62 protein-coding genes and 1 other annotated feature (2 of these 63 only partly in view) are annotated in these 57,671 nt (G+C 39.5%); of the genes, 1 reads left to right on the top strand and 61 read right to left on the bottom strand.

Annotated features, from left to right (window positions below):
* The 39 genes from mutL to IV67_RS02090 all read right to left on the bottom strand — a co-directional run.
* Positions 1-559, bottom strand: the 5' end (the start) of a protein-coding gene (gene mutL, locus IV67_RS02275; protein ID WP_057786716.1) for a DNA mismatch repair endonuclease MutL. Its footprint begins 1,493 nt before the window's first position; 559 of the gene's 2,052 nt are visible here — the first part of the coding sequence; the start codon lies at positions 557-559; its stop codon lies off the left edge, out of view.
* Positions 560-579: 20 nt separating this feature from the next.
* Positions 580-3,207: a DNA mismatch repair protein MutS gene (gene mutS / locus IV67_RS02270; RefSeq protein WP_057786714.1), complete on the bottom strand. Its 2,628-nt coding sequence runs from the start codon at positions 3,205-3,207 to the stop codon at positions 580-582.
* Positions 3,208-3,284: 77 nt separating this feature from the next.
* On the bottom strand, positions 3,285-3,830 hold the full coding sequence (locus IV67_RS02265) for a YceD family protein (RefSeq protein ID WP_057786713.1): 546 nt from the start codon (positions 3,828-3,830) through the stop codon (positions 3,285-3,287).
* 7 nt (positions 3,831-3,837) lie between these two features.
* Entirely contained in the window at positions 3,838-5,019 is a 1,182-nt protein-coding gene (locus IV67_RS02260) for a nucleotidyltransferase (RefSeq protein ID WP_057786711.1), read from the bottom strand.
* A 3-nt stretch (positions 5,020-5,022) separates the two neighbouring features.
* Positions 5,023-5,772: a class I SAM-dependent DNA methyltransferase gene (locus IV67_RS02255; RefSeq protein WP_057786709.1), complete on the bottom strand. Its 750-nt coding sequence runs from the start codon at positions 5,770-5,772 to the stop codon at positions 5,023-5,025.
* Positions 5,772-6,137: a ribosome silencing factor gene (rsfS, locus tag IV67_RS02250; protein ID WP_057786706.1), complete on the bottom strand. Its 366-nt coding sequence runs from the start codon at positions 6,135-6,137 to the stop codon at positions 5,772-5,774. The genes IV67_RS02255 and rsfS overlap by 1 nt, the downstream gene beginning before the upstream one ends.
* 2 nt (positions 6,138-6,139) lie before the next feature.
* Complete coding sequence (gene yqeK / locus IV67_RS02245; protein ID WP_083486643.1) at positions 6,140-6,745, bottom strand: bis(5'-nucleosyl)-tetraphosphatase (symmetrical) YqeK; 606 nt, start codon at positions 6,743-6,745, stop codon at positions 6,140-6,142.
* Positions 6,738-7,358 carry a nicotinate-nucleotide adenylyltransferase gene (locus IV67_RS02240; protein WP_057786751.1) on the bottom strand — a complete coding sequence of 207 codons (621 nt, stop codon included), beginning with the start codon at positions 7,356-7,358 and terminating at the stop codon, positions 6,738-6,740. Before IV67_RS02240 ends, yqeK begins: the two co-directional genes overlap by 8 nt.
* A gap of 31 nt (positions 7,359-7,389) precedes the next feature.
* Positions 7,390-7,704, bottom strand: a complete 315-nt coding sequence (locus tag IV67_RS02235) for a YhbY family RNA-binding protein (RefSeq protein WP_057786704.1) — start codon at positions 7,702-7,704, stop codon at positions 7,390-7,392.
* Between the two features lie 2 nt (positions 7,705-7,706).
* Positions 7,707-8,849, bottom strand: coding sequence for a ribosome biogenesis GTPase YqeH (yqeH, locus tag IV67_RS02230; protein WP_057786703.1), 1,143 nt, complete (start codon positions 8,847-8,849; stop codon positions 7,707-7,709).
* On the bottom strand, positions 8,842-9,369 hold the full coding sequence (locus tag IV67_RS02225) for a YqeG family HAD IIIA-type phosphatase (protein WP_057786700.1): 528 nt from the start codon (positions 9,367-9,369) through the stop codon (positions 8,842-8,844). Before IV67_RS02225 ends, yqeH begins: the two co-directional genes overlap by 8 nt.
* Before the next feature lie 121 nt (positions 9,370-9,490).
* A complete protein-coding gene (locus IV67_RS02220) occupies positions 9,491-10,639 on the bottom strand; it encodes a D-alanine--D-alanine ligase family protein (protein WP_057786698.1) in 1,149 nt (382 codons plus the stop codon).
* Positions 10,640-10,734: 95 nt separating this feature from the next.
* Positions 10,735-11,595, bottom strand: a complete 861-nt coding sequence (locus IV67_RS02215) for a DUF2785 domain-containing protein (RefSeq protein ID WP_057786696.1) — start codon at positions 11,593-11,595, stop codon at positions 10,735-10,737.
* Entirely contained in the window at positions 11,582-11,707 is a 126-nt protein-coding gene (locus tag IV67_RS09550) for a hypothetical protein (protein ID WP_269082757.1), read from the bottom strand. Before IV67_RS09550 ends, IV67_RS02215 begins: the two co-directional genes overlap by 14 nt.
* A 78-nt stretch (positions 11,708-11,785) precedes the next feature.
* Entirely contained in the window at positions 11,786-13,618 is a 1,833-nt protein-coding gene (locus IV67_RS02210; RefSeq protein WP_057786694.1) for an APC family permease, read from the bottom strand.
* Between the two features lie 154 nt (positions 13,619-13,772).
* Complete coding sequence (groL, locus tag IV67_RS02205; RefSeq protein ID WP_057786693.1) at positions 13,773-15,395, bottom strand: chaperonin GroEL; 1,623 nt, start codon at positions 15,393-15,395, stop codon at positions 13,773-13,775.
* Between the two features lie 68 nt (positions 15,396-15,463).
* Complete coding sequence (locus tag IV67_RS02200; RefSeq protein WP_057786691.1) at positions 15,464-15,739, bottom strand: co-chaperone GroES; 276 nt, start codon at positions 15,737-15,739, stop codon at positions 15,464-15,466.
* A 182-nt stretch (positions 15,740-15,921) separates the two neighbouring features.
* A complete protein-coding gene (locus IV67_RS02195; protein ID WP_057786690.1) occupies positions 15,922-16,728 on the bottom strand; it encodes an ABC transporter permease in 807 nt (268 codons plus the stop codon).
* Positions 16,725-17,651, bottom strand: a complete 927-nt coding sequence (locus IV67_RS02190; RefSeq protein ID WP_057786688.1) for an ABC transporter ATP-binding protein — start codon at positions 17,649-17,651, stop codon at positions 16,725-16,727. Before IV67_RS02190 ends, IV67_RS02195 begins: the two co-directional genes overlap by 4 nt.
* 70 nt (positions 17,652-17,721) lie before the next feature.
* Positions 17,722-19,665: an ABC-F family ATP-binding cassette domain-containing protein gene (locus IV67_RS02185; RefSeq protein WP_057786686.1), complete on the bottom strand. Its 1,944-nt coding sequence runs from the start codon at positions 19,663-19,665 to the stop codon at positions 17,722-17,724.
* A gap of 8 nt (positions 19,666-19,673) precedes the next feature.
* Positions 19,674-20,993 carry a bifunctional folylpolyglutamate synthase/dihydrofolate synthase gene (locus tag IV67_RS02180; RefSeq protein WP_057786684.1) on the bottom strand — a complete coding sequence of 440 codons (1,320 nt, stop codon included), beginning with the start codon at positions 20,991-20,993 and terminating at the stop codon, positions 19,674-19,676.
* A gap of 117 nt (positions 20,994-21,110) precedes the next feature.
* Positions 21,111-23,786, bottom strand: a complete 2,676-nt coding sequence (locus IV67_RS02175) for a valine--tRNA ligase (protein WP_057786683.1) — start codon at positions 23,784-23,786, stop codon at positions 21,111-21,113.
* Between the two features lie 62 nt (positions 23,787-23,848).
* Positions 23,849-24,064 (bottom strand) — a binding site (T-box leader).
* Between the two features lie 40 nt (positions 24,065-24,104).
* Positions 24,105-24,722: a LysE/ArgO family amino acid transporter gene (locus tag IV67_RS02170; protein WP_057786682.1), complete on the bottom strand. Its 618-nt coding sequence runs from the start codon at positions 24,720-24,722 to the stop codon at positions 24,105-24,107.
* An 88-nt stretch (positions 24,723-24,810) separates the two neighbouring features.
* Positions 24,811-26,229, bottom strand: a complete 1,419-nt coding sequence (locus tag IV67_RS02165) for a hypothetical protein (protein ID WP_057786681.1) — start codon at positions 26,227-26,229, stop codon at positions 24,811-24,813.
* Positions 26,230-26,340: 111 nt separating this feature from the next.
* Positions 26,341-26,784: a universal stress protein gene (locus IV67_RS02160; protein ID WP_057786679.1), complete on the bottom strand. Its 444-nt coding sequence runs from the start codon at positions 26,782-26,784 to the stop codon at positions 26,341-26,343.
* Between the two features lie 65 nt (positions 26,785-26,849).
* Complete coding sequence (locus tag IV67_RS02155; RefSeq protein ID WP_057786676.1) at positions 26,850-27,125, bottom strand: hypothetical protein; 276 nt, start codon at positions 27,123-27,125, stop codon at positions 26,850-26,852.
* Between the two features lie 269 nt (positions 27,126-27,394).
* Entirely contained in the window at positions 27,395-28,681 is a 1,287-nt protein-coding gene (locus IV67_RS02150) for a replication-associated recombination protein A (RefSeq protein ID WP_057786674.1), read from the bottom strand.
* Positions 28,682-28,710: 29 nt separating this feature from the next.
* A complete protein-coding gene (locus tag IV67_RS02145; protein WP_057786672.1) occupies positions 28,711-29,148 on the bottom strand; it encodes a YueI family protein in 438 nt (145 codons plus the stop codon).
* Positions 29,149-29,240: 92 nt separating this feature from the next.
* Positions 29,241-29,432, bottom strand: a complete 192-nt coding sequence (locus IV67_RS02140) for a hypothetical protein (protein ID WP_057786669.1) — start codon at positions 29,430-29,432, stop codon at positions 29,241-29,243.
* Entirely contained in the window at positions 29,432-31,009 is a 1,578-nt protein-coding gene (locus IV67_RS02135; protein ID WP_420031178.1) for a peptide chain release factor 3, read from the bottom strand. The genes IV67_RS02140 and IV67_RS02135 overlap by 1 nt, the downstream gene beginning before the upstream one ends.
* A 123-nt stretch (positions 31,010-31,132) precedes the next feature.
* Entirely contained in the window at positions 31,133-31,744 is a 612-nt protein-coding gene (locus IV67_RS02130) for a hypothetical protein (protein ID WP_057786665.1), read from the bottom strand.
* 110 nt (positions 31,745-31,854) lie between these two features.
* Positions 31,855-32,400, bottom strand: a complete 546-nt coding sequence (gene ntdP, locus IV67_RS02125; RefSeq protein WP_057786663.1) for a nucleoside tri-diphosphate phosphatase — start codon at positions 32,398-32,400, stop codon at positions 31,855-31,857.
* A 77-nt stretch (positions 32,401-32,477) separates the two neighbouring features.
* Positions 32,478-33,287, bottom strand: coding sequence for a regulatory protein RecX (locus IV67_RS02120; RefSeq protein WP_057786661.1), 810 nt, complete (start codon positions 33,285-33,287; stop codon positions 32,478-32,480).
* A 61-nt stretch (positions 33,288-33,348) separates the two neighbouring features.
* Positions 33,349-34,023 carry a phosphate signaling complex protein PhoU gene (gene phoU / locus IV67_RS02115; protein WP_057786659.1) on the bottom strand — a complete coding sequence of 225 codons (675 nt, stop codon included), beginning with the start codon at positions 34,021-34,023 and terminating at the stop codon, positions 33,349-33,351.
* 51 nt (positions 34,024-34,074) lie between these two features.
* The gene (pstB, locus tag IV67_RS02110; RefSeq protein WP_057786656.1) at positions 34,075-34,833 is read right to left on the bottom strand and encodes a phosphate ABC transporter ATP-binding protein PstB; all 759 of its coding nucleotides are present in this window, start codon (positions 34,831-34,833) and stop codon (positions 34,075-34,077) included.
* Positions 34,834-34,846: 13 nt separating this feature from the next.
* A complete protein-coding gene (gene pstB / locus IV67_RS02105; RefSeq protein ID WP_157050272.1) occupies positions 34,847-35,659 on the bottom strand; it encodes a phosphate ABC transporter ATP-binding protein PstB in 813 nt (270 codons plus the stop codon).
* 33 nt (positions 35,660-35,692) lie between these two features.
* Complete coding sequence (gene pstA, locus IV67_RS02100; RefSeq protein ID WP_057786644.1) at positions 35,693-36,583, bottom strand: phosphate ABC transporter permease PstA; 891 nt, start codon at positions 36,581-36,583, stop codon at positions 35,693-35,695.
* Positions 36,584-36,585: 2 nt separating this feature from the next.
* A complete protein-coding gene (gene pstC / locus IV67_RS02095; RefSeq protein ID WP_057786642.1) occupies positions 36,586-37,503 on the bottom strand; it encodes a phosphate ABC transporter permease subunit PstC in 918 nt (305 codons plus the stop codon).
* A 15-nt stretch (positions 37,504-37,518) separates the two neighbouring features.
* On the bottom strand, positions 37,519-38,391 hold the full coding sequence (locus tag IV67_RS02090; RefSeq protein ID WP_057786639.1) for a phosphate ABC transporter substrate-binding protein PstS family protein: 873 nt from the start codon (positions 38,389-38,391) through the stop codon (positions 37,519-37,521).
* Between the two features lie 385 nt (positions 38,392-38,776).
* Between IV67_RS02090 and IV67_RS02085 the strand changes: the two genes are divergently transcribed.
* Positions 38,777-39,115 carry a hypothetical protein gene (locus IV67_RS02085; RefSeq protein ID WP_057786638.1) on the top strand — a complete coding sequence of 113 codons (339 nt, stop codon included), beginning with the start codon at positions 38,777-38,779 and terminating at the stop codon, positions 39,113-39,115.
* A 49-nt stretch (positions 39,116-39,164) separates the two neighbouring features.
* Here the strand turns inward: IV67_RS02085 and IV67_RS09455 are convergent, their stop codons facing one another.
* From IV67_RS09455 to IV67_RS01985, 22 genes are all read right to left on the bottom strand, one after another.
* Complete coding sequence (locus IV67_RS09455) at positions 39,165-39,293, bottom strand: GNAT family N-acetyltransferase (RefSeq protein WP_236698233.1); 129 nt, start codon at positions 39,291-39,293, stop codon at positions 39,165-39,167.
* Positions 39,294-39,348: 55 nt separating this feature from the next.
* On the bottom strand, positions 39,349-39,705 hold the full coding sequence (locus tag IV67_RS02080) for a GNAT family N-acetyltransferase (RefSeq protein ID WP_236698232.1): 357 nt from the start codon (positions 39,703-39,705) through the stop codon (positions 39,349-39,351).
* A 67-nt stretch (positions 39,706-39,772) separates the two neighbouring features.
* On the bottom strand, positions 39,773-40,546 hold the full coding sequence (locus IV67_RS02075) for a TIGR01457 family HAD-type hydrolase (protein WP_057786633.1): 774 nt from the start codon (positions 40,544-40,546) through the stop codon (positions 39,773-39,775).
* A 4-nt stretch (positions 40,547-40,550) separates the two neighbouring features.
* Positions 40,551-41,168 (bottom strand): YutD family protein, encoded by a 618-nt coding sequence (locus tag IV67_RS02070; protein ID WP_057786631.1) that lies wholly within the window; start codon positions 41,166-41,168, stop codon positions 40,551-40,553.
* Positions 41,169-41,179: 11 nt separating this feature from the next.
* Positions 41,180-42,562 carry a bifunctional metallophosphatase/5'-nucleotidase gene (locus IV67_RS02065; protein ID WP_057786625.1) on the bottom strand — a complete coding sequence of 461 codons (1,383 nt, stop codon included), beginning with the start codon at positions 42,560-42,562 and terminating at the stop codon, positions 41,180-41,182.
* Between the two features lie 77 nt (positions 42,563-42,639).
* Positions 42,640-43,092 (bottom strand): hypothetical protein, encoded by a 453-nt coding sequence (locus tag IV67_RS02060; RefSeq protein WP_057786624.1) that lies wholly within the window; start codon positions 43,090-43,092, stop codon positions 42,640-42,642.
* 1 nt (position 43,093) lies between these two features.
* Positions 43,094-44,182, bottom strand: a complete 1,089-nt coding sequence (locus IV67_RS02055) for a M24 family metallopeptidase (RefSeq protein ID WP_057786623.1) — start codon at positions 44,180-44,182, stop codon at positions 43,094-43,096.
* 59 nt (positions 44,183-44,241) lie between these two features.
* The gene (locus IV67_RS02050; protein ID WP_057786622.1) at positions 44,242-45,357 is read right to left on the bottom strand and encodes an enolase C-terminal domain-like protein; all 1,116 of its coding nucleotides are present in this window, start codon (positions 45,355-45,357) and stop codon (positions 44,242-44,244) included.
* A gap of 49 nt (positions 45,358-45,406) precedes the next feature.
* On the bottom strand, positions 45,407-45,616 hold the full coding sequence (locus tag IV67_RS02045) for a hypothetical protein (protein ID WP_057786620.1): 210 nt from the start codon (positions 45,614-45,616) through the stop codon (positions 45,407-45,409).
* Positions 45,617-45,787: 171 nt separating this feature from the next.
* Entirely contained in the window at positions 45,788-46,294 is a 507-nt protein-coding gene (locus IV67_RS02040) for a hypothetical protein (RefSeq protein ID WP_057786619.1), read from the bottom strand.
* A 225-nt stretch (positions 46,295-46,519) separates the two neighbouring features.
* Positions 46,520-47,401, bottom strand: a complete 882-nt coding sequence (locus IV67_RS02035) for a GH25 family lysozyme (protein ID WP_057786618.1) — start codon at positions 47,399-47,401, stop codon at positions 46,520-46,522.
* A 2-nt stretch (positions 47,402-47,403) separates the two neighbouring features.
* Entirely contained in the window at positions 47,404-47,712 is a 309-nt protein-coding gene (locus IV67_RS02030; protein ID WP_057786617.1) for a hypothetical protein, read from the bottom strand.
* Positions 47,713-47,728: 16 nt separating this feature from the next.
* A complete protein-coding gene (locus IV67_RS02025; protein ID WP_057786616.1) occupies positions 47,729-47,941 on the bottom strand; it encodes a hypothetical protein in 213 nt (70 codons plus the stop codon).
* Positions 47,942-47,994: 53 nt separating this feature from the next.
* On the bottom strand, positions 47,995-48,144 hold the full coding sequence (locus tag IV67_RS09205) for a hypothetical protein (RefSeq protein ID WP_157050271.1): 150 nt from the start codon (positions 48,142-48,144) through the stop codon (positions 47,995-47,997).
* The gene (locus IV67_RS02020) at positions 48,144-48,566 is read right to left on the bottom strand and encodes a hypothetical protein (protein WP_057786615.1); all 423 of its coding nucleotides are present in this window, start codon (positions 48,564-48,566) and stop codon (positions 48,144-48,146) included. Before IV67_RS02020 ends, IV67_RS09205 begins: the two co-directional genes overlap by 1 nt.
* A gap of 11 nt (positions 48,567-48,577) precedes the next feature.
* Positions 48,578-49,768: a BppU family phage baseplate upper protein gene (locus IV67_RS02015; RefSeq protein WP_057786613.1), complete on the bottom strand. Its 1,191-nt coding sequence runs from the start codon at positions 49,766-49,768 to the stop codon at positions 48,578-48,580.
* Complete coding sequence (locus IV67_RS02010; RefSeq protein ID WP_057786611.1) at positions 49,769-49,990, bottom strand: hypothetical protein; 222 nt, start codon at positions 49,988-49,990, stop codon at positions 49,769-49,771.
* A gap of 12 nt (positions 49,991-50,002) precedes the next feature.
* On the bottom strand, positions 50,003-51,424 hold the full coding sequence (locus IV67_RS02005; RefSeq protein ID WP_057786609.1) for a hypothetical protein: 1,422 nt from the start codon (positions 51,422-51,424) through the stop codon (positions 50,003-50,005).
* A complete protein-coding gene (locus IV67_RS02000; protein ID WP_057786607.1) occupies positions 51,381-51,827 on the bottom strand; it encodes a hypothetical protein in 447 nt (148 codons plus the stop codon). The genes IV67_RS02005 and IV67_RS02000 overlap by 44 nt, the downstream gene beginning before the upstream one ends.
* Positions 51,820-52,971: a prophage endopeptidase tail family protein gene (locus IV67_RS01995; RefSeq protein ID WP_057786605.1), complete on the bottom strand. Its 1,152-nt coding sequence runs from the start codon at positions 52,969-52,971 to the stop codon at positions 51,820-51,822. The genes IV67_RS02000 and IV67_RS01995 overlap by 8 nt, the downstream gene beginning before the upstream one ends.
* On the bottom strand, positions 52,971-53,786 hold the full coding sequence (locus IV67_RS01990; RefSeq protein WP_057786603.1) for a phage tail domain-containing protein: 816 nt from the start codon (positions 53,784-53,786) through the stop codon (positions 52,971-52,973). The genes IV67_RS01995 and IV67_RS01990 overlap by 1 nt, the downstream gene beginning before the upstream one ends.
* Positions 53,787-57,671, bottom strand: partial view of a phage tail tape measure protein gene (locus tag IV67_RS01985; protein WP_057786601.1) — the 3' portion only. Its footprint extends 1,242 nt past the window's final position; 3,885 of the gene's 5,127 nt are visible here — the last part of the coding sequence; the start codon falls outside the window, past its right edge; it ends in the stop codon at positions 53,787-53,789.

Below are 57,671 nucleotides of genomic sequence, written 5' to 3'. Positions count from 1 at the left end.
AACCAACATTTGGATGGCTTAATGCTAAACGGTTCATCACATCGACAATTTTAGACAGTTCGGTTGCCTGTGACTTCAAATATTTTAAACGTGCAGGTGTATTGTAAAACAAATCTTCTACGGTAATGTCTGTCCCCACCCGGGCTGTCGCACCGCGTTCCTCTAAGACCTCACCACCTTTGATATGCACATGCCGTCCTTCGTGTGCACCACTCTGCGCAGTTTGTAAAACAACATCACTAACAGAAGCGATTGAAGGCAAGGCTTCACCACGAAAACCTAATGATTGAATACGAAACAAATCATGCCGTGATGTAATTTTAGATGTGGCATGTCGTTCAAAAGCCTTCAAAACTTCGGCACTTGGAATACCAACGCCATCGTCAATCACACGAATTGATTTAATACCAGCTTCTTCCACCAACACATCAATATGTTGGGCTTGGGCATCGATGGCATTTTCAACCAGTTCTTTCACAACTGAGGCTGGTCGCTCAATCACTTCACCAGCCGCAATTTGATTTGATAAATTCTCTGACAATGTTTGAATCTGGGTCATTTAGCCACCTCCCATCTTAATTATGCATGTAACTGCTTTTGCCATTCATTAATTTTTAGCATGGCATCTAATGGTGTCAAACTAGCTAAGTTCAAGTTATCAACCTCTTCCAACACTGCTTGTGAAACTGTATCCGCCTCAATTTGGAATAAGTCCAATTGTTGCTCCGCATCATCTGCAAGCTCGGCGTCCGGCACATTTTCTGGTACATATGCAGTCGCCGGTTCTGCTAACTTGGGTTCACTTTCATTTGCGACAGTGACTTCTTGTTGTTCCAAACCAGTCAAAATCTGTGTTGCTCGGTCAATCAAGTCATCTGGTAATCCGGCAAGTTTTGCCACATTAATTCCATAACTTTGATCCGCGGGCCCTTCTAGAATTTTGTGTGAAAAGATTAATTCACCATTTTCTTCGTTGGCACCCACATGAATATTTCGCAAATGTGGCAGTGTCTCTGCCAGTGCCGTAAGTTCATGATAATGCGTTGAGAACAGTGTCTTTGCTTGCGTGTGCGCATGAACGTATTCAATAATTGCTTGCGCCAAAGCCATGCCATCATAGGTTGCTGTTCCACGTCCCAACTCATCAAACAAAATTAATGAGTGTTTCGTTGCATTTTGCAAAGCCGTATTAGCTTCAGCCATTTCGACCATGAAGGTTGAATTACCCGAAATCAAATCATCTGCCGCACCAATTCGCGTAAAGATTTGGTCAAAAATTGGCAGCTTTGCTGATGTTGCCGGTACAAATGAACCAATTTGCGCCATCACCACGGTTAGCGCTAATTGACGCATATACGTTGATTTTCCAGACATATTTGGTCCGGTAATGAGCAAAATTAAATCATCTTGACTCATCGTCACATCATTAGCAACATAACTTTGATGCCCCAGGACTTTCTCGACAACTGGATGCCGTCCATCTTTAATGTCAATCACTTGGTCAGTTGTTAATTCTGGACGTACAAAGTGGTAATCTTCTGCAACTGTTGCTAAAGCCAATAGCACATCTAAAGTAGACACGGCTGCAGCTAAACGTTGCAAACGTGCAATATTTGATTTAATCGTATCGCGTACTTCAACGAACAAGCGATATTCTAAATCACTTGATTCTGTCTGCGCTTCCAAAATTTCCTGTTCGCGCTCCTTTAATTCAGGTGTAATAAAACGTTCCGCATTAACCAAAGTCTGCTTACGCGTATAACGCTCTGGATCAAGCTTATCAATATTAGCTTTAGTCACTTCAATGTAATAACCAAAGACTTTGTTATACCCAATTTTAAGTGAATTAATGCCCGTTGCTTCACGCTCACTTGCTTCTAAATCAGCCAACCATTGTTTTCCATTGGTTGTGACACTGCGATACTGATCTAATTGTGCATTAAAACCATTTTTAATGACGCCACCTTCAGTAACTGAAATGGGCGCATCATCATCGATGGCATCCGTAATTAATTGTTCTAAGTCTGGAACTGGATCAATTTGCTTAATGAAATCACCAAAAATATGCGTATCTAATTGCTCTAATGCTGCAATGATTGCTGGCAAAGCCCGCAAAGAATTACGTAATTGCAAAAGATCACGGCCATTTGCCGTCCCATAGGCAATTCGTCCTGCCAAACGTTCCAAGTCATAGACACTTTCCAACTGTTCTTGTAACGATGTACGCGTAAAATATTCATCCACAAAAACGCCAACTTTATCATAACGTTGCTCTAAACTGCTTTGATCTAACAAAGGTTGTTCAAGCCATTGTTTAAGCAAACGGCCACCCATAGCAGTCTTTGTATTATCCAATAACCACAATAAAGTTCCTGAGCGCTTCTGTGTCCGAAGGTTCGTTGTAATCTCCAAATTAGCACGAGAATTACGATCCATCTTTAAAAATTGGGCCACTTCATAAGGTTGCGCAATTTTTAAATGATCAAGGGAACGTTTCTGCGTTGTAAACAAATAACTCAACAAAATGCTTGTTGTTTGCTCTTCTAATTTATCCGTTAATTCTTGCGTCAAATATGAAATTTCAGCGTTATTCAATAATTCAGTTTGCTTAGATTGCATAATCCCGAGATTCGTTAATGATGCGGTTAAATCATCTGGTAAAGTCGCATCAGTCACAATTTCTTTCGTCTCTAAACGACTCAACTCATTCAAGACCGCATTAACGGCTTCAACTCGGGTCACTTTTAATTCACCCGTTGATAAATCAGCGTATGCTAATCCAAAGCCGGTTTGCATCGATAAGGTGCTGATGCCCACCAAATAATTGTTTTCTTTAGAGGCTTCGGCCGTATCTTTCATGCGCGTTCCGGGCGTTACGAGTTGCACGACTTCACGCTTAACCATACCTTCAGCATCCGCCGGATTTTCCATTTGTTCAACAACCGCGACTTTGTACCCTTTATCAACTAAAATGTCGATATAATTTTGTGCTGCGTGATGTGGTACACCGGCCATTGGAATTGGATTTTCGGAATTTTTATTACGTTGCGTCAAGGTCAATTCAAGTAACTGTGACCCTTTAATTGCATCGTCGTTGAACAATTCATAAAAATCACCTAAACGGTAGAACAAAAACGCATCTGGATACTGCGCTTTTATTTCATTGTATTGAACCATCATTGGTGTTGTGGTTTGTTTCTTAGCCATAATTCCCCACTTTCTCTAATCCAGTTAAAAAGGAAAAAACGCCCACCGGTTGTTAATACCAATAAGCGTCACGTTCCCTATTCATCATCCTTCAACATATCTGCAAGACCAGCTAAAGGTGTATTCTTTGCATCTGGATCTTCAGCTTTGCGTGCCTCATAGGCGTCTTCTGAGATAACTTCCCAATCTTTACCAGCGGGCATATCATCTGAGTTTTTTTCTGCATCCGTCAAAACTTGCATTGGAATTGACACCACAATGGTTTCCATAATTGCTTCTGAAAAATCAACCAAATCATAATCAATCAAGATAATCGTCTCATCGTCTTCATAACGGTCAGCATGACTCTCTTCTTGAATATAAATTTCATCCATATCTGTTTCCAATGGTAAAGCAACTGGTTCAAGTGAACGACTTGAAGGCGTTGTTACCGTTGTTTCAATATGGAAGTGTACCATCACGTCATCACGATCGGCTTGAATAAAACCAGTCACATGTACAGGTTCAATATCTAAAACAATATCAGAAAACTTTTCTAACATTGCTGCCTTCACGTCTAGTGTTTCGTCAACTTGTAACGGCTCGGTCTTATAATTTTGTAATTCTGCAAAATGCCATTTCATTTTAAATTTACCTCTCATAGTAGACTGGAATTCTTCCAGTATCCTGTACTGCTCCCGGTGTTTTTTCAAAATAATGATATAACGCACCGGCGCGATAATCTAACTTCAGGATACCATTTATTTCATCTTGACTCACGCGATTAATCACGGGCAAAGTGAATTGATCGCGTTGTTGTTTTACATATTTACGGCCTAATTGATCCATCCCTAAAAAGCGTATATACGGTTGCTGTAAAGCTGTCTGCATTTCAACATGCGTGACATTTAAAATTGTATATAACAAAGAGCGTTGGAGTCGAGATTGTGTATACCGTTTTGATTTAAAATCAGTTAATAGTTCTGTCATGGTGGTGTAATCGTGGCGCTCAATCAAAGCATGCAATCGATAAGCAAGGCCATCATTTAACTGATAAATTTTTTCTAGTTCGTCCACAGGTGTCGTTTTAACTTTATAAAGCAAGGCAGCTAGCCATACCGTATCAAATGATTTTACTGCCGGACCTTGTGTTAATAACAGGGCCCCTTCATCAGACATAAAGCGTTTTAAAACTGCATGATCAGTTGTTGTCGCTTGCCGACGCAAAGCAGTTGCACTTGCAATGTCATTAGCCGTATTCAAGGTTTGATCATGATACTGTGCTTGTTGCCGTTGAATTGGTAACAGACGCACTTTTGATTCTAAGTTCAACGCTAACACAGCTTGTGCATAGGCTAAGCCTAGTAAATCATTCGGATGATCAATTCTAAATCCAACAATGGTTTCCACAACATCATTAAATTGTGTGGCATACGTTTGGGAATAGTCACCGGTAAAATTTTGAGTATCATTCAGCGCTGCTTGAGCTTGCTTAGCAATTGCCAGAAAATCTAACGTTGCGTGCTCTGCACCAAATACAATGGATGACACACCCATATCCGCCAAGAGTCTGACCGCCCCCATTGCAAAAATATGAGCTGGTTGCACCGCAAAAGCAAACGGTAATTCGGCCAGCAAATTAACACCACCGGCCAATGCTAATTGCGTCCGGTCCCATTTATCAAAAACAGCCGGTTCACCACGTTGAACATAGTTACCACTCATGACCGCTACCACCACATCCGCTCCAGAAACCGCCTTTGCCTGTTGTACATGATATTTATGACCATTATGAAATGGGTTATATTCTGTGATTAATCCGACTGCTTGCATAAATTATGAACCTTTCGTGGCATTAAAGAACCATCGCGTTGCATGCTCTGTATCCTTTGAACGACCAAAATCAGCTGTCACTTCAATATTTGTGAATCCAACTTTTTCTAACAGATCAACATAAACCTTTAAATCATATGTCTTTTCCGTATGAATTTCTTGAAGTTGACGATAACCATCAATTTCTTCCTCATACACAAAGAAAGTTAATTCGTGTTCAACTGTATGTGTTTCACCTTCAATCCCAAATGATGACCACATAAATGCCGTTTCCTCATCGTGCCAATTATACATATAACCAGGGTAAACATCGTCAGTCTGAATTGGGGTGATGACATCAAATAAGAATTGGCCATCTTTTTCTAGATGGTCATAAACTTGTTGGAATGTTTGGGCTAATTCATGCTCATTTTTAAGATAATTCAATGAATCCGCAAAACATGTGATTGTTTGAAATGTTAAATCTAAGTCAGACCATTCACGCATATCACCTTCAATTAAAGGTAAATCAATTTGTGCATCTTCGGCATGGGTCATGGCCAGCTTCAGCATTTCCGGTGACAAGTCAAAATTGAATACTTCTGGGAAACCAGCTTGCTTTAACATGACGGCTAAACGTCCGGCACCACCAGCTAATTCTAATAAACGACCATCTGGTTGTTTAATCGCAGCTTTGGCATAGTCAAACCAGTCTTGATAAGCTGATTCATCAAAAAGTTCGTCATAAAGCGCTGCAAATGTCCCGTAATTCATTAGAATGACTCCTCATCAATCCAATCAGCAATATCAATTTCAGGTGCATCGCCCCATAACTTTTCTAAGTTATAGAAATGACGGACATCATTTTTGAAGATATGCACAATCAAATCACCGTAATCCAAGAGCACCCATTGCCCCTCACGACGGCCTTCTTGACGTGTTAATTCAAATTCAGCTTTTTCCATCTGGTCAGCAATTTCATCAGCAATCGCCAAAACTTGACGTTCTGTCGGTGCTTGCATGATTAAATATTCATCAGCGATAAAGCTAATACCTTCTAAATCAAGCGCCACGATATCTTCTGCACGCTTACTATCTGCGGCTTTTACCGCTACTTCTAACATTTGTGATTCTGCCATATCTATTTTGTACTCCATCCATTGTATGTTGTAATTGTTCCCGGATAAATTCGGCCCTGCTTTGCCAAAAGATATTGCAAGGTATGGGTTGTTTGCCAACCAACACTTGCCCCTAAATCTTCAAAAGCAAGTTGGCGTACTTCAGCAACGCCTGGGAAGTCTCGACCCATTTCAATATAATCTGCCATATAAACCACTTGGCTTAACTGCGTCATATAGGCCGCACCGGTTGTATGTTGTCGCATAGCATCTAAGATGTCTTGGTTATGAATTCCAAGCTCATCATGGACTAATTCAGCACCCACGACTCCGTGCCACAAATAGTTCCCCCATTGCTTTAAGTCGGGGTCCAACTTTTTTTCAGCTATGACGGCTAAGAAATCGGCATCTGAACGCTCTTTAGCATAGTCGTGGACCAACGCAGCAATTGACGCTGTCTCTAAATCAACATCCCATTTTTCGGCAAGGTTCAACGCCATTTGTTCAACGCGTAAAATATGCTCAAAACGTTTATTTGAAACTTGTGTTTTCACGGCTTCAATTAACGCTTCACGACTACCCGAAAAAATACCTTCTGTATAAATTGGTGCTTCTACATCTTTAATCATTTAAATATAGCCCCTTTTCAAAAATGTATGCCGCTACTAAGTCCGGAATCATGTATCGGACGCTACGATGACGCTCGACGCGGTCACGCACATCAGTTGAGCTGATTTCCATATTTGGAATGCGCACCCATTCAACTGGGTAGTCACTCTCAACCGGGCTGCCCCCACGATTAACGCCAACAAATTGAACTAGCTTTAGTAAATCATCAATTCGATACCATTTTGGTAAATAAGCCACTTCATCCCCACCAATAATGAAATAATATTGCGTGTTGGGATGCATTGCCTTCAATTCAACCAAGGTATCATATGAATAGCTTTTACCACCTCGGGTGATTTCACTCAGTTCAATATCAAATTGACTGTTACCTTGAATAGCTGCTTGAACCATTTGAACACGATCAACTGGGTCAATGGCTTCTTTATGATCAACATGTGGTGGAATCGCATTTGGCATAAACATGACTTTGTCTAGTCCTAATTGATCTGCAACCTGTTCCCCAATCATTAAGTGTCCAAAATGAGGTGGATTAAATGTCCCACCTAAAATTCCAATCCGTTGAATGGTTTCATCCGGAACCTGTTCAGTTTCTGTCTCCAGCTGCGTTGTCATTTGCATGTATCAATCCTCTGAATACTAGCGCCTAAATATTACGAACTTCTGCTGAATAACGACGACGATCTTTATCGTTTGATTCACCAAAAAGAACTAATGTGTGTCCAATTGATTGCACGACTTGAATGTCTGAGTTTTCTTCAATAAATTGCTTTAATTCATCAACCGTAACATCTGAATTAGGCAAAATATTTACCTTAAACAATTCACGCTTATCAATCGCATCGCTTAATTGATCCAACCAATTTTGCGTTAGTCCTTGCTTACCAATACTAAATAGTGGACGCATATCATGTGCTGATGCACGTAAATACCGTTTTTGCTTACCTCTAAGTTCAATCATTATTAAATCATCGCCTTTCGTGTCAAAACAGATACACCTTTAGGGGCCCATGCCGCAACAATTGCATTGGCTGGAACTGTTAACCAACCTAATCCATCAATGACGATATCTGTTTTTTGTGTTGTTTTAAATTCGTGTCTTTGCAAAGGTGGTAAATCATCTAAATGATCAGCTTCTGGTGGTGCCAAAAGTTCACCTGCATGTTGTTGATAGAATGCATCCGCTTTTTCTAATTTTGTACGATGCAACATCAAGTTATTTTCAAAATAAGCTGTGAAGCCACCTTTATCACCTTGCATATAATCAAAACGAGCTAATGCACCGGCAAAAATCGTCTGCCCAGCATTTAATTGATATGTGCGTGGCTTTAACTCTTTTTGTGGTGAAACGTATTTCAAATCTTTAGCCGTCAAGTAATGGGCCATTTGGTCTTGATGAATAATTCCTGGTGTATCAATAATTGCTGATTGCTCATCCAAAGGAATTTCAATGCGATCCAATGTGGTCCCTGGGAAACGTGATGTCGTAATGACATCTTGACGTTCACCAGTTACTTCTTTAATGATTTGGTTAATCAAAGTTGACTTACCAACATTCGTAACGCCGACGACATAAACATCACGGCCTTTACGATAGCGTTCGATTAAATCAAGCAAGGCTGGAACATCATCCCCATTTTTACCTGATGTCAGTGCAATTTCATCTGGACGTAATCCGGCAATATTCGCTTGTTGCCGCATCCAATCTTTGATTTTTGATCGACGTAATGAACGTGGCAAAACATCAATTTTATTTCCAACCAACAGAATGGGATTATCACCAACAAAACGATGTAATCCTGGAATTAATGACCCTGAAAAGTCAAACACATCCATCACGTAAACAACCAATGAATCAGTCCCTGAAATTTGGTCCAAGAGACGACGGAAATCATCGTCCGTTAAATTAACTGGTTGGATTTCATTATAATGACGCAAACGGAAGCATCTTTTACATAAAATTTCTTCGTTTTCAAACCCTTTTTTCAAGGCTGACATTGGTGTATAGCCAATTTCGTCAGGTTCAGTTGTTTGAATTTGTGCCCCACAGCCAATACAACGTAAATCATCTGCCAAATATGCAGCAATTTCTTCTTCACTAATCAATTGATGTCCTCCAAGTCATGTCTGGGTGTTGCTTAGCAACACGCTTTTTCACCCCTTTTTCCAAAAAGCGGTTGATTTTTGTATTCCACTGGTCTGTTTCAAGCAAAGGTTTAACTAAGATACTACGCATTTTAGCGCGGTTCGCACCACAAATATCCGTCAAATATTGATCGCCAACCATTACCACTTCATCAACTGTTAAGTTCAAACGTTCCATGGCTTCCTTCAACCCCTTTGTATTTGGCTTAAAGGCACGTGATACAAATGGTAAGTTCAATGGATCAGCGACACGTGCAACGCGCTCTGCTGAATTATTTGAAACAATCATAACGGTAATTCCATCAGCTTGCATCTCATCTAACCAATCATGTAATTCTTCAGTCCCATCTGGGTTGTTCCAAGCGACTAAAGTATTATCTAAATCAGTTAAAATTGCTTTGATTCCTTTTGCATGAATTTGTTCTGGTGTTAAATGGTAAATCGCATCTAACATCCACGTTGGTTTAAATGAATCTGTCATTTTTTATCCCTTTATTGTCTATAGTCTTAGTACTCATTATACGCTAATTTCATCAGACACGAAAGCATTCCAAAACGTTAAAAAACCGATGGTTTGCACCATCGGTTTTTAGACACATTAATTATTCTGCACGGTCTGCATTATAATTCTTTGTACCAACTTTTTCATCACCCAATTCAATGAAATCGTATGACAATTTGTTGTTACGTTCAAATTCTGCCAAACCATAATTGATAATTTCATCAATCAAGTCTGAATAACTAAGACCTGAAACTTCCCACATTTGTGGATAGAGTGAAATATTTGTAAATCCTGGCAAAGTATTTGGTTCACCCAAGTAAGGCACATTATTCTTATCAACTAAGAAGTCCATACGTGTCAAGCCAACCAAGCCAAGGGCTTTATAAGCATCCAAAGCCATTTGTGTAATTTCATTTGCTAAGTCATCTTCAACTTCAACTGGCAAGTCAAAGACCACCCCTGAAGCATCAACGAACTTATTATTGTAGTCGTACCAAACATCTTCCTTTGGTACCACAACCGCACCAAGCTTTGAGGCCCGTGGCTCTTCATTACCTAAGATTGAAATTTCAATTTCCCATGGTTGGTCAATTGACGCTTCCACAAGCACCTTATAGTCATATTGAAGCGCATCAGCCACACCAGCTTTGAATTCTTCTTCGTTTGTGACACGATGAATTCCAACTGATGAACCTTGCTTAGCCGCCTTAACGAACATAACTGATGTGCCAACTTCCTTAACCATATCGGCATAAGTATAGTCTTGGTAGTTTTGGTCAGTCAACAAGAAGTACTTTGTGTTACGTACGCCTGCTTGATTCAAAATACGCTTTGTTAAGTCCTTATCAAAAGCAAGCGCTGAAGCAGTAACACCTGCTCCAATATGTGGCTTCTTTAGCAAACGGAATAAGGCTTGCAATGTTCCATCCTCACCCAAGTTACCATGAACAACTGGGTAGAATAAATCAATATCCTTCAATTCTGTCAACGCCATAATCGGTGCTAGTGGATTACTCAAATCCATCTTAGCCTTAGCTGCTTCAACAATTGGTCCTTCAGGTTCCCCTTGTAGAACACGCATTGAATCTTCAGGCGTCATCATAATCCCATCTTTTGAGATCAAGAAGACAGAGACATCATACTTGTCCTTGTCCATTGCTTCAAAGATGTTTAATGCTGAACGTTTTGAGACATCATGTTCGGAAGAATTTCCACCGAACAACATGGCGATATGTAGTTTATCTGACATAACACTTATTCTCCTATCATTGAATAAAATTTTTTCACACGAACGAGTTTTGAAACTTAAGTATACCACGACTTTTCACAAAGTATGTGGCAAAACTAGAAAAAATTCATATCTCTTAAGTAATTACTAATATTTTCCGGCAATTGACTTTGTAGTTGTAGGGCTTGCCATAAACGTTTTTTGTTGTAGAAACGATTCCAGCCAGCAAGCGTCGTCGGCTCTTGATTTTGCACAAACTGTTGGCGCATTTGTTTGAGCTGTAATAAAAAGTAATCAGCATATAACGAATTAACCTTAACAAGGTTAGTCAAATAACCAGCCAACCGTTGTTCCTCACCCATTGTCAAAGGCGTATCCAATCGCTTGTAGCGTTCTAACATCACTGTCATTAAGAATATTTTATCCATTCGAACCACTTGGTTATCGAATGTTAACGCATCTAAAATATGTCCAATATGAAAATACGTTCTGAACCATCCCTGTTCATCATCAAAACCACGTGTATCTGTCTCAAATAATAAATAGGTTGCTAATAACATAATCATGTCTTCATAATCAGCTTTATCCATCGCAACCGGTTGTTCCCATAATTTCAAAATGGCCAATAGGCACACATTAAAAGAACGCAAAAACACACCATTATTCGCGTTTTCTGTAATATGAAAAAACAAAACCTCTGGTCGCAAGATATGCTTTTGTAGAATACCAATTTGATCTGTCGTCAATATTTGATTTTGAATTAATTGAACCAAGACCTTCAAGCAAGCTTCTTCGCGAATTTCGGGGCGAACTTGCCCCAAGCCATTCACTAAAATCGCTAATTCATCATCTGAAATACTTTCTAATTCATCTTCTAAGAGACTATGTTGAATCTCTGAGCTCAGTTCAATAATCGCTGTTTCTTCACTGTGAGATAACTGTGCCACTGTGGTTACCGCAGTTTTAGCTGGATTCATCAATCAATTTACCAATCCGTATCCCTAATGATTTATATAAAGCACCATCCAACATTGCTTGTCGCAAATCACCAAGCTGTTGTTGTGCAAAGTGTATGGTTTCTCTAGTCATAGAATCCCCTTCCAACATAACGTCAGTGACCAGTATACCAAATAAAAAAGCCCGTTGAGTAACGAGCTTTAAAAGTAACTATTCTTTTAAATGATAGTAATACATTGACACAATCACATTGCGATTTGCTAATGCATTATGCAAACGGACACTATTCTGATTATGCAACGCATTTTGCCAAGAATGTTTAGGCACAAATCGTGGAATCAAAATGGTCAAAGAGTGATTTCGTTGTTCAGCACCCTTGCTGATTTCATCCACAAAACGAACTGCTGGTTCAGTAATTGAACGATATGAAGAATGGATATCCACATAACGCACATCTGGGAATTCACGTTTAAATTCTTCACTTAATTTATGTTCTTTCTCAGGGTGCGAGTCAAAGGATACGTGCATTGCAATCACTAAGTCCCCAATTGATTTTGCATAATCAACAGCCTCTGCTGTCACCTTGGTTAAATTAGAAACCATCACAATCACCGTTGAGCCAGTATACGCATGACGTTTAACCGGTTGTTCTGAAATAATTCTTAATTGCTTAGCAACTAAATGATAGTGCCGGTGAATTCTCAAGAACACACTAATCAACAATGGCATGATAATGAAGTATGGCCAAACTGATCCAAAATGCAAAAGCATCAATGACACGACTAAGAAGGCAGAAATGACTGCACCGACAAAATTAATCATAATTTTACCAGGCCAATATCCTTCACGCTCACGCAACCAATGAATAATCATCCCTGATTGTGAAAGCGTAAATGGGACAAATACGCCAATCGCATACAGTGGAATCAAACGTTCAATCGACCCATTAAAGATAATAACGAGGACAATCGCCCCAATCGCTAATGAGACAATCCCATTCGAATAACTCAAGCGATCACCTTTATCTAAGTAAATGTGTGGCATGAATTTATCTTTAGCTAAATTATAAGCTAATTGCGGAAAGGCCGAGAAACCGGTATTCGCCGCAACAGCCAAAATTAAGGCCGTTGAAATTTGGAAAATGTAAAATAGCGGTCCGCGCCCGAAGGCTTTTTCACCAATTTGTGATAACAAGGTGACATGCGCATTCGGTACTAACCCAAACCAATAAGACATAAAGGTAATACCACCGAAGAATAGCCCCAAAATTACCGCCATAATCCCCAAAGTTGCTGCTGCATTTTTAGCCTTTGGTTCTTTAAAATTAGGCACCGCATTTGAAATGGCTTCAACTCCAGTTAATGAAGATGACCCACTTGAAAACGCCCGCATGAATAACAAAGGTGTTGCACCAACAAATGTCGTGCCAACTGCTGCCGTAGCCTGATATTCAACCTGCCCGGTAATAATATTATAAAAACCAAACCCAATCAACAAAAGCATCATTGCGATAAAGAAATATACTGGCACCACTAAAAATGTGGCAGATTCACGTAACCCGCGTAAATTAATTGCCATTAACAACAAGATCATTAAAATGGCAATCCCCACGGAATAGGGACGTACGGCTGGAATTGCTGATGTAATCGCTTCTGTCCCTGACACAACCGAAACGGCCACGGTCAACATATAATCAACCAGTAACGATCCGCCAGCCACTAAGCCAGCTTTTTGGCCCCAGTTTTTCGAGGTCACCATATAGGCACCACCACCACCAGGGTAAGCCCGTATAATTTGGCGATATGATAAAACAATCGCCGCCAACAAAATCAACACTAAGCCGGCAATTGGCAACTGCCACCATAATGCCGCGGTTCCAACCGCTAACAAGACTGCTGTAATTTGTTCAGTTCCATAAGCAACTGATGAGAGCGCATCCGAAGATAACAATGCTAACGCTTTTGTTCGCGTCAACTGTTGTGACCCTTCGTCTAATGTTTTAAGCGGCTTACCAATGAGTAACCGCTTTAAAAAACGCCACATTTTCCTACCCCACCTTAGACTATTTCATATTTTCTTAACACGGGCTATTGTAGTGCTAAACGTCCCCCTTGTCTATGCTTCTTTTTTTATTTTTTTCAAAAAAAAACACCAAACAAATTGTTTGGTGTTTTAGCTTTATTTTTATTGATTAAGCTTACATCATTCCGCCCATACCAGGTTGTGCGGCAGGGGCTGCAGGTGCATCATCATGTGGTTGTTCAGCAACAACTGCTTCTGTTGTTAATAGTAGTGCTGAAACAGAGGCCGCATTTTGCAAAGCCGAACGTGTCACCTTAGTTGGGTCAACAATTCCAGCAGCAATCATATCAACCCACTCACCAGTTGCAGCGTTAAATCCAGTTCCTTGTGCTTGTGACTTTAATTGGTTAACAATCACAGAACCCTCAACACCAGCATTTTCAGCAATCTGGCGGACAGGCTCTTCAAGAGCACGCTTAACAATGTTGATTCCTGTTTGCACATCACCCTCTTCAGAAAGTGCTTCAACAGCAGGAATTGCATTAACCAAGGCCGTTCCACCACCAGCCACGAAACCTTCTTCAACAGCGGCACGCGTTGCATTCAAAGCATCTTCAATGCGGTACTTACGTTCCTTTAATTCAGTTTCAGTTGCAGCACCGACGTTAACCACGGCAACACCACCAGCTAACTTAGCCAAACGCTCTTGTAACTTTTCACGATCAAAGTCAGAAGTTGTTTCAGAAATTTGCTTCTTCAACAAATCAACACGTTCAGCAATAGCTTCCTTAGATCCATCTCCTTCAACAACTGTTGTTGAATCCTTTGTTACGGTAACCTTAGCAGCTTGTCCCAATTGTGAAATCGTGGCATCCTTCAAGTTTAAGCCAAGATCATCAGTAATCACGGTACCACCAGTCAAAATGGCAAGGTCTTGTAATTGTTCCTTACGACGATCACCAAAGCCAGGTGCCTTAACCGCAACAACGTTAAATGTTCCACGCATCTTATTCAAAACAAGGGTTGGCAAAGCCTCACCAGTAATGTCATCAGCAATAATCAAAAGTGAACGACCTTGCTCAACAACACCTTGCAACAATGGCAAAATATCTTGAATATTGGCAATCTTCTTATCAGTAATCAAAATGTAAGGATTGTCCAAAGCAGCTTCCATTTTGTTTTCGTCGGTAACCATGTATTGTGACATGTATCCACGATCAAATTGCATACCTTCAACAACATCTAATGTTGTTTCAATCCCCTTTGATTCTTCAATGGTAATGACTCCGTCATTACCAACTTTTTCCATCGCTTCGGCAATCAATGAACCAACTTCTTCATTAGCGGCTGAAATTGATGCAATTTGAGCCACTTCATCCTTAGTTGAAACCGTCTTTGACATATCATGAAGTGAACTAACCGCAGCATCTGTTGCTAATTCAATTCCACGACGTACACCAACTGGGTTAGCACCAGCTGTGACATTCTTCATACCTTCATTAACAATGGCTTGTGTCAATACCGTTGCTGTTGTTGTTCCGTCTCCAGCAATGTCATTTGTCTTTGAAGCAACTTCTGATACCAACTTAGCACCCATGTCTTCAAAGTGATCTTCTAGTTCAACTGACTTAGCAATTGTCACACCATCATTGGTAATTGTAGGTGCGCCGTAGCTTTGTTCAATAACAACATTGCGTCCCTTTGGTCCAATGGTTGTCTTAACTGTATCAGCAAGCTTATCAACACCAGCTTGCATCTTTGAGCGTGCATCTTCAGAAAACTTAATATCTTTTGCCATAAGTATCCACCTCTATTTTTAATTCAATTTCTTTTTTATTATTTCAATTTTTGGATTGATTGTTTAAATTAGACAATCGCAACGATGTCCTTTTCGTGTAGGACCAAGTAATCTTCACCATCGACAGTAAGCTCTGAACCAGCATACTTGTCAAAAATCACTTCATCACCAACGGCTACTGCTTGAGGCGCTGTTAATTCACCAATTGTGTGTTCTGAAACAGCAACAACGGTTCCTTTAACTGACTTTTCTTGAGCATTTGAAGCAATAAAGATGCCACCAACACTTTGTTCTGGCTCAGCTTCAACTTGTAATACAACACGATCTCCTAAAGGCTTAATCATTATCAAGTAACCTCCAAACATTTTCTATTAATAATTTTAGCACTCTTTATATTTAAGTGCTAATCAACACTATCTATATTAGCACATTGGTTATAAAATGCAACCGCAATTAAAAAAAAAGACGGAAATTCGAATTGAATTTCCATCTTAAAAATAATCTAAAAAAACCACCTTAGGCATGCTTATCTTTCCGTTAGCACCAGACTCATTCTAGCAACGGCATAAGATGCCAGACCAATCATCACAATTGTTGCCAATAATGTCAATGCAATAATCGGTCCTTTGGCAACCGGTGTATCAAACACAACGGATCTAATTGCATATAATTGATAAGTTAATGGGTTAAAGTAACCAATCACCTTAATAAAAGTTGGCACATTTGAAATCAAATAAAACGCTGGTGCTGTAAAACCCAATGGCGTAATAATGAATGAAATAATCGCATCCCGCCGTTGATAATCGTTAATTTTAATGGTAATCAATGCCGCAATGGCCGTCCAAAAATATAAAACAATAATCACAACACCAATCCCAGCCAAATAATTAACTAGGCCGATAGCACTACCAAACAAACGTGCAATCAAATACAGTACGATGGATTGGATGAAAATACCAATCATCGGATATACACTCATCCCAATAATATAGTAAAAAGGTGAGACACCACTCTGACGTTTTAATGCGAGTAACCCATATCTTTTATCAATGGTAATGCGATAAATGGCTTGCGTCATCTGAGAAATAATTAATATTCCCAAAATTCCAGTTAATGCATAATCGGCATACGCGATTGACTTACCGGCATAGTCGACTTTTGACACAAAATTATTTATCCCGAGCACAATAAAAATGTAATACAAAATCGGTTGCACTAATTGAGAAATAATTAACCCTTTATTACGGAAGAAGGCTTTCAATTCATTGTTAACAATAATTTTTAAGCCCTTCATCCCCAGATAATGCTGGGTTCTAAATTGATTGGGTTTCATTCAATTGTCCCCCTTTGCCGATAATGTAGATATAAATCGCGCAAAAACATGCTTTCCTTGTCGATTGCTTCAATCCTAAAGAAAGGTTCAGTCAACTGAAATAATTGGGTTAAATCACAATCTTGATTCAAAATGAAACGGTACTGCAGGCTTTCTAAGGGCACCACCTCAACATCAGCAGTCATCAATTGTGCAATGACATTCGGCCCAATCGCCTGATTAACTGTCACCTGATAACTTTGCTTGGGTGTGTGCTCGTCTAAAAATTGTTGTAAATCACCGGCATATAAAATCTCGCCGGCATCAATCAAGACGAGTTTATTACAATAGGTTTCTAATAAATTCAAATCATGTGATGACACAAAAACGGCTTTGCCTTGCGCCGCTTCATCTCTTAAAAAGGACAGCAGATAATTTGACGTATCTGCGTCTAAACCAGTTGTTGGCTCGTCTAGCAAATAAAAATCAGGTTGATGCACAATGGCACGTGCAATCTGTACCCGTTGTTGTTGCCCACCTGACAGTGCATCAACCGGCTTATTTTTAAGGTTCGTAATATTTAGCAAGTCTAAAGCTTGCTGCGTTAACTCTCGGCCCCGCTTTGCCTTAATGCCAGCTAATTGACTCCCTAAGTAAACATTATCCCAAACGTTTGTATACCAATCCATAACCTGTGATTGCGCTGAAAAACCAATGGTTGAAAATAAACGTTCTTCAATAAAACTTTGGTCAAATTCAACCGTGCCACTAGTTGGCTCTTGAATCCCCGCAATAATATTGAACAAGCTCGATTTACCGGCCCCATTATGACCCACTAAAGCAACAATTTCGCCCCGGGCAATCGACAAATTAATGTCTTTTATCGCAAAATGATTGTCATACTTCAAACTAATATTTTTTATTTCTAGGATATCTTTTTTCATTATTCAACCTCCAAGTTAAGGTTTTCATAGTGCTTTTATCCACCCTAGACGCTTATCTAAACAAACGCCTTTATACTTCTAATTCTTCCACAGCCATTGATAAATCGGTCCAACGCTCTTCTAATTCAGCCAAGTTATCATCAATCCCTTGCGCCTCATTGGAAAGTTCGGTTAACTTGGCGACATCTGTTGCCAAGTCAGGATCATTTAATTGCGTACTCAAACTTTCTTTTTGACTTTCCAGTTCAGCAATCTTATCTTCAACCGCCGTCAATTCACGCTGCGCCTTTCGTAATTCTCTTTGACGCTGCTTACGATCCGCCATCTCAGTCTTGCTCTTTTGTTCGTTGGTTACGTCAACCGGCTCAGACGCATTTGCTTGTGCTGCAATTTCGGCTGGATCAACCCGCTTTTCAAGATAATAATCATAATCGCCATCAAAGAAATTCGTCCCAGTCGGGGTTAATTCAACAATTTCTGACGCGACTTCATTAATAAAGTAACGGTCATGCGACACGAAGAAGATTGTTCCATTGTACTCATTCAATGCTGTTTCCAGCACTTCACGTGAATCAATATCCAAATGATTCGTCGGTTCGTCCAAAATTAAGAAATTAGCAGATTCCATTGATAATTTTGTCAACAATAAGCGAGCACGCTCGCCTCCCGATAATGCAGAAACCTTTTTATCAACAGCCTCACCACTAAACATGAATGAACCCAAAATTGAACGAATATCTTTTTCTGGTAGTAATGGGTGTTCATCCCAAATTGTTGCTAAGACCGTCTTCTTTTCATCAAGCGTTTGTTGCTCTTGATCATAATAACCAACCTTCACATTAGCACCTAGTTTAATATCACCACTGATAATCGGAATTTGCTTCAAAATCGTCTTAATTAAAGTTGATTTACCAACACCATTCGGCCCCACTAATGCAACCGCATGTTGTTTATCCACTTCAATATTAACTGGATCGGCCAACACCGTTAGTGGATCATAGCCTAATGTTAAATCATTAACCCGTAAGACTTCATTTCCAGACTCTTCTTTCGCTGAAAATGTAATGTGCGCAACCCCAGTTTCATTCTTAGGTGGTTCAATTTTTTGCATGCGCTCCAACTGCTTACGACGTGACCGGGCACGCTTTGTCGTTGAAGCTCGGACAATATTTTTAGCCACAAAATCCTCTAACTTCGCAATCTCACCTTGTTGCTTATCATAGGCTTTTTGCTCGGATAGAATCTTCACTTCTTTTTCATGCATAAACTGGCTATAGTTACCCGTATAATGATCCAAAACACCGGAATGCATATCGTAAATTTCATTAACCACGCGATCTAAGAAATAACGGTCATGGGAAACAATCAAAAGTGCCCCTTGGTAGTTTTGCAAATATTGCTCTAACCAGGCCAATGTTTCCATATCCAAATGGTTTGTTGGTTCGTCTAAAATCAACAAATCTGGTGTTTCCAACAATTGCTTAGCAATGGCTAAACGTGTTCGTTGTCCTCCCGATAAGGTTGAAACTTTTCGATCATAGAATGATTCATCAAAGCCAAACCCGTGTAATACACCCCGAATTGTCGCATCATAGGCATAACCATTCATTTGTTCAAAATCATGTTGTGCTTGATCATAATTTGCTAACAATTTTTGATAACTTTCACTCTCATAATCATCAGCAGACGCAATTTGCGCTTCCATTTCACGCATTTGCGCTTCCAATTTAATGACTGCATCAAAAGCAGTTAACATTTCATTGTAAACAGATAAATCAGAATCAAGGCCTGAATTTTGTGCCAGATAAGCTAGCTTAATGCCTTTTTTCATTGAGACTTCCCCTTCATCAGGTTGTGTCTCCCCAATCAACATTTTCAATAAAGTTGATTTACCGGCACCATTGCGGCCCACTAAACCAATGCGCGCCTTATCGCCCACTTGCATTGAAATATGCTCAAAAAATGTGACCCCACTAAAGCGGCGTGCCACATCACTTGCTTGTAAAATAATCATTTTATCACCTAATTAATTCGTTTAATTGCTGCTCGTACTTCTGAAACAAAATAAAGGGACCCGGTAAAAATAACAGGTGTGTCAGGTTCAGAAGCTTTCAATTCAGCATATTGTTTTTGCCAATCATAGGCATACGAAATACCCATCTCTTTTTGTAAACGCGCTACGACATGTTCATCAATATCTTGCCGTTGGTGTGGCGCCTCAAAATGAACGACACACACATTGGCATTTGGAATACCGCTAAGCATCTTCAGCATGGCTTCAAAATTTTTATCGTTCAGAATACCGACCATAATATGCATGGGGGCTTGGCTAAAGCGCTCGGTTAGCGTTGTTTGCAAAGCTTGAATCCCTTGTAAATTATGAGCGCCATCAATAATCGTCAATGGTGCATCAGAAATCTTTTCAAAACGTGCTGGCCAAGTAACTTGGGCTAACGCTTGTCGCACAATATCATCAGTTATCTCAATGCCCAATTGCGGGGCCACTGCCAATACTGTTTCAAGGGCCACGCTGGCATTGACTTGTTGATATTCACCCGTCAAAGCTAATTGAATATCTGTTATATCTGCGAGTCCTGAAAAATCAAAGCGTTCACCGAACTGTTGCTGTTGGGTTGACCCAACTCGCTGGAAATCACGACCATATGCCAAGACTGGCGCAGATAATTGTTGGGCGCGTGTTCTAATCACGTTATCAGCATCTGCCGATAACGGCCCAATGATAACCGGTCGATTAGCTTGGATAATGCCTGCCTTAGCTTCAGCAATTTGCGCAATCGTATCACCAAGCACCTTCATATGATCCAAACCGACACCTGTAATCACAGCTGCTAACTTATCAGGGATGACCTCCGTCGTATCCCAGGTGCCGCCAATCCCAACTTCCAAGATAACCACATCTTGAGCTTGACGTTGAAAATAGACAAACATCACCGCCGTTAGCGTCTCAAACTCAGTTGGCCCACCTTCTGGTAATTCTTGATCCAATCGCTCCGTAATCGGTGCAACTGTTTGAACCGCTTCTAACAACGCCTGATCTGAAATCATCCCCGCATTATCTTGAATCCGTTCGTTAAAACGTTCAATAAATGGTGATGTGAACGTCCCAACGCGTAAACCAGCTGTCCGCAAAATTTGCGCCATCATCTTACTGGTTGACCCTTTACCATTTGTTCCAGTGACGTGAATATACTGATTCTCTAATTCTGGATGGCCAAGTTCGGCAAGTAAGCGTTCAATTCGACTAAATGAAGCTGTTTTTAACCACTTATGTCGACCATGAATATAAGCAATTGCATCGTCAACTGTTTTTAATTTCACCATATGCGCATCCCCTTAACTGACATGAATAGCTCTATCGTACCATGAATTTTTTTATCCGCCTACTATCCATTTAGACGCAAAAAAACTCGCATGTGCGAACACATCCGAGTTTATTGTTTAAGCATTTTGTGCAGCTTCTAGTTCTTCCAAACGGGCTTGAGTTGTTGCCAACTTTTCTTCCCAATCTGCCAACTTCTCACGTTCAGCATTAACAACTGCTTCTGGTGCTGAGTTAACAAACTTATCGTTTGACAACTTACCTGAGCTACGCTTAACTTCACCAGCAAATTTCTTAGCTTCGTCACGTAGACGTGCAATTTCATCTGCAATATCAATCAATTCAGCCAATGGTACATACACTTGCGCACCTGAAATTGCCTTAGTCATCGCTAATGTTGGTGCATCAATATCAGCAGCAATGGTCAATGCCTTAGGCTTTACAAAGCGGTTGATATAGTCTGCATTTTCATTGAAAATATGTTGCAATTGTGCATCTTCAGTTTGAATCAAGACATCAACGGCTGTTGACATAGGTGCATTCGCTTCAGTACGAATTGTACGAACAGCAGTAATCAAATCAACTAAGCTTTGGAAATCTGCTTCGGCTTTAGCATCATCTAATTGCGCATCAACTTCAGGGAAATCAGCGACCATTATTGAATCAAAAGCGTGGACTGGCATATCCAAATAAATTTCTTCGGTAACGAAAGGCATAATTGGGTGCAACAAACGCAATGTTTGATCCAAAACATAGGCCAATACTGATTGAACTGTTTGCTTTGCCGCTTCATCGGAACCATTCAATGTTTCCTTGGTCATTTCAATATACCAATCAGCGAAATCATTCCAAATAAAGTTATAAAGCGCACGTCCAGCTTCACCAAATTCAAATTTGTCAAAGTTCTTCAAAACAGAGTCAATTATCTTATTCAAACGTGACAAGATCCAACGATCCGCAAGTGATAATGCATCTCGATTTTCTGGCAAGGTTGGTGCTGTATCAGCATCTAAGTTCATAATAACGTAACGTGATGCATTCCAAATCTTATTAATAAAGTTCCATGAAGCATCCATCTTTGCGTATGAGAAACGCATGTCTTGACCTGGTGTTGAACCAGTAGCCAAGAACCAACGCAAAGCATCAACACCATACTTATTAATAACATCCATTGGGTCAATTCCATTACCCAATGACTTTGACATCTTACGTCCTTGTTCATCACGAATCAACCCATGAATCAAAACATCCTTAAATGGACGCTTACCTGTGAATTCCTTTGATTGGAAAATCATACGTGACACCCAGAATGGAATAATGTCATAACCTGTTACAAGTGTATCAGTCGGGAAATAACGTTGGTAATCGTGCGCATCCGTATCAGGCCAACCCATTGTTGAGAACGGCCAAAGGGCTGAAGAGAACCACGTATCCAAGACGTCTGAATCTTGTTCCCAATTTTCAGCATCAGCTGGTGCTTCCATCCCAACATACATTTCACCAGTTTCCTTGTGATACCAAGCTGGAATTTGATGTCCCCACCAAAGTTGACGTGAGATAACCCAATCATGAATGTTCTCCATCCAACGTGTGTACGTACCTTCAAAACGTGATGGATTGAAAGTAACCTTATCTTCTGGATCATCTTGCATTGCTAAGGCTTGTTCTGCTAATGGTTGCATCTTAACGAACCATTGCGTTGAAAGACGTGATTCAACTTGAACACCTGTTCGCTCTGAATGACCAACAGCGTGTACAATTGGTTCAATGTTTAGCATATAATCGCCAGCTTCTAAGTCAGCAACCATCGCCTTACGCGCTTCAAAACGGTCCATACCATCATATTTACCAGCATTTTCGTTCATTGAAGCATCTTCATTCATCGTGTTAATGCGTTCCAAATCATGACGATTACCAACCGCAAAGTCATTTGGGTCGTGGGCTGGTGTAATTTTAACCATTCCAGAACCAAATTCAGGGTCAACATACTCATCAGCAATAATTGGAATTTCACGGTTAACAAGCGGTACCAATACCTTCTTGCCAACTAATTCCTTATAACGCTCATCACTTGGATGCACCGCAACAGCGACGTCACCAAACATTGTTTCTGGACGAGTTGTCGCAATTTCAATATATGATTGACCATTAAAGGTCTCATTCTCATCAACGAATGGGTACTTAACATGGTAAAAAGCACCTTCATCGTCTTCGTGAATCACTTCAATATCTGACAAAGCAGTACGAGCCTTAGGGTCCCAATTGATAATGTATTCACCACGATAAATCAAATCTTTATTATATAAATCAACAAAGACTTTGCGGACAGCATCTGATAAACCATCGTCTAATGTAAAGCGTTCACGTGTATAGTCAACAGAAATCCCCATCTTTTTCCATTGCTCATGGATTGTTTCAGCATATTCATTCTTCCAATCCCAAACTTGGTCAATAAACTTATCGCGACCTAAGTCATAACGTGAAATACCTTGCTCAGCTAAACGTTGTTCAACTTTTGCTTGTGTGGCAATTCCAGCATGGTCCATACCAGGAATCCAAACTGTATCAAAACCTTGCATCCGCTTTTGACGAATCAAAATATCTTGCAACGTCACATCCCATGAATGGCCCAAGTGCAACTTTCCCGTCACATTTGGTGGTGGAATAACAATTGAATAAGGGCGGGCCTTTTCATTCGCTGAAGGTTGGAAACGCCCCTCTTCGTGCCACTTATCATAGCGTCCTGCTTCAACAGCAGACGCATCATACTTACCAGGCATATCTATTTCTCGCATAATCTACTCCATTCTATTAATTATTAAGCATAAAAAAAGTCCCAACCACATCTAATTGATGTGATCAGGACGAGTTCATTCGCGGTACCACCTGATTTAGGATTTTAAAAATCCCATCTCATTCTAAGACTTAACGCGTCTATCACGTTACTAACTACTAACCTTTCACTAGTAAAGCCCACTAACTACCTTCAATTTAATCTTATTTGTGGCTCACACCGCTTCCACATTCGCTGATAATCAAGAATTAAATTTACTTTTTAGTGCATTGCTATGCCTGTTATTTTACTGATTTTAACGCTTAAATGCAAGCGCAATTTATGCAAATAACATTTCAGCTGCACCAAACAAGAAGTAAGCTCCATAACCTAACATAATCAAACCGGAAACAACATTCACAATGACAAAAGCACGCTTTGACAAATTATTTTTAAATAAATTAACTAAAACAGTCACAAAAGTAAACCACAATGAGGTTGCAATCAAAACACCGATAATAAATGGCATCACATCAGCATCAGGAAGTTTTGCACGCGTTGCTCCTAACATTAAACTACCATCAACAAGCGCTTGTGGATTAGCCCAAGTCACAATAAAGGCGGTAATAAAAGCGGTTTTTATTGATAATTTATTTTCTTCCGCATTCAGACTAACTTGATTTGCAGAACGTAAAATCGTCCAGCCAATATAAATTACTAAGCAACCGCCTAAAATCATCACGACCAACTTCAAAAGTTCATTCGAATTGATGATTGCACCCATTCCAAAGTACGCGACAATCGAAAAAGATGAATCCGCTAACCATACAAAGAAGACATATAACATGGCTCTTTTAAATGTGTTATTCACCGCATTATTAAATACATATAAATTTTGCATTCCAATTGGGGCAATAAATGCAAATCCCAAAATCATCCCACTAATTACTGCTGACATTTTATCTCAAAATATCCTTTCTATTTTCTTCATAAAAAAAAGCAACTTTTATCAAGTCAACCTTGTTAAAAGTTACTGTCTAATTGCATTATTTTCCAAACATTTTACCGAAAACGCGTGCAAAAAAACCTTTCTTTTTAGCTTTCTGTTCCCGTGCAGGCTTCGCTTTATCACTATCAGCTGCTGATTTTTCTTCAGAGTCGTCATCGAGTCCATCAAATTCACCAACTTCGAAAATATCATCAGCCTTTGCTTTAGCTTCTGCGGCGGCTTTCGCTTTAGCATCCGCGTCTGCCTTTGCTTTGGCTTCTGCGGCGGCTTTTGCTTTAGCATCCGCGTCTGCCTTTGCCTTGGCATCTGCTGCAGCCTTTGCTTGAGCATCCGCGTCTGCCTTTGCTTTGGCTTCTGCGGTAGCTTTCGCTTTAGCATCCGCGTCTGCCTTTGCCTTGGCATCTGCTGCAGCTTTCGCTTTAGCATCCGCGTCTGCCTTTGCTTTGGCTTCTGCGGTGGCTTTCGCTTGAGCTTCTGCTTCTGCATTTACTTGTGCTTCTGCTTCGTCCGCGCCTTCCACACCTGCTGTTACTTGTGCTTCTGCTTTAGCATCTGCGCCTGCCTTTGCATTGGCATCTGCGGCGGCTTTCGCTTGTGCTTCTGCGTCTGCCTTCGCCTTGGCATCTGCGGCGGCTTTCGCTTGTGCTTCTGCGTCTGCCTTTGCTTTGGCATCTGCTGCGGCTTTCGCTTGAGCTTCTGCGTCTGCCTTTGCCTTGGCTTCTGCGTCGGCCTTCGCTTTAGCTTCTACCTTGGCTTGAACTTTTAACTCTGCCTTAGCTTTAGCTTCCGCTGCCGCCTTAGCTTTAGCCTCTACAGATTCTGATTCTGCAATTGCCGTTGACTTTGAATTCAACAATGATTCATTCGATGCATCATTAACTTGATTTCGCTGTTGGTACTCACTAATCATTTCATCGGTTAAGATGGGAATTGGTTGTGTCTTTGAAGTAACACCTAAAGTCACACTGTTCTTTCCGCTCTTTTTAGTCTTGTGATTATAACAGAACAGTTGAATTTGTTCTGATAAAACATCATCCGGAATAACCATTTCAAACTCTTGGTTTTGATCAACAACCACTTCAATTTCTTCACCCAATAAATTCATTGAGACCGTTGTGTCTGGTTGATTGACGTGTCCTTCCAAGAAACGCTGACCGTCACGCGTAGAAATAACCCCAGTAACAACTGGCGCTGGCATTTCAATTTGTGCTTCAACCATCCCAACAATTTGACCTTGTTCAATTGCGGTGATTACAAGCGTTCCGCTTTCTAGGTCTCCCTTAATTTTATGTATAAAGTCCCCATTTTCGTCGGAAACAACTGTTTCTGCCCGACCATCTGGATAAGTCACTTGAATTTCAAGTCCCGAGCGATTAATATTTCCAATCACGGTCGTACCCAAACTGTTCGTCAATGTAGACGCAATTAAATTTAAACTTTCATGATTTTCGTTCATATTTTAGGGCTCCATTAATATTAATATCTACTGATATTATACACGTTTTTTGATTATATTAAAGATAACAAAAAGAATGACTAAATACTTTAGTCATTCTTTAGTTATTGATTAACTTTTTGCAACTAATACATCCACTTTCGCATTGCGAACAACATATTCGGTAACCGAACCGATTAACAAACGTTCAACGGCATTTAATCCAGTTGCTCCGATGACGATTAGCTCTGAACCGTATTTCTTTGGTGCCACATCAGCGATAACGCTTTTTGGTGCACCAAATTCAATACTATATTCAGCGCGAGCAACTCCAGCATCTTTAGCTTCTTTCAGATAAGTCTCAAGTGTTTCACGCGCACTGGCAGCAACTTGATCATACATGGTTGATTGGAAATCGCTGACATTTTGAAATGAACGTGTATCAATGACATGCACAATGTGTAACTTACTATTTTCCCCATTACGTAATGTGATTTGAATCGCCTTTTTCAAAGCGGCTTCTGCTTCTTCTGAACCATCGACTGGCACTAAAATACTTTGATAATTATCAATCATATCTAACCCCTCCGTCATATTCATATGTTTACCCTAGTATACCTTTTTTGAAAGCGTTTTACAAACTAGTCAAAAGTCCGTTGTACAACAATAAATCCAATCAAAGGTAAGACTAAAACGCCCAGCATTAAACCAAACATTGGAATAAAAGAATCTGTACCCGCAAGTATCAGTGCTAGCGCCGTAAACAAAATATCAACAACAAGCACTGGTACTGACCAACTCGTCAAACGCCTTGAGTCATGTGCATTCATCCCCAATAGATGATTTCGATTTAACCACATATAGGCAGCCATAAAACCCAATACTAATAAAAACATCACATATAAAATTAAAATCATTTGCTACTCCTTAATAAAAAACTCCACTGAACATCTAAATGTACAGTGGAGTACGAACACTTGTATAACACCGTTAGATGATTCGTCTAAGTCGGCTTCGATGGCAAAGGTGGGTGAATAAGTCAGCGTTGACGGCTTCCAACCCGTAGTTGGCGTGCCCCGCCGGCTTCCCGACATCCCCATTCGAAAATTAGTGTAAAGCAACTTTAGATAATAGAACCACGCGTATGTTCAAGGAATTCGCTTACCCTATTATACGCTTGGCTAAATTATTTTTTCAAGCCTGCATCTTGAGCTTGCTTTAAACGCTGATATTGATCAATATAGGCTTGTTCGACTTTTGAATTACCATCTGCTGCAAAATAAGACTTTTGCTTAATTGTATCCGGTAAATACTGTTGTGCAACCCAATCATTTGGAAAATCGTGCGGATAAATATAATCAATCCCATTTCCCAATTCTTTAGCACCACTATAATGTGCATCCTTCAAATGTTTAGGTACATCCCCCGTTCGCCCCTTTTGAATATCCTGCATGGCAGCGTCAATCGCAGACATTGCCGAATTTGACTTTGGTGACAAAGCCAATTCAATCACGGCATTTGCCAACGGAATTCGTGCTTCAGGAAAACCTAATTTTTCGGCAGCGTGAATTGCAGTCACTGCCCGTTCGACAACACTCGGATTTGCTAAACCAATATCTTCATACGCAATCACTTGAAGTCGTCGCACTATACTAGGTAAATCACCAGCTAAAATTAAACGTCCTAAATAATGCAAGGCTGCATCCGTATCACTTCCACGAATTGACTTTTGCAAAGCTGAAATCACATCATAATGTGCATCACCATCTTTATCTGCTATCAACTGTCCTTGTTGGGCTGTTTCTTGGATAATTGATAAATCAATGATCACTTGCCCATCAGCATTCGGTTGGGTTGATTTAACGGCTAATTCTAGCGCATTTAACGCTGCACGCAAATCACCATTTGTCACATGCATCAAATGTTGCATCGCATCATCAGTGACAACTGGATTAAAGGTACCCAACCCATTTTGTTCATCGGTTAAGGCTCGTTCAATCGCCCGTTGTATGTCGGCAGGCTCTAACGGTTTCACCTCAAAAATCTGGGTTCGCGAGCGAATCGCTGGATTAATCGAAAGATATGGATTTTCCGTCGTTGCACCAATCAAAACAATTTCACCGCTCTCCAAATGTGGCAACAGAAAGTCTTGTTTTGTTTTATCTAAACGATGAATTTCGTCCAATAATAAAACAACAGTCCCGCTCATTTTTGCCTCATCCACGACTTGTTGTAAATCTTTTTTTGAATCAGTTGCCGCATTCAAAACACGAAAAGCATATTGGGTTGACCCAGCAATTGCACTCGCGATACTCGTTTTTCCAGTACCGGGCGGTCCGTATAAAATCATCGACGACAGCATTTTCGCCTCAACCATCCGCCGGATTATTTTCCCAGGGCCAATTAAATCGCTTTGCCCAACCACTTCATCAATATTTTTAGGTCGCATCCGATATGCGAGTGGTTTTTGCATAACAATTGTCCCCCTCTTTAATCATATTTTTAAAACAACTTACTAAACCAAGATTGCTTCTTAGCTTTTGGCGTTGCCGCTACTGGCGCTTCTTTTTCTGGTACTTGTTCAATTTCAATTTGTTCAACATGGACGGCATGATCAGCCGTATACACAATCCCTAAATCAGTTTTCATTAATTGTGGATCACTGACTAAACGAAATTCAACCTGTTGGTGTTGGGCTAATTGCATAAAAGGGTTCAGATCTTCTGTATCAAGTACACCATTCAATAACAGTACACCATCTGCATGATCAGTTAAAATTTGCTTCCAAATTGTTTGAAAACGATCATTGCCGAGTGAATCTATGCGTTGTGTCATATATACACGTTCACGAAAAGTACCTAAATAATGATGTTGTTCATCAGGGTTTACCTCAGGCGTCCCAAACACTGCATTTTGTAAATGTGGATCTATTTCCGTCATTGTTTTCCCTCATCTTTTAATTTAATTAGTCCCATTCTAACATTTTTCAAGACGATAAAAAAACAGGACAAGTTAACTTGTCCCGTTTTCATTTAATTTACAATCAATACAGTTAATGCTGCCAATAACACGGATAACATATACCCACCAAACACAATGTGTAAAGCATTAAATACACGTGGGAAAGGTCGCATCAAACGATGCCCCACCGAATAAATAACAGTTGGTAAAATCATCACTGCAGCGAAAATCTGCATGCCCAGTAAAATGGCTGGAGAAATCATTATAGCTTGGCCTCCAATTCAACCTCAGGATACTTATCCGCAAACCAACGCTCAGCAAATTGGTTTTCAAATAAGAAGACTGGATTTTCATTTCGGTCACGCACCAACAAATTTCGTGATGAGGCCATTTTTGGATCTAGTTGATCTGGACTAATCCAACGTGCCGTCTTAGAACCCATTGGCTCCAAAACGACTTCTGTGTTGTATTCATTTTCCATTCGGAACTGGAAAACTTCAAATTGCAAAGAACCAACCGCACCCAGAATATAATCTCCTGAATCCCATGCCGTATAAATTTGAATCGTTCCTTCTTGAACTAATTGTGTCACCCCTTTATGGAATGACTTTTGCTTCAAGACATTTTTCGCGCGCACGTGCATAAATAATTCAGGCGTAAATGTTGGTAATTCTTCAAATTCAACTTTCTTCTTACCAGCATAAATTGTATCACCAATTTGGAAATTACCAGTATCATACAATCCGATGATATCACCAGGTACAGCTGTATCAACATTTTCACGTGAATCAGCCATGAACTCAGTCACATTTGACAAACGTAATTTCTTACCTGTTCGCGCTAGTGTCACATCCATACCACGCTCAAATTCACCCGATACACAGCGGACAAACGCAATACGATCACGATGATTTGGATTCATATTAGCTTGAATTTTAAAGACAAATCCAGTGAATTGATCATCATCTGGTTCGACTTCTTTGTCATCCACCGTCTTTTTGCTTGCAGGTGCGGGGGCATATTGCATATAAGTTTCTAAGAATGTTTCAACACCAAAATTAGTCAAGGCTGATCCGAAGAGAACTGGTGTTAATTCACCCTTTAGGACTTGATTCTCATCAAATTCATTACCGGCGTCTTTTAACATTTCAACTTCTTCTTGGGTTTCATTCCAAGCAAATGCTGATTCAATCTCATTTGGTTCAGCCAAATCTGTGCCTTCAGCATTCAATGCTAAGAAACGGTCAGCACCTTCTTTTGGATGATACACTTCAACACGGTTATGATACATATCAAATAACCCTGACAAAATTTGTCCAGATCCAATCGGCCAATTCATTGGGTAAGCATTAATGCCCAATGTTGATTCTAATTCATCCACTAAGTCTAATGGCGGACGTCCGTCACGGTCTAATTTGTTAAAGAACGTAAAAATTGGAATATGGCGTTCTTTAACAATTTCAAACAACTTCTTAGTCTGTGGCTCAATTCCCTTGGCGGAGTCAACAACCATGATAACTGAATCAACCGCCATTAGTGTACGATAGGTGTCTTCTGAGAAATCTTCGTGCCCTGGGGTATCCAAAATATTAATGCGTTTTCCTTGAAAATCAAATTGTAGGACTGATGACGTTACAGAAATACCACGTTTTTGCTCAATCTCCATCCAGTCCGACTTGGCAAAGTTTCCTTTACGACCTTTAACCGTTCCTGCCTCACGCACAACACCACCAAGCAATAGCATCTGCTCGGTTATTGTTGTCTTACCAGCGTCCGGATGTGAGATAATCGCAAATGTCCGCCGATTTTGGAGTTCTTCTTCAAATGATGCCATATGAATCCACCCTTAATCTTTATCTTATTTATAAAATCTTAATTAACTTAATAATTCAGTATAACTAAAAAAAAGGATTGGTTCAATAACCAATCCCGTCTCAGACATGATTTATTCAATTAAAATAGTTTAGCGTGTCACCTGTGAGCTCTTTTTCGAATCTGAATGATTAGAATTGTTGCTCTGTTGCTGCTTTTTATTACTTGCATTACGTTTTGATTCAGCTCGCTCAGAAGATTCTTTTGCACTCTTTGCTGCCGCTTCAATACTATCAGCATACGCATAACTTGCTTGGAGCGCTTGCTCACTTGCCGCTGACGCCTCACTTGCCTTCTTTTCAGAAGCTTCACGTGCTTTAGTTTCAGACTTATCTTTGGCTTTGACGTCATCTAATTCATTTTCGATGGATTTATTAATCTTATCATTACCGTCGTCTACATCTAACGCCACTTCATACTGTGATTTTGCGAGAACATAATTTTTATCTTTGGTCGCATCTGCCGCTTTAATGGCATGATTTAATTGTTCAATTGATGTTCGTGTTACGGGGGTCATTTTAACTGATTGTGCAGCTTCATAATTCTTTTTTGCATTTTGCCAATCTTTTTTTTCAACAGCTTTTTCTGCAGCAGTAATTTTATCTGAATACTCATTTTCACGGACGTAATGATAGATACCATATCCAGCACATCCACATAAAATAACTGCCAGCAAAGCGATGATTGCTCTTCGCATCCACATCCCTCTGTCCTCCTTACTGACGATTATTACTAGTATAGCAAGAATTGCAAGTATTGAATATGCGTTATAAATAAAAAAATGGCCAAAAGGCCATCTTTTTTTCATAACGATCAATTTCGGCGTTTGATTTCAAGATAACGTCGATACCATAAATCCACATAAGCTCTTGAAAATGGGCCACGTTGATGTTCAATCCAATCCACCAGAATCTTAACATGTTCCTTTAAAACAAAGTCAATGTCAGCCGAATAGTGCCATTTAGCACGATGCTGCTCATATTCATCTGCATCTAATAGGCGCCGCTCGCCATCTGGGAAAACTTTTACATCTAGGTCATAATCAATGTACTTCAATGCTTCTTTATCTAAAACAAATGGCGAGGCCAAATTACAATAATAGGACACACCATTTTCTCGCAACATTGCAACAATATTAAACCAATATTTTTTATGAAAATAAACGATTGCTGGTTCGCGTGTCACCCAACGACGGCCATCATCTTCAATCACAACCGTATGATCATTTAAACCAATTAATTCATTTTCACTTGTCTTTAATACCATTGTATCGCGCCAAGTTCGGTGTAAACTGCCATCATGTTTATAGCTTTTAATCGTTATGAAGTCCCCTTCACGGGGTAACCGACCATCCTTCATGATTTAAGCCCTCACAGTCCTTCACCTAAATTCCTTCTTTATTGTATCATGCTAAGCATTGAAGGGGAAAAAAATAACTAATTATTTTTTTGATAGTCAGTGACAAAACGATCAATCAAATCAAAATCAAATCCGCGACGCGCTAAGGCCGCTTTAACGCGCTGGTTCAAATCCCAACCCGTATATTGCCGATAACGCGCAAAGGCTTTTTCACCTTCTCTTTGTATGTTTTCCCACTCCATATCTTGGTCATCCAAATCGGTTTGATTTTCCGCATAATTTTGAAAGGCTTGTTGAATATTGCGCATCGCAAATCCCTTCTGTAATAATTTTTGCGTGACACTTTGTTCAGCAAGGCGTTTTGATTTGCGTTGATTCTTGACCATTAGTTTTGGAATTTGCTCGTCTAAATGGACTTGTTCTGCCTCATCGTCATATACTGTCGCCTTATCCTCAATGACATCATAATCGACACCCCATTCTTTTAACTTCTGAATTGCCCCTTTTTTCCCAAACTTACCATTGTGTTTTACTCCTTGAAAATAACTTTCTGCAAAAGCACCATCGTCAATCACATGCGCATTTTCTAGTCGATCAAGGGCATGATTAATCACATCAATCGGAAAATCTTTTTCACGTAATTTTAAATACACTTGATAGCGTGATCGCAATTGTCCTGTTGCATATAACAAACCACTTGCATAAGCCTTTTGTTCATACTCAGCTGCTTGTACTTCTGAAATTTGGCTCTCGGTTAGTTCCGTACCTTTAAACAAATTATAGTCAATTAAAATTTTTTCATCGACCGCTAAGGCAAATTCATCATCGAGATAAATATTATAGCGTCCCGGTCGCTTTTGTTGCGTTACTTTAGTTACTGTCGCCATAATATCATCCCTTCTTTCAAAAAAAAAACACTGATAGCTATCAGTGTTTTTTATTATAACATTACAAGTATGATGATGTACCTGGATTCAATTCAACAATCTTACCAGTACGCTTGTAAATAATCCATTCAGCAATATCACTCACATAATCAGAAGTACGCTTCAAGTAACCCCCAACCACGATGTAGTCTGTTGCAGCTTCAACCGCTTCAGAATCAGTTTCCATTGCTTTAATTGATTGTGTTCGAATCTTACGTGTACTTTCAGTAACAACCAAAGCTTCTTCTGAAATATTTTCAGTTCCAGCAACGTCATCATTGACATAGTAATCCAAGACTTCACGAACCATCTTAGCAACTTGTGTACCTTCTTTACCAATCAATTCTTCAATTTCAGGGACACGCTTAGTTCCCTTCATGTGAATTGTTGAAATAGCAATATTTCGAGCATTATCACCAATACGTTCCAAAACAGACACGGCCTTTAAAATCGTCACGATTTCACGCAAATCTGTGGTAACGGGTTGGTAAAGCGCAATCATTTCAAAGCTCTTCTTTTCAATCGCAATTTCACGTTCATTGATTGCCTTGTCGCCATCAATGATTAATTGTGCTTGTTCACGATCGTGATCCAAGAAAGCTTGAACTGACTTTTCAAGTGTTTCTGAGACCAAAAGCCCCATCTCCTTAAAGGATGTATCTAAATCGGCTAACTCTTCATCAAACATTCTACGCATGGACTTCACCTCACCTTTTTTATAATTTTATTATACACGAGCTTTGGTTGTTTAACCAAAACGACCAGAAATATAATCTTGCGTTTTTTGTTCCGTAGGGTTCAGGAACATTTGCTTTGTTGAATCCACTTCGATCAAATCTCCACTCATAAAGAAAGCTGTACGATCTGAAAGACGTGAAGCTTGTGACATTGAATGCGTCACAATAATCATTGTGTATTGATCACGTAAAGCCATCAATGTATTTTCAACCTTGTGGGAAGAAACTGGGTCAAGCGCAGCAGTTGGCTCGTCCAAAAGTAAGATTTCAGGTGCTGTCGCTAAAGCACGTGCAATTGAGACACGTTGTTGTTGTCCACCTGACAAAGACAAAGCTGACTTATGCAAATCATCTTTAACTTCATCCCAGACCGCAGCTTGCTTTAATGATGTTTCAACCTTTTCATCTAAGACACTCTTGTTTTTCTCGCCTGAAATACGCAATCCAAAAGCCACATTGTCATAAATTGAAAATGGGAATGGATTTGGTTGTTGGAATACCATACCAATTTCTTTACGCAACGCAACAGTGTCAGTATCTGGTGCATAAATATCACGGCCCTTGAACATAAAGTTACCATTAACGGTCACATTATCTTGCAAATCATGCATACGATTTAGGGCACGCAGATACGTTGATTTTCCTGAACCTGATGGTCCAATCAATGCTGTAATCCCATATTGGTCATAATCCAAATTAATGCCATGTAAGGCTTCGTTATCACCATAGTATAAACGCACATTTTCAGTTGTTAGAATTTTCTCTGTCATTTTCTTAATGCTCCTAACCAAAGTTACCGTTAACGTAATCAATCGTCAACTGTACCTTAGGACGTGTAAAGATCTTACGTGTTTCATCGTATTCAACAACCTTACCTAAGTGGAAGAAAGCTGTATAGTCAGAAATACGTGCGGCCTGTTGCATGTTGTGCGTCACAATAATAATTGTGTACTTGTCTTTTAGTTCCAACAAAGTATCTTCAACCTTAGCTGAAGAAATTGGATCCAAAGCTGAAGCAGGTTCGTCCAACAATAGAATGTCTGGTTGCATCGCAATGGCACGTGCAATAACCAAACGTTGTGCTTGTCCACCAGACAATGCCAAAGCTGACTTGTCCAAATCACCCTTAACTTCATCCCATAAAGCAGCTTGCTTCAAAGAAGTTTCAACACGTTCGTCTAAAACCTTCTTGTCACGAATGCCATGTTGCTTCAACGCAAAGGTAATGTTCTCATAAATTGACTTAGCAAATGGATTTGGACGTTGGAATACCATTCCAATATGCTTACGCATTTCATAAACGTCAATATCCTTGGTGTTAATGTCCAAGCCACGATACATAATGTTTCCTTCAACATTTGCAACACCATCGTTCATTCGGTTCAATGAGCGTAAAAATGTTGATTTTCCAGATCCAGAAGCACCAATTAATGAAGTAATCTTAAAGCGTTCAAATTGCAAATCTGCATCTTGCAATGCTAAATGATCACCATAATAAACTTTTAAATCATTTGTTGAAAGTGCGATTTCTTGATCATCGCCCATCTTATAAATATTACTTGTTGGTTGTTCTGCATCTAAATTCAATGCAGCCATATCTTGTTCAGTCATTTTGGTGTTTTCCCTTTCCTATTTCGTTGAAGTCAAGCGCTTGTATAGGTAACTACTCAAGTAACGTGCTGAGAAGTTAAAGATCAAAACAACAATAATCAACACGGCAGAAGCTCCGGCTGAAACTTCTTGTGCATCGGGCATGATTCCTTCTGAATTAATCTTCCAGATGTGAACCGCCAATGTTTCAGCAGGACGCATGATGTTCAACGGACTTGAAATATTGAATGGATTCCAGTCACCGAAGTTCAACGCTGGTGCTGATTGTCCTGCTGTGTAAATCAAGGCAGCGGCTTCACCGAAGACACGTCCAGCAGACAACACAACTCCTGTCACGATTGATGGCAAAGCAGCTGGCAAAATAATGTGCCCGACTGTTTCCCAACGTGACAAACCAAGTGCAGATCCAGCTTCACGTTGCAAATCAGGCACTGTTGCCAATGCATCTTCAATTGAACGTGTAAGTAATGGTAGGTTGAAGAAAGTCAACGCAATCGCACCAGACAAAATTGAGAAGCCAAGATTGAATTGCACAACGAACAACAAGAAACCAAACAAACCAACCACAACAGATGGCAATGATGACAAAATTTCAATTGTCATACGAACCATTCCAGTAATCTTGCTCTTAGGATTAGCATACTCATTCAAGTAAATTCCAGCACCTAAAGCAATCGGAAATGAAAGCAACATTGTAATCAGCAAAAGATAAAGTGAATTAAATAATTGGATTCCAATTCCACCACCAGCGGTAAAGGCTGAAGCTGGAGCTGTTAGGAAGTGCCAAGACAAATGTGGCACACCTTGAATCAAAATATAGCCAAGCAAGGCGGCTAAAATTAAAATAACGATTCCTGCAATGGCATACAGTACGCCTGTTGCAATTTTATCAGCATTCTTTGCATTCATGATTACATAGCTCCCTTCTTAGCAATGGCACGAATTGCCAAGTTAAAGACAAGTGACATCAACAATAGGATCAACGCCAAACTCCACAAAGCATTGTTTTCTAGTGATCCCATAACTGTATTTCCAATTCCTTGCGTCAATACTGATGTCAACGTTGATGCGGGTGATGTTAAGTTATGTGGCATCAAAGCCGCATTTCCAATCACCATTTGAACCGCCAAAGCTTCACCGAAGGCACGCGCCATTCCGAAAACAGAAGCAGTCAAAATTCCAGGTGTGGCACCACGCAAAATAACTTTGTAAATCATTTGCCAACGGGTTGCACCCAAAGCCAATGCAGATTCACGATAATGACGTGGCACGGCACGCAATGTGTCGACTGTCATTGATGTGACTGTTGGTAGAATCATAACGAATAACACCATCGCTCCAGATAAAATACCAAATCCTGAGCCACCGAAAACGGCACGCATGAATGGTACAATCACTGATAACCCAATAAACCCATAAACAACTGAAGGAATTCCAACAAGTAATTCTGTAACAGGTCCTAGGATTTTAGCACCACGCTTAGGTGAGATTTCTGTCATAAAGACAGCTGTCCCAATCGCAAATGGTGTTGCAATCAATGCGGCTAACAAAGTCACCAAGAATGATCCAATAATCATTGGCGCCGCACCAACTAATGGCTTACCATTGTCGCCTACTTGACTAGGTGCCCATTCAGACCCCGTCAAGAAGCCCCATAGATTCACGCCATCAGAAAAGAATGTTGCCAAACCTTTCGAGGCCACAAAATAAAAAATTGAAATCACAACGATAACGATCAAGGCTAGAGCAGAAAATGAAATTGCTCGACCAAATTGATCCTTTCGTGATGCTTTTGATTGCTTTAATAATGATTCACGGATTTCATCCATGTCCCTGTGCTCCTTTTATTTAACTGACGTAATTTTTCCATCAACATCACGATGAATTTGCATATCGTGAATTGAAATATAACCAAGCTGAGGTACCAAAGTCGTTTGAATCTTCTCAGACATAATTGAGTCTAGGAATGCTTGTACCTCTGGCTTAGGTTCGCCCTTTGTATAGACATGTTCATATGACCAAATTGGCCAGTCGCCATTAACAACATTATCATTTGTTGCTTTAACGCCATCCAATTTTGGCACTGCAATACTCTTATCTAAGTAAGCAAATGACGCGTATGAAATGGCACCTGGTGTCGTTGACACAATTGAGCGAGCCATTCCAGATGAGTCTTGTTCTTGGGCATCGGCTGACTTTGCCCCTTTCAAGCCCCATTGCTCAAATGTTGCTCTAGTTCCAGATCCTTCAACACGGTTAACTAACACAACTGGTAGGTCGTTACCACCGACTTCTTTCCAGTTTTTCACTTTTCCAGTAAAGACATCGATTAACTGTTGTTGCGTTAAATTATCAACCCCTGCCTTTTTATTAAGCATTGGTGCAATTCCAACGACCGCAACACGGTGGTCAACCAATTTCTTGGCATCAATTCCACTCTTTTCCTCAGCAAACATATCTGAGTTACCTAAGTCAACAGCTCCGGCTTGCACCTGAGCTAATCCTGTTCCAGTTCCACCACCTTGCACATTGATAAATACACCGTTATGACTATTTGCATAGTCCTCACCAGCGGCTTCAACCAATGGTTGTAAAGCGGTTGATCCAACAGCGGTAATATTAACGCCACTGTTTTCATCTCGGGTTGTGTAACCCCATGACAAAAGACCTGCTGCCAGAGCAACAAGTGCCGTTCCAACAATCCAACTGCGTTTCATAACGAACGCCTCCTAATATTCTAATGCTACTACTATTATTATTACGAATAGATGTAAAAGAATTATCTCACGATTGTAAAGATTATATTTACAATTCATTTTATAACACTCTACATGCTAATCTACTGCCCTTATGATTATAACTGGGTCCCCGAAACAACACCATTCCGGCCCCATGATATTGCCTAATTTTTAAGAAATATTTATGGCTCAAAACTTTTAAAAAGATGTATCATTTTTTCATTAAAAGTCACAAGTCATTCGAAAATGTTGAACTTTTTTTAAATCTATGCAAAACAAACTAGCATTCCCTAAAAATATATCTATACTAATCACTATTACGTGTAACACTGAATCACGCTAAAAGCTGCAGGAGTAGGTTATTATGGAAGAAAACGGAAAGATTGTTCCGGCAGAAGTAAAGGGCTGGAATTGGGGCGCCTTTATGTTCAACATCATTTGGGGAATTGGTAATAAATCATATTTGCCATTACTATGTTTAATCCCTTTCTTCAACCTTATTTGGATGTTTGTTGTTGGGTTTAAGGGGAATGAATGGGCTTGGCAAAAGGGTAACTATCAAGATGTTGCCACATTTAAAGCAGTTCAAACCACATGGAATCGCGCTGGTTTTGTCGCCTTTATTTTAACAATTATCATGTTCATTATTTCTTTCTTGTTCGCTATCTTGTCAGCAATGATGATTAGTCAATCTGGGTATTAGAACGCATTAAAACAGTAAAAAAGAGCAACGCATTTAGCGTTGCTCTTTTTTACATTTGTTCCATCTCTGACCTTAAAATACCATATTTCACTGAATCATAAAATTCACCTTGCCAATAACGGACTGCACGAATTTGACCTTCCAATTTCATACCAATCCGTTCACCTAAGGCCATCATGCGCTGATTTCCAGACCAAGTAGTAAATCCAATATGTTGAATACGAGGGTAAGTGTTAAAGTAAGAAAGCAATCCATGGTTTTAAAACTTGCTGACCAATCCCGTTTCCCCATTGATTAGCATCATAAACCACTAACCCAACTTCCAACCAATAACCTAAATCACCGTCTTCAAAATAACTGCTTAACATGCCCACCGGTTCATCATCGACACAAATAACAGCATATCCAGGATTATCAACCCGCTTGCTTGTAAATGATTCTGAAAATTCTGGCCAAGTCAAAATCGGATCATTAAAATAAGGTCCATTGAATTTCATCCATTCCAAATCGGCCTCAGGTCCAAAACTAATGGACCAAAGTTTTGGTAAGTCAGCTTGGGTAATTTCTCGAAAACTCACATGCTTCACCATAGATACCTCTTTCATTCTCATCAATAAATGATGCTAAAAAAGCAACTACGTTAATTGTAGTCGCTTTTTATAGTGTCCAATCGTCTAAACTTGCGACTTCATGGGTTGGTTGAACCGACTCTTGATGCACACTTTCAGGTGTTGAAACACCACTATACACTAACAAGGTCGCCATATTAGAGTTGATGCCTGCTAGTATATCAGTATTGTAATTGTCACCCACCATAACCGTTTCATGAGCCTGTTTATGCGCGTGTTTCAGCGCTTGCTCCATGATAATTTTTTCGGGTTTTCCAACAATAATCGGCTCAACTTGGGTCGCTGTCTTAATGGCTGCCACAATCGTACCAGCGCCAGGCAGCATGCCGCGTTCATTTGGCAAATTTGTATCCGCATTTGTTGCAATAAATTTAGCGCCATTCCGAATGGCTAAAGTTGCTTGCGCTAATTTTTCATAGGTTAATTCCCGGTCCAATGCAACAACCACCGCTTCCAATTCAGGATCGTCACTTGCGACCAATTCAATATCTTGTGCTAATAGTGCTTGTTCAATACTAACTTCACCAAGTAACATCACATGCTTTAGCCCAAGTTCTTTCACATAATCAGCCGTTGCCATCGCACTTGTATAGACTTGCTCTGGCTTCGTTTCAATCTGATGATTGTCTGTTAGGTTAGCCGCAACATCTTCCGGCGTTTTTGTTGAATTATTCGTCACAAATAAATAATCCGTATTCGTTGCCTGTAAACGTTCGATGAAACGCTTCCCCGTCGGAAATTGCTTGGCACCTTGATAGATTGTGCCATCTAGGTCAATGAAATATGCTGCGTAGTTAGCCATATCACTATCCCTCTTTCTTAGACTGCTTTTGATCAGACTTTTCAGTTCGCTCACGTACTTCAAAATGACGACGCTTAGGTTTACCTTTTACCGTTACCTCAGTACGTTCAGAGCCACCCTTTGGCTTGCGCCGTTGATTGTTAACTGGACGCTTTTTTTCATCAATTTCAGCGCGACCATTATCTTTCTTTTGACGTGATCGATGACGACGACGGCTCTTATTTGATTTATTTTCTTCTTCTTTTTCTTCAACCGGATGTGGTTCAAGATTATGCAAGACAAAATAAGGTGCTCCAAAATTAATATCTTCATAGATATAGTCATTTAACGCACTAATCTGTTGATTGCGAGCAATCCCTGGCGTTCCCTGTTCATAAAATCCGCGAAATCTCAATTGGTCTGATGCAACATCCCCAACCAGGTAGTCGTATTTTTCCAAAAAAGAGCTAAATCGCGCTGCCAACATCGTTTCATCAAATGCATTGCGATAATTTTTTACTAATTCATAACCACGCCCGTTAATATTGTATGTATCTGGCTGTGATCCTGCGACAATCGTTGTTTCTTTCTGTCGTTCTTCAAATTGGCTCTCGGCCAATTCTTTCATTCTTTCACGATTCATATTTTCTCCACTTAACTAAAATGTTCTGTTAGGTATTGCGCGACAACTTCACGTAGCACATACGCATAATTTAATTCATTCTCTCCGGCAATTTCAAGCGTTGGGAAAAACGGTATAAATAAATAATGGTCTAACGACCCAACCGTGTAATACCGATATTGATCCAGCAAAGCGCCATTAATCCAAATTTGATTATTATGGTCAATTTCAAGACCGCGCCACACGATGTCTCCAAATGCTTGGTGACCACGAAAGCCCATTCCGCGTATCTGATAATTCTTTAAAAAGACTTGAGTCTTGGTAATCTCTTTGACAAGTCGTTCTAATTCATGCCCGACCAAACGCGTGCGCATCGGATGTACCGCATGCGGTAAAATTTGGTGCAAGTCATCAGCTGTCACAACCCCCGCCGGTAAATCTCCAGAAAACAAGCCCGTTGATAACATGGCAATGTCGGTCTGCATCATGCTTTGCACGCTGTCTAACCCTAAATCAATTAAACGCGGCTCACCACTAAACATGTCGGCATGATAAGTTTCAGGTAAAGTCGCGATTTGCTTAGCCTGTAACTTTTTTTCACCACGTAACTGATAATTTTCAATTTCTTCAGCATCTTCTGGCAACTCGGCCATGTCAGCAGTTGCATACGTTTGCGCATGCATCTCAGTCACACGCCCATTCGTAAGGGTTAATTTAACGGTACCCACATGATCACCATAACGACCTGCCGCCGCTAACATTGTTTGACCAATTAGTTCACCTTTTGGTAGTAAGTGATGCGTATGCGCCCCTAAAATCAACTGAATTTCCGGAAACGTTTCGGCAATATGCCGATCAGTTGGCAAGCCAAGATGTGACAACAAAATAATGCTATCTGCTTGCGCCTGTAATTCAGGCAATAAATTTTCAATCGCTTTATCGACGGCTTCAGGGAGCCAATCTAATAAGGGTAACGTACGAATAAACGGCGCCGTTAACCCAAAGACTGCTATTTTTTGGTGACCAGCTGTCTCTAATATCTGATATTTGAAGGCCCACTTTGGAATTGACTGTGTCTGGGCATCAATAATATTTGCCAAAACCACTGGAAAATTGGCATCATCATATAAATGATTTAATTGATCGTGATTCAGACCCAATAACTCATTGTTACCAACCGTCACAGCATTGTAGCCAATATCATTCATCAGCTTAATATTCGCTTGCCCAAAGCTCGCTTCGGTTAGTGGATGTTGGCGGTCGATTGCATCCCCAATATCAAAAATGAACGACTGCATTCCTTGCCGGGCCGCTTGCCGTTTTTTATTAAAAATGAAGCGTCGCACTCGGGGCCAGTGCTCCAAATGTGAGTGCATATCATTGGTATGTAAGATTAAAATTTCTTCACTAATCATTTCCCTTTTACTCCCATCTATTCGTCCAGCCCCGTTAATTGAAAAATGTGGGCGTCACAATTGTCGCCCACATTACACTAACGAATTTTACCGCGAGAAAAACCAGTCAACCAATTAACGAATAAATCAAAATTATCAGGATAGGCATTTGCACCTACATAGCGTTGTAATTTATCGACATCGTCGTACTGAACAAAAAGCCCCCACTCATCCGTTGGGCCTGCTTTAATTTCACGATACTCAGGTTGCCATTCTGTAATCAATTCATTTAAATGTCGGTCAATATTTTCCCATTGAAAAGTGACATCCTGCCAAGCATTTTCAAAACGGCGTAATTTAAAATCTTTCGTAATGATTTGTTGACGTTTACGCGAAAAGTCCACGCTCTCATCCGCAATATCAATATTTGGCAAAGTCGCATCATTCTTACGCGTTAGAATAAACGCATGATCTTGGACTTTCTTGCCATAAATTGTTTCAAATCCATTTTCTAAATTCCCACGATAGTATTCAAAATATTTTATTGCCATATTACTTATCAATCACAATCAAATCAGTTGTGATGCCTTGTGTTAGATTTTTATTTCCAGAAGTGGTGGTCACAACATCGTCTTCAATTCGAACGCCTCCAACACCTTCAATATAAATTGCAGGTTCAATCGTTAGAATCATTCCGTCTCGAACAACGTCTTGCGCATCAGCATGCTTAGACAATACTGGTCCTTCATGAATATCCAAACCAATCCCATGGCCCGTTGAATGTGTAAAGTTAGCACCATATCCTGCTGCATCAATGACATCACGTGCTAGTTTATCAACTTGTGAAACCGGCATACCTAGCTTCAAGCCAGCAACCGTTGCCTCTTTTGCTTGCTTAACGACTTCATACACTTTTTGCATTTCATCACTCGGCGTACCAAAGGCAATTGTACGTGTAATATCTGATGTATAGCCGTCTACATAATATCCGAAATCAATCGTCACCATGTCACCAGCCTCAATCACCTTGTCACTATAGATTCCGTGAGGCAAAGCACCACGGGCCCCTGAAGCAACAATCGTATCAAATGAAGGCTTATCAGCACCCTTGGCTTTAATCAAGCGATCTAGCAAATTGGCAACTTCACGTTCAGTCATACCCACGTGCAATTCAGGTAGCATGTCGTTAAACGCGCTGACAGCAATATCCGTTGCATGCTCAATTTTACTAATTTCAGCATCTGTTTTGACTTCACGTAATGTTTCAAATAACTCCGGAACTGGCACAATGTCAACGCCATCAAAATTCTCATCCAAAAAGTCAAAGTCACGGAACATGATTGAATCTTCAAAGCCTAAGCGATCAATCTTAAATCGCTTGGCTGCAGCCATTGCCACGCCCCAATAATTACGCGTAATTAATAATTCAACAGATGTATCTGCTAACTTAGCGCGATATTCTTCTTCATAACGATCATCAGTAATCAAGGCAATGTTGTCCTTACCAATCAAGACAAGCCCATCACCGGCACCACCTTTAAATCCCGTTAAGTAATCCATGTTAAAACTATTTGTCACCAAAATTCCATCAACCTTTAAAGGTTCAAAGACTTGGCGGACGTTGTTTAGTCGTTGTTCCATTATGCCACCTCCTATTTTGCTCTTGTTTTCTATTATAACAAAAAAATCAATTTATGTTTTTAATACGTTATCACTGGTTCTTGTTGAAAATGAGTAATCGCATGCCAATTCATTGTGACACCAATCCCAGCTGCCTGGGGTACTGTCATTTCACCGTGTTTCAACACCAAGGCTTCATAAATAATGTCCTGAGCCACATAATCAGTTGTGGCCGATATATCCGCTGGAAACATCGGCGTTTTTAAAGTCGCCGCTAATGCTAAATCAACTGAGCGACCTAGCCCAGAACTAAGCATGCCGCCCACCCACGGTAGTCGGTCTGCTCGGTCAATCGCACGGATAGCCAAAGCAGTTTCTGTTATGCCACCTAGTTTACCTTGTTTGAGGGTATATGCATCAGCTACATCTAATTCGAGTGCTTTTTTAACATCAACCAGACTATTAATTGACTCATCTAAACTAATCAGCGGGACTTTGCCGGTTTGTTTTAACGCACCATAACGTTGCCAAGGTGCGCCTTGAATTGGCTCTTCAACCAAAGTAATGCCTTGTTGCTGCATTTGGATTAACCGCTCAATATCAGCATCTGTATCAGACAAGCCATTGTTTAAATCGACCGAAAATATCACTTCCGGATTGTCTTGCTTCAAACGCCGCACATCCGGTAAGCTCAAATCTGAATTAGCTTTTAATTTAATCCGACGATAGCCTGCTTTCAACGCTTGTTCTATCGCTATTTCAAGTTGTCTCTGTGTCGTTTGAATACCAATCGCAACACTAACCGGAACCTGTATTTGCGTTGCCCCTAACATCGTAGCTAAAGACTGATTTGTCACTTTTCCAAAGGCATCCCAACATGCCATTTCTAAGGCTGCCCGTACAAAAGATAAATGGGTACGCGCAGCTAAAAATTCCGCAACTTGATGGGGATGATCCCAGTCCAATTGCTTTAAAGCTTCACTCAGTTCCGGCAGGATTGCGCGTGACATCGCTTGGCTTTCTGCAGCATAATTTGTGTTTGTAAAACTTTGAATTTCACCATAACCACGCACGCCATTCATCAACTCAATTTCTAAGAGCGTTAACACACGTACTTCTGTCTGATCGTGAGCTGTCTTAAACTGTCGATTCAATGGCATCGCGAGCGGATACACCTTAATCTGATTAATCTTCATCAGCCCAACCTTTCTAAAAAACACCCAGCCAAGGCTGAGTGCTTCGTCTTTATAAGTATAAACGGATCAACAATAACAAAATAAAAATAATTGCCGCAACTAATTTCCAAGTTGCCCCAGACTCACGCCAATCCCAAGCCAAATATCCTGACAACGCTAAAGTTGACACAATCTTAAGCCAGTCTTGCGTATAAATCATTGAAGCAATCACCAAAATTAAAACCACAATCGGTAACACTACATCCACTTTTTCTTTCATTTATCCCTTTGATGTCGTAACATCATTCCCCTTACCTTAAATTCACTTTTATAATACCTAAATTCGCAGATGTAAGCAAATGTCTTACGCAGATGTTACAGTTATGTCTTATAAACATAATAAAACCACTATGAAAAATTTCATAGTGGTTTTATTTTTACATCCGCCGCACTACTTAACTAATGCTTGATGTTTGTTTTTCACTGGTGTCATCACCTTAACGTCAGACATACTCTTAAACTTCATAACGCCATACCATTGCTTATCAACCTTTTTGTTATCTTCGCTTACTAGTTCACCATCTCCATTTGTCAGCTCATCGACGGCTTCTTTGGCAGGCAAAGTATCAGCGTCAAATGAAACATTTTTTGCTTTACGCGCCATTTCTTCAGCAGATAACTTGTTAAAATCTTTCATCTTTGGCATTTTATTAGCCTTAGCCTGATACATACTAATTTTATCATCATGTGAAACTAAAATTGCTGGCACTTCCGTATCCCCTGAAATAGCACCATCTTCGTCACTAACCAATAACCATGTACGCGTATCAGATTCGCGAACTGCTTTTTGGAAACTGACATTTTCAGGAAAGAAAGTTTCCTTCACAAAATAACCACCCGCAACAAGCGCAATCACACCAACAATTGCACCCAAAATCACCCAAACTTTTTTAGACATCTGTAACTCCCAATTCTTACTCCATATGCATCGTAACAACCAACACGTTAAAACTCTCCTACAGTTTTATACGTCAATGTTCCCTGTCGGACTCGAAAGTCACGTGAAAACACCTATACAATAGGTTTTATTCTATCACAAGGTCCAAAATTAGTCCAAATAATAATACAAATAAAAAAACCTAGTAAATACCTCAAAGAAGAGATACCTACTAGGTTTTTTCATTTATTTATTTTGTAAATCTTGTTGTAGCACATTCCAAATTGTCATGTCATTTTGGTAGTGCATAACAACTTGATAGTAATACTCTGATTTTGATTTCTTCTTTGGAGTCTCACGAGTAACGATACCCCATGTACCTTTTGATGCGTCTGAAAACTTAGTTCCGAATGCTGACGTGGTTGCTTTATCTGTTAGACGTACTTTATCGCCTTCTTTAAATCGTTTCATTGTTTTACTCTCTTTCTTGTTATTTGCTTGAACTGTTTTTTCTAGCCATTCGCCAATCAAAACATTTCCATCAACTCCTAACTTCTTCCAATTATCGTCAAATTGCCAAATTTGCACGCCTGGCTCTGATGGGAAATAGTTAAAGTTCGGTGTAGATGAACCTGGTGCAGGATAGCCCGCAATCCAAACACATTCTCCAAATTCTTTGATCACGCTATTCAAGTCAATATACTTATCAAAGTATGGCTTGTATGAGTAAATCATAGGAACATATCCACGGTTCTTAATCACTCGCATAAATGTCTTGGCTGCTGTTGTGTTAGCCGACTTTGAAGAAGATGCATCAGCTTCATAATCCAATGCAATAATCGACCCCGGCAATAGAATACCTTTAGCTGTATTTACCGCAAAATCACCTTCTTTAACAGCTTGAGATTCATTACATCCAAATCGTGCAAAGTGATAAGCCGCCGTCAGCATACCAATCTTATCCGCATTCAAGATTTGGTTGCCAAAATTTGGATTCACATATCCAGTGCCCTCTGTTGCTTTACTAAATAGAAAGCGAACACCGGCATTATACAGTGACTTAATATAGTTGATGTCCCCTGGTTGATAACTCGATACGTCAACTCCATACATTTTAATTTGTGCCATGTTTATTCTCCTTTATCTTCAATATAAGTTGCTGCTTGATCAATATAAGTTGCTAATCCTTCATTAGTAAAGTGCTGTACAATCCCATTTGCTTTTAAACGTTTTTCTAACTGCTTAATCGCTTGCTGTCGTTGACCAATTGTCAATACACTATTTGCTTCGCCAATTGATTGCACAATCATTTCCGCAAAATTAATTGCTGATTCAATTCGTTCATTTTTAACTCGGGCTTTAATGTACTCAAGTGTTTTTAGAATTGTCGGTGCTAAAACAACTAGTGTAATTAGCATATTCATTGTTGATGCTGCCATAATTAAATTCCCTCCTTTAAAGAAAATCCCCTTTATCTTCAATGTACTGGATACGTCGTTCGTGATCATCGAGTCTTTCATCAAAATCATGTCTTAGATTTTTTAAGTCTTTTGATACCTGCCGAAGTGGTTCATTGACGAACTTATTTAACAAAAAGCCAAGCACCCCTAGGCTAGGACCGACGATGGAAATCCAGCCAACCGCATCATGTGGCCAAAAGCCATTCATATAACTCTCCTTTCTAATTCCAAATTAAAAGAGCTATCTAGTATAGATAGCTCTTAGGGTGTCACAGTGTTCCAAGGTTGGCCTGTGATGGTCTCGTAATCGATTTTTGTGAGTCCAAACATTGGTGAGTATAGAACAACGTCCCGAATATCTTCAATCGATAGTAATTCTTTATTATATAAATCTTGGCAAATATCAAACATTAGTTTGTCTCACTTTCTTTTGTATTATTGAGAGCTTTTTCTAACTCCGTCACTCGTGCTGTTAACTTGGCATTTTGTAGGCCTAATTGAACAAGTTGTTTATTCAAAACTGCCATTTGCGTCATAATTGACGCACGCCATTCATCGTTATTATCTGGGATGCTCAAAGCTGCTTCATTCAAACGATTAAACCACTCTTCATTTGTATAACCGCGCCAAAGATTGATTGATTCATCAAAAGCATAATTCAGCTCACCATCTGGTAATGGCACGCTTGTCGAGGCAACTTCAGGATCATCTTTATCAGCCGGCGTCATACTTGCTCCGATTAACGCTCCATTAATCTTACTGTATAGTCGATACGGGAAATCGTTAGGTGATGCTTCCGGTTCCAAATTCAAACGTTCTTCATTTTCTTCCATTTATTTAGCTCCTATCTAGTAATTAATGCGGTTGTTCCAAAGGTAAACAGTTGATTTGGGTCTAGTGTTGCCAACGAATTATCATTGTTGTACACTCGCTCCATCCAAATATCTCCACCTTCCACTCGCAACGTATATGGAGTTACTTTAGTCCAAGCTTGAGCAAAACGCTGTGAGGTTACCGCATTAAAAGGAAGGCCTCGCGCAATATAAATCTTTTGATCATGTTGTGTAAATTTAATTTTTTTCTTAGGTCGAACTTGTCCACGTAAATGAACCGAGTAGCCATCAATTTGGTACATTGGAAATGACCCATTTGTAAAGTAGGATTCAAAATCTTTTGTTAGGTAGGGGCGCATATCCATAAGCTTCTTTCCCCACTCAAATGTAAACTTCCAAGGTTGATACGTTGGAGTCGCGTTGATATTGTTGATGACACGCGTTCGGGCTTCTCCAAAATCACTTCCTACCATAATCGCAAACTGCAGTGCTGTTGTTGTAGAAAATCGAAAACTCAAAACCAAAACTTCATCTCGTGTGAACGGATTTTTTTGTAATCGATTTCCTGAATAATAATTTGCAGTCAAACTAAAAGCAGGTAGCTTAGCATTAAACGCATTATTATCTAAATTCTGTTGTGGGTCAGCACTACCATAGAAAGAGATTGATAGTCCTTTAACAAGTCCTTCAATGACCTTTGCAAATATATTGGTTTCGAGCCAAGTGTTTTCTCTACCAAGTACACCTGCACCATTCTTTTGAATTTCAGTCGTCATAAGTTTGACCAAATTTTCAAGCGATCCTAGAGAACCTTGTGCGGTCGACAATCGTCCATCTAAACCATCGGCCGTATTCGTAATTGAGTTCAGAATACGTGTCGATTCATCTGATACGCTTTTTAAGCGTGTATTACTTTCGTTTAAAATATCTTGTAATAGCTTGTCGACCTCATCAATATACGGCTTACTATCACCGACAATCATATGAGCATGGTTGTTATAAACTTCAAATCCAATTGGTACTGTTGAAACTACAACGTTGTCATCTTCGCCAAAAATTTCAAATTCCGCATTTTGATACGGCCCCACTGCTTCATAGAAATTACGTGGGATTGTCATCTCCGCTAAACCAGCACGTGCATCAATGATTTTAGTAGCTAAACTAATTCGCTTAAAGACACCTTGCGCATCGTGTCCTTGCAATCAAATATCTTTATCCGTTAGGTCAAATGGGATTGATGGCTTTTTAGGGTCGTTTGATGCAGCTGGTCCCTTAATCGCCAAATAAATAACTCTCCCTGCATCTCCATAGTCTCCGCTTAATTCGGCAAAATGCATGACATCTTGCATTTTGAGCGTGGTATCAACAATTACAAATTTACCTTGTTTAATAAGCGGAATAATACTTTCATTTCTTTCGGTCATAAATTTTCCTTTCTAATTTTTCAAATTCATTTCAACAATTTTCCAATGCATTTCAGCAATAAAGTTGTCATAGGGTCCATTCATAGAGACGGTAATCATGAACTTACCGTTTTCAATCCAAACCTTTTCCGGCTCAAAACGTCTATTCTCTTCTTCACCCCACCAATAACGGTTAGATGGAATTGCCCACTCATCAGGTCCTTTCGGAATCATCTCGAAAATAACGCATTTCTTCCAATCTCCCGACCAAGCAATCGTGTACAGGTAGCCGTTTTCAAACCAATCGCTTTGTCCGGCTATACCATCAAAGTAATTTTCACCGAATTTTTCTTTGACAATTTTAAGCACACTAGCATTGTTGCTTTTAATAAATTTGACTAGCTCCATTTTGGTTTCGTTATATGTTGCGACCCAATAATAGCTACTTGCTTTCAAAATCACTCGATTGTTATCAATCAATTGTGATGACGTCACCGCTCCAATTTTTTCACCCTTTGAACCTACTACCGGAATCCGTTTTCCATAGCGCACTGTTTGGGTCTTTAAGTTAACGATGGCCGTTGCAACTTCTCCTGGAATCATGCTTGAAACCAAGAGCGTAACTTCATCACCCTTTTGATACATCACCGTACAATCATTCGTGTGGCCTAACATATAGTTTTTATAATCGGAATAGTCGCCGATATCGCCCCTTGCAACAAACGACTTATCCGGATCATGTTTATCAATTACCGCTAACTTCAAACTGCTGTCTCGCTGACCAATCGTTCCAAATGTGTAATAGTGGTCCTTATCAAATCCTGTACCTTGGGTACCACCCCAACCAGGCACTGGATATTCAAACATACGAGTGTATCCTGTGCTGACAACATCACGCTCCAATGGTTCCCAATGCATATCTTCGGGAACGATGGACTCTTCAGGCTTTGGTTCTGGCTTTGGTTCTGGCTTTGGTTCTGGCTTTGGTTCTGGCTTTGGTTCCGGTTTCGGTTCCGGTTTCGGTTCTGGGTCTGGTGGAATCACTGGGTCTGGGTCAATCTCCTCACTGTTTCCTAGATACATATCTAAGATGAGTGAAAATTTTTTAATCCCTTTATCCAAGTCATTTAAAAATAAGTTAATGTTAGTCTCGAACGAATATAAATCTAAGGAAGAATTAAAAGTATTTGATATGCCCTGCAACATTTCATTCGTTTCAATATCAATAAATCCCAATTCTTGATTCATAATTTCAACACTGTTATTAAAATATTTGCGTACTAATTCAATGTTATTCAAACAGCCACAATAAAAGCGCTCATCATAGTTATTTGATAAGCGCTCTAACGTTGGAGGTAATAGTGTTTCACCCAAATATTCAATTAATCGTTCATTTAAAGACTCAATGCCTTCAACTTTTTCCTCTAGCGTCTGATTTAATTGTGCTAGGATCATCTACACCCCTCCCTTCTGAGATTTTAATTGTAGATAACTCTCCTGAATTAGTAATGTTTAATTTCCACTTCCCACCGTTTGGTGCGGTCAGAATTTGTTGATTGACTAAATCATCAACTTCCTTCTTTGTATAACAATCAGCTAATTCATTCATCGATTTATCGTCAATTAGCAATTGCTTTGAAGAATTGACTGACACTTCATGCTGCGAGCCTTTTTCATCAATGAAAAAAATACTTGGCAGTAACAAATCACTAAAATCTGCTGGGTTCAAATATATACCTTGTGGCGTGATAATCTGTCTCAAATTATCATCAATTGTTATCCATAGTCCATCAAATTGATCTAAGCCAATTCCAGCACGACGATTTGAAATATTTGGCCGATTAGGTAATTTAGTCATTTCCCCTCCAGTCCCATGCCAAACCATGATTTAGTGTATTTTGGATTTCTTGAGCAATTGCATTACTTTTCTTTTTTGAAAGTGATTGCTGTCGTTGTTGAGCTCGAAAATATTCCAAGCTTGTTTTCCGTAAGCTGTTTAAAGTTACCGTGGTAACTTGACCATCATCAAACGGATGCCAACTATAACCCACAACTTCAATGTCAGTAACATAACCCGTCTCCAAAATCTCAAGACGTTTTAATTCATTAATTATCGGCCTTTCACCGCCTTTATAATCAAGGGTTATTGTTAACGGTGGTTCTAATACAAACTTACCTTTAGCATAATCATCCATAGCTTTAGCATCGTGGAACCGTTCGTCATTTAAAATGCCCCCGGACCATTCTCCATATTTAGCAATTGATTTTTCATCTTTAACAATGTGAGGCGGAAAGAAAGGAACTGTCTTAGTTTCTGTTTTCTTATTTTTAGAATTACCAGTGGTGACCTTTTCTTCTTTGGTTCCACCTACGACATAAAAAGAATTGATGATTGAAGATATATCCGTGTTTAACTGAATATTATCAGAATTATGGCCATAACTGAGCCGCTTGCCTAAATGCTTAGTACGTTCACTGTGTTGATAAATAACGATGTGTTTATTATCTTGAGTGACAACTGCATCAGGCCAAGAACTAACAATTTTACCCAATCCATCAAATGCAGAATCTCCTCCTAACCCTTCAATCTTCTTCTTTGAAAATGATCCAACTACTTTGGTTGTAAATCCTAAACGATTATTAGCAAAGTAAAAATTTAGTACATCTTGTACACTATAACTTTGTGCTTTTTCATTTTGTTTATATTGCATAATACGATGGCAATCCGTATAAATATGGCTTGCAGTTACATTTACAGTCGGATAACCATTCACAAAATTTCTATCTAACTGTTGAATAATATATTCTTGTCCGTCAAATTCAATTAAATTATTTTCTTGGATTAAACTATATCCAAAACTATAATCATTTTTTGCAACAAAACTAATTTGTCGTTGCGTGTTTACTTGTTCATCGTATTGAAAACTAGGTAAAACAATGCTTTGTATAGGTTCAATGTGGGTGCCATCCCTAGTTTTAACTTTCACAATTTGATTTAACACTAACTTAGATACAAAAAAGGAAAGCTAAACGTTAAATCGTGAATTTTCGCTGCACCCGAAACGACTATCTCATTTTGACCAATTTCTAATTTAATAAATCCAAAATCAGTATTTATCGTATCTTGCTTTCCTTTCATAAAAGTAATTAAGCCATCTAAAACAACGTTAGTTTTTCCAGCTAATTTCCCTTTATATGACCAACTTGTTCCGTTAGTTATATTAGTAATAGTCACTGGGCCATCTATAGTCATATTAATTTTTAAATCATGCCGCTGATAATATGGATCTATCTGAATGTCACTAGCATTATATATTGAGAAACTTTTTTCATTATGTTGATAAGTAGGCATTGGATCTATTAGATTCATACCAAATGATTCTTTTTTAATCTGATCACTTCTTCTCAATGAGTACATAAAGCCACTTGGTACTTCAAATACAATTTGAAATTTAAAGTCATTATTTCCTTCAGCTAATGAATCTAGTGGAAAATTAGTAGGTCTTCCATAGAAACATTTATTTGGATTGTCACCCGGCCTTACACGTAGTAATTGTCTTTGTCCAAAAATCCTGTAAATTTCATGACGGATTAACTGATGTTCTTCAAAACCGCTTGCAGTTATAAAAAAATTAGCCGTAAATGTTCCATTTCCAAATGAAACAGAGGTCAATTGGCTCCCGTCAGTCCCACTGTTTTCTTGATAAGCATTCACAAAATTAGGAGTAAAGAATCCATCTAAATAAATCAAGGATGGCAAACGTTCGATTAAATCAATCTCATTTTTTCCATCTGCTTTCACGTAAAAATTTTTCAATTATATCCCCCCTTCTAATCCAATATTTAGATTTTGCCAATTTGCCTTGCTTTGATCCTTACTTTGCTGCTGATAAGCTTCATTAGGATTCATATAAACCTTAGTATCCATTTGCTTTTCAGTGTTTTCAGCGATTGTTGCTAAATAACGCATGATACTATCAAACTTTTTATTTAATACAGAAATTTCTGATTCATTGGCACCATTCATATTTTGCATATTGTCTCGATTTGCAAACATCGCTACGGTTTGACCAAGTAACTCATATCCTCTACTACTTTTCATTTTAGACAATGGAATCGTCATTTCGGGTTGATTGTTCTCACTAATCTCAACCATTTGATGCTTAGTTGTTAAGCCACCATTTTCTAATCGTCTATGACCAGTTGGTCCCCATCCACCCGGCATTCTAATATCACTTGCCCAATTGGAATCGTTAAACATGGCCATCAATTGATCATACCCACTCAAAATATTTGTATGCCCTGACACAGCCCATGACTTGAATGTTGGGGGAATATATTGCAATAATCCTTGTGCTGGATTTCCATTTTCTGAATTAATATCATGAATTTGTTGTTTAATATTCTGCTTTCCACCAGACTCTTTATTAATTCGCGCCATAATTGCATTCATATCACCCGGGCCTAAAGTAACTTTTGCTTCTTTAGCGGCTTTTTCAATTTGTGAACGCCAATTCCCACCGGCTCCAATATCTTTGGAATTGATACTTTTTTCAGCCTTGTCAAAAACACCTTTCAACTTTTTAAGAGCAGCATCCGTAACCATATTAATTGACCCACGCCCAATGCCTTCTAGTGCAGTTCCTTCTTTCAAACTGCTAAGGAAAGGCTTCACGCCTGCCATATCTTCAATTGAATTTAAAACACTCTTAGCACCTTTCCCGACCATTGATTCAACATCTTTAAACATCTTCTTAGTAAAATCAAAAGCGTCGCCGATGAATCCACCTACGCCATCTTTATGCGCAGGTAATCCTGTCGTCATAGCCATAAACTGCTTTGATAAATCGTGGGGCAAAATCGATGTCCCTGCTTGCAAATCACGAATTTCTGGGCCACTTGTTCCAAGTGCAAAAATTCCTTTTTGAGGATGATGCGCTAATTCAAAACCTTCTTCACCAACCAATGCTAATTCGTCAGTTGGTATTCCTTGCGTACCAGTTGCATATGCTGCTTGAGCATACTTTCCTCGCTTACCCACTTTCGCAGATACATAATTAGTAGGTGTCCACTTTGGAATATGTCCAGGATGGTCTTTATCAATAAACTTTAATACGGCATTAATACCTTCGGTAATATCATTGACCGTATCTGCTAACCCACTCTGCATATTACTCCAGCCAGTTAATACGTTTCCTGTTTCATCATCAACTGCATCTTTATGTTCACCAGCTTGTTTGGTCGCTTGATCTACAACTTTTTCATGTTGTTCAGTAGCGTGATCAATTGTCTCATTCTTTTGTTTGTTAGCCTTATTAACTGACTCTTTATACGTATCATTCGCTTTACCAACAATGTCATCATGCTGTTTTTTTGAGATACTTCCATTTTCATAATATTCTTTGTCAGCCGCTTTAATAGTTTCATCACGCTTTTTTTCAGCACTAGATTTTGCTTTTTTATACGTTTCATCAGCGTTTTTAATTTGCACATTCTTTTCTTTATTTGAATCAGAAATTGCCTTTTTCATTTCTTCATGAGAAATTTTGCTTTTCTTCTTCTTCAAATCGTTTAAGATGTCTTGTTGCTTAACACTGGATGCCCGAACTGTTTTATTGATATTTTTTCCGAGTTTAACTTGATCTGCTTCTACCTTCTTTTGATAGTCTTTGTTAGCTTTTAATTCCTCTCGATGCTGTTCATCTTTATACTGCTTAGAATTTTTTCCGTATTTCTTTTCAATATCTTGAAGCTTGGCCGTTTGTCCTGATTGAATTTTGTTTAATTGCTTATAGTAATTATCAGTATCTTTTTTCACGTTGCCTAATAGCTTCTGTTTTTGTGACCTCTGCTTGTCATCCGACTTCTTACTTTTCTTCAAGATGGCATCTTCTTCTTTTTGAGTCATTGCGCCATTTTTAACAAGTACATCCAAATCTTTCTTAGAATTTTTTTGCTTATTCTTGTAAAAATTATCAATTTCTCGACTCATCTTTTTATATGTGGATTCAAGCGTTTTCTGATCACGCTCAAGACTCTTTGTATTTAACTTTGGGTCTAAGAATAATTTTCGATTAATACCATCAATCGTGTCCTGATAAACACGACCTAACCGTTTCATATCTGCAGTTTGAGTATCCTTACTCATCTTGGGCTTAATTGGCTTTTTATTTACACCACGCTGAATGGCATCTCCGAGTAATTCTCCTGACTTTTGACCAACAATACCGCCTAACACTGCGCCAAGAGGTCCTCCAATAGCCATCCCTGCAGCGGTCCCAACGCCACCTCCTATTGTTCCACCTACTTTTTCATGTAAAGGTTTGTTATTTGTAGCCTCCATAAGTCCAGCTGCTACACCACCACCTACTCCAGTAGCAGTGGCTTTCATCATAACCTTTCCTACTGAAGGTGCTGCTTTAGTTGCCACTGATTCTATAGCGCCTATATCACTTGTACCTACTGCACCAATACTTTGAGTTGCCATTGTTGCCCCGGTGGCTTTAGGTGTTGAGATTGCTTTAGCTCCCTTACCAGTCATATTGACTCCACTACCACCCATTAGATTCATAGCAGCGCCAACAGTCTTTAATTCAAGCAATGCAGTTTTAGCATCTTTAACTAGACTAATAAATTGTCCAACTTTTCTAATTCCCCACATTGCACCTAACGCAATACCAAAGGCTTCAACCTCATTTTTATGTGAACCTAAGAATCCTGCAAAGTCCGCAGTTGTTTTGGCTAAAAATCCGACACCTTTAGCCAATGTCTTCAAACCTTCTTGGCCATCTTTAGAATCAAACGTTTTAACCATTTGAATTGAAGCTTCACGCAATACAGGCAACATTTCTTTACCGATCATAATTAATGTTGCATTCCCAGCTTCTTTGAACTGTGCCATTTGATTTTTTACAGAACCCATGTTCTTATTAGCTAATCTTGCAACATACCCTTGACCGTCCGCAGACTCTTTTACCTTTTCGTTCAATTCTCCTAAGCTTGAAGCATTTTCAGCTAAAACAATACCAGCCTGCTGTCCAGTGGTACCGAACAAGTTATGAAACACATCCATTTTTTCACTTTTAGACATATCTTCAGAATGTTTGTTAAGCAATCCAAAAATGTCCGTCATAGATTTCATCTTACCTTGCTTATCAGTAAAGTCGTCTGTACTTAGTCCCATACTCTTCAAAGAATCAGTCGCTGCCTTTGATGGTGAAATCAATGAATTTAAGACTTTACGTAATCCAGTTCCAGCTTTATCTGCTTCAATTCCATTGTTACTTAAAACACCGATTGCAGAAGCTGTGTCACCAATATCAACACCCGCTCCATGTGCTGTTGCACCAACATATTCCATAGCTTTTCCCATATTATGGAAATCAGTTGCTGTTAAATCAGCAGCATAAGCCATCTTATTAACAACTTCTTTAGTATTTTTTGCCATACCAGCTACAGAATCTGTCTTTTTACCGAATGATTCCAACGCAGCTGTTGAATTGTGGACAACATCAGTAAAATCATCACCAGATGCTTTAGCACCTTGCAACATGGTCTTCATCGCCCCTAATGATTGTTCCGAAGTATATCCACGTTTTACTAATTCTTGGTATCCGTCAGCAATTTTAGCTTGTGAGACACCGTATTCCACAGACATACGTTTACCTTCTGCCTGCATCTTATTAACATTACGTTGCGCTTC

It is taken from the genome of Weissella minor (assembly GCF_001437425.1).
GTDB classification, from domain to species: domain Bacteria; phylum Bacillota; class Bacilli; order Lactobacillales; family Lactobacillaceae; genus Weissella; species Weissella minor.
This window is presented reverse-complemented; position numbering and strand designations above follow the sequence as displayed.

Coding starts and splice junctions, on each gene's coding strand:
- IV67_RS02235 (WP_057786704.1), bottom strand. CDS start 7,704: ATGATTGAACTTAGAGGTAAGCAAAAACGGTATTTACGTGCATCAGCA.
- IV67_RS02085 (WP_057786638.1), top strand. CDS start 38,777: ATGGAAGAAAACGGAAAGATTGTTCCGGCAGAAGTAAAGGGCTGGAAT.
- IV67_RS02190 (WP_057786688.1), bottom strand. CDS start 17,651: ATGAAAAAAGATATCCTAGAAATAAAAAATATTAGTTTGAAGTATGAC.
- IV67_RS02010 (WP_057786611.1), bottom strand. CDS start 49,990: ATGACCGAAAGAAATGAAAGTATTATTCCGCTTATTAAACAAGGTAAA.
- IV67_RS02160 (WP_057786679.1), bottom strand. CDS start 26,784: ATGATTGATAATTATCAAAGTATTTTAGTGCCAGTCGATGGTTCAGAA.
- pstA (WP_057786644.1), bottom strand. CDS start 36,583: ATGAATGCAAAGAATGCTGATAAAATTGCAACAGGCGTACTGTATGCC.
- IV67_RS02185 (WP_057786686.1), bottom strand. CDS start 19,665: ATGATTATTTTACAAGCAAGTGATGTGGCACGCCGCTTTAGTGGGGTC.
- IV67_RS02215 (WP_057786696.1), bottom strand. CDS start 11,595: ATGAATCCAGCTAAAACTGCGGTAACCACAGTGGCACAGTTATCTCAC.
- rsfS (WP_057786706.1), bottom strand. CDS start 6,137: ATGGCAGAATCACAAATGTTAGAAGTAGCGGTAAAAGCCGCAGATAGT.
- IV67_RS02045 (WP_057786620.1), bottom strand. CDS start 45,616: ATGAAAGAAAAAGTGGATGTAGTGTTACCGATTGTGGTTTTAATTTTG.
- IV67_RS02220 (WP_057786698.1), bottom strand. CDS start 10,639: ATGTCAGATAAACTACATATCGCCATGTTGTTCGGTGGAAATTCTTCC.
- IV67_RS02050 (WP_057786622.1), bottom strand. CDS start 45,357: ATGAAGATTAATCAGATTAAGGTGTATCCGCTCGCGATGCCATTGAAT.
- IV67_RS02070 (WP_057786631.1), bottom strand. CDS start 41,168: ATGAATCGTGAAAGAATGAAAGAATTGGCCGAGAGCCAATTTGAAGAA.
- IV67_RS09455 (WP_236698233.1), bottom strand. CDS start 39,293: ATGATGGCCTTAGGTGAACGGATTGGTATGAAATTGGAAGGTCAAATT.
- IV67_RS02210 (WP_057786694.1), bottom strand. CDS start 13,618: ATGTGGCGTTTTTTAAAGCGGTTACTCATTGGTAAGCCGCTTAAAACA.
- IV67_RS02200 (WP_057786691.1), bottom strand. CDS start 15,739: ATGATTAAGCCTTTAGGAGATCGTGTTGTATTACAAGTTGAAGCTGAG.
- IV67_RS02005 (WP_057786609.1), bottom strand. CDS start 51,424: ATGATCCTAGCACAATTAAATCAGACGCTAGAGGAAAAAGTTGAAGGC.
- yqeK (WP_083486643.1), bottom strand. CDS start 6,745: ATGATTAAAGATGTAGAAGCACCAATTTATACAGAAGGTATTTTTTCG.
- IV67_RS02145 (WP_057786672.1), bottom strand. CDS start 29,148: ATGACGGAAATAGATCCACATTTACAAAATGCAGTGTTTGGGACGCCT.
- IV67_RS02155 (WP_057786676.1), bottom strand. CDS start 27,125: ATGATTTTAATTTTATATGTGATGTTTTTATTAGTATTGGGTTTTATG.
- IV67_RS02035 (WP_057786618.1), bottom strand. CDS start 47,401: ATGGCACAAATTAAAATGTATGGAGTTGACGTATCGAGTTATCAACCA.
- IV67_RS02090 (WP_057786639.1), bottom strand. CDS start 38,391: ATGAAACGCAGTTGGATTGTTGGAACGGCACTTGTTGCTCTGGCAGCA.
- IV67_RS02040 (WP_057786619.1), bottom strand. CDS start 46,294: ATGTCTAAAAAAGTTTGGGTGATTTTGGGTGCAATTGTTGGTGTGATT.
- mutS (WP_057786714.1), bottom strand. CDS start 3,207: ATGGCTAAGAAACAAACCACAACACCAATGATGGTTCAATACAATGAA.
- IV67_RS02080 (WP_236698232.1), bottom strand. CDS start 39,705: ATGGTGAAGCATGTGAGTTTTCGAGAAATTACCCAAGCTGACTTACCA.
- pstB (WP_157050272.1), bottom strand. CDS start 35,659: ATGGCTGCATTGAATTTAGATGCAGAACAACCAACAAGTAATATTTAT.
- pstC (WP_057786642.1), bottom strand. CDS start 37,503: ATGGATGAAATCCGTGAATCATTATTAAAGCAATCAAAAGCATCACGA.
- IV67_RS02265 (WP_057786713.1), bottom strand. CDS start 3,830: ATGAAATGGCATTTTGCAGAATTACAAAATTATAAGACCGAGCCGTTA.
- IV67_RS02195 (WP_057786690.1), bottom strand. CDS start 16,728: ATGAAACCCAATCAATTTAGAACCCAGCATTATCTGGGGATGAAGGGC.
- IV67_RS02060 (WP_057786624.1), bottom strand. CDS start 43,092: ATGGCAATAAAATATTTTGAATACTATCGTGGGAATTTAGAAAATGGA.
- IV67_RS02175 (WP_057786683.1), bottom strand. CDS start 23,786: ATGCGAGAAATAGATATGCCTGGTAAGTATGATGCGTCTGCTGTTGAA.
- IV67_RS02065 (WP_057786625.1), bottom strand. CDS start 42,562: ATGATTAGTGAAGAAATTTTAATCTTACATACCAATGATATGCACTCA.
- IV67_RS02025 (WP_057786616.1), bottom strand. CDS start 47,941: ATGAATGGCTTTTGGCCACATGATGCGGTTGGCTGGATTTCCATCGTC.
- ntdP (WP_057786663.1), bottom strand. CDS start 32,400: ATGAAGGATGGTCGGTTACCCCGTGAAGGGGACTTCATAACGATTAAA.
- IV67_RS02225 (WP_057786700.1), bottom strand. CDS start 9,369: ATGACAGATTCATTTAAACCAACGTGGATGTTAGATGCGATTTACCAT.
- IV67_RS02260 (WP_057786711.1), bottom strand. CDS start 5,019: ATGCAAGCAGTCGGATTAATCACAGAATATAACCCATTTCATAATGGT.
- IV67_RS02030 (WP_057786617.1), bottom strand. CDS start 47,712: ATGGCAGCATCAACAATGAATATGCTAATTACACTAGTTGTTTTAGCA.
- IV67_RS02140 (WP_057786669.1), bottom strand. CDS start 29,432: ATGATTTCTCCAGCCATTTTACTGGGCATGCAGATTTTCGCTGCAGTG.
- IV67_RS02120 (WP_057786661.1), bottom strand. CDS start 33,287: ATGGCGACAGTAACTAAAGTAACGCAACAAAAGCGACCGGGACGCTAT.
- phoU (WP_057786659.1), bottom strand. CDS start 34,023: ATGCGTAGAATGTTTGATGAAGAGTTAGCCGATTTAGATACATCCTTT.
- IV67_RS02165 (WP_057786681.1), bottom strand. CDS start 26,229: ATGAACGAAAATCATGAAAGTTTAAATTTAATTGCGTCTACATTGACG.
- groL (WP_057786693.1), bottom strand. CDS start 15,395: ATGGCAAAAGATATTAAGTTTTCTGAAGATGCACGCTCAAAGATGCAA.
- IV67_RS09205 (WP_157050271.1), bottom strand. CDS start 48,144: ATGTTTGATATTTGCCAAGATTTATATAATAAAGAATTACTATCGATT.
- IV67_RS02075 (WP_057786633.1), bottom strand. CDS start 40,546: ATGGCTAACTACGCAGCATATTTCATTGACCTAGATGGCACAATCTAT.
- IV67_RS02170 (WP_057786682.1), bottom strand. CDS start 24,722: ATGTCAGCAGTAATTAGTGGGATGATTTTGGGATTTGCATTTATTGCC.
- IV67_RS02255 (WP_057786709.1), bottom strand. CDS start 5,772: ATGAATTACGGGACATTTGCAGCGCTTTATGACGAACTTTTTGATGAA.
- IV67_RS02150 (WP_057786674.1), bottom strand. CDS start 28,681: ATGCAAAAACCACTCGCATATCGGATGCGACCTAAAAATATTGATGAA.
- IV67_RS02055 (WP_057786623.1), bottom strand. CDS start 44,182: ATGGAACAACGACTAAACAACGTCCGCCAAGTCTTTGAACCTTTAAAG.
- IV67_RS02180 (WP_057786684.1), bottom strand. CDS start 20,993: ATGGTGAAATTAAAAACAGTTGACGATGCAATTGCTTATATTCATGGT.
- IV67_RS02240 (WP_057786751.1), bottom strand. CDS start 7,358: ATGACAACGCAGCTGGAGACAGAAACTGAACAGGTTCCGGATGAAACC.
- IV67_RS02000 (WP_057786607.1), bottom strand. CDS start 51,827: ATGACTAAATTACCTAATCGGCCAAATATTTCAAATCGTCGTGCTGGA.
- IV67_RS09550 (WP_269082757.1), bottom strand. CDS start 11,707: ATGACTAGAGAAACCATACACTTTGCACAACAACAGCTTGGTGATTTG.
- IV67_RS02130 (WP_057786665.1), bottom strand. CDS start 31,744: ATGTGGATGCGAAGAGCAATCATCGCTTTGCTGGCAGTTATTTTATGT.
- IV67_RS02020 (WP_057786615.1), bottom strand. CDS start 48,566: ATGGAAGAAAATGAAGAACGTTTGAATTTGGAACCGGAAGCATCACCT.
- pstB (WP_057786656.1), bottom strand. CDS start 34,833: ATGACAGAGAAAATTCTAACAACTGAAAATGTGCGTTTATACTATGGT.